This is a genomic window from Streptomyces sp. HSG2, assembly GCF_016598575.1.
Taxonomy (GTDB): Bacteria; Actinomycetota; Actinomycetes; order Streptomycetales; family Streptomycetaceae; genus Streptomyces.
In genome coordinates, this window is the sequence record NZ_CP066801.1 from 633167 (window position 1) to 690306 (window position 57140).

Annotated in this window: 51 protein-coding genes (2 of these 51 running past the window's edge); 24 read left to right on the plus strand and 27 right to left on the minus strand. The window is 73.4% G+C overall.

Annotated features, from left to right (window positions below; genetic code table 11):
- Nucleotides 1-915, plus strand: partial view of a tetratricopeptide repeat protein gene (locus tag JEK78_RS02310; protein ID WP_200262425.1) — the 3' end only. It extends 1188 nt beyond the left edge of the window; the window shows 915 of its 2103 coding nt (coding positions 1189-2103); its start codon lies off the left edge, out of view; its stop codon occupies nt 913-915.
- Here JEK78_RS02310 and JEK78_RS02315 read toward each other — a convergent pair.
- Nucleotides 908-2638, minus strand: coding sequence for a hypothetical protein (locus tag JEK78_RS02315; protein ID WP_200262426.1), 1731 nt, complete (start codon nt 2636-2638; stop codon nt 908-910). The two genes, JEK78_RS02310 and JEK78_RS02315, sit on opposite strands and share 8 nt — an antisense overlap.
- A 214-nt stretch (nt 2639-2852) precedes the next feature.
- Entirely contained in the window at nt 2853-3827 is a 975-nt protein-coding gene (locus JEK78_RS02320) for a YHYH protein (RefSeq protein ID WP_200262427.1), read from the minus strand.
- Between the two features lie 165 nt (nt 3828-3992).
- On the opposite strand from JEK78_RS02320, the gene JEK78_RS02325 reads away from it, so the two are divergent.
- From JEK78_RS02325 to JEK78_RS02335, 3 genes are all read left to right on the plus strand, one after another.
- The gene (locus tag JEK78_RS02325; RefSeq protein WP_200262428.1) at nt 3993-5387 is read left to right on the plus strand and encodes a 6-phospho-beta-glucosidase; all 1395 of its coding nucleotides are present in this window, start codon (nt 3993-3995) and stop codon (nt 5385-5387) included.
- Nucleotides 5388-5461: 74 nt separating this feature from the next.
- On the plus strand, nt 5462-6313 hold the full coding sequence (locus JEK78_RS02330) for a metallophosphoesterase (protein WP_200262429.1): 852 nt from the start codon (nt 5462-5464) through the stop codon (nt 6311-6313).
- Nucleotides 6310-6990, plus strand: coding sequence for a 4'-phosphopantetheinyl transferase superfamily protein (locus JEK78_RS02335; protein WP_200262430.1), 681 nt, complete (start codon nt 6310-6312; stop codon nt 6988-6990). Before JEK78_RS02330 ends, JEK78_RS02335 begins: the two co-directional genes overlap by 4 nt.
- Nucleotides 6991-7053: 63 nt before the next feature.
- Here JEK78_RS02335 and JEK78_RS02340 read toward each other — a convergent pair whose 3' ends face one another.
- Both JEK78_RS02340 and JEK78_RS02345 read right to left on the minus strand, forming a co-directional pair.
- The gene (locus JEK78_RS02340; protein WP_242483238.1) at nt 7054-7599 is read right to left on the minus strand and encodes a toxin-antitoxin system, toxin component; all 546 of its coding nucleotides are present in this window, start codon (nt 7597-7599) and stop codon (nt 7054-7056) included.
- A 14-nt stretch (nt 7600-7613) separates the two neighbouring features.
- Entirely contained in the window at nt 7614-8285 is a 672-nt protein-coding gene (locus JEK78_RS02345) for a helix-turn-helix transcriptional regulator (RefSeq protein WP_200262431.1), read from the minus strand.
- Between the two features lie 218 nt (nt 8286-8503).
- Between JEK78_RS02345 and JEK78_RS02350 the strand changes: the two genes are divergently transcribed.
- Complete coding sequence (locus JEK78_RS02350) at nt 8504-9169, plus strand: hypothetical protein (RefSeq protein WP_200262432.1); 666 nt, start codon at nt 8504-8506, stop codon at nt 9167-9169.
- 36 nt (nt 9170-9205) lie between these two features.
- Here JEK78_RS02350 and JEK78_RS02355 read toward each other — a convergent pair whose 3' ends face one another.
- The gene (locus JEK78_RS02355; protein ID WP_200262433.1) at nt 9206-10360 is read right to left on the minus strand and encodes a DUF2510 domain-containing protein; all 1155 of its coding nucleotides are present in this window, start codon (nt 10358-10360) and stop codon (nt 9206-9208) included.
- A gap of 678 nt (nt 10361-11038) precedes the next feature.
- Here JEK78_RS02355 and JEK78_RS02360 point away from each other — a divergent pair.
- Together JEK78_RS02360 and JEK78_RS02365 are read left to right on the plus strand one after the other, a co-directional pair.
- A complete protein-coding gene (locus tag JEK78_RS02360; RefSeq protein ID WP_200263951.1) occupies nt 11039-12223 on the plus strand; it encodes a hypothetical protein in 1185 nt (394 codons plus the stop codon).
- 124 nt (nt 12224-12347) lie between these two features.
- Nucleotides 12348-13184, plus strand: a complete 837-nt coding sequence (locus JEK78_RS02365) for an aldo/keto reductase (protein WP_200262434.1) — start codon at nt 12348-12350, stop codon at nt 13182-13184.
- A gap of 167 nt (nt 13185-13351) precedes the next feature.
- On the opposite strand, the gene JEK78_RS02370 is transcribed toward JEK78_RS02365, so the two are convergent.
- Entirely contained in the window at nt 13352-14107 is a 756-nt protein-coding gene (locus JEK78_RS02370) for a class I SAM-dependent methyltransferase (RefSeq protein ID WP_200262435.1), read from the minus strand.
- A gap of 4 nt (nt 14108-14111) precedes the next feature.
- A complete protein-coding gene (locus tag JEK78_RS02375; protein WP_200262436.1) occupies nt 14112-14417 on the minus strand; it encodes a 4a-hydroxytetrahydrobiopterin dehydratase in 306 nt (101 codons plus the stop codon).
- Nucleotides 14418-14583: 166 nt separating this feature from the next.
- On the opposite strand from JEK78_RS02375, the gene JEK78_RS02380 reads away from it, so the two are divergent.
- Together JEK78_RS02380 and JEK78_RS02385 are read left to right on the plus strand one after the other, a co-directional pair.
- On the plus strand, nt 14584-15450 hold the full coding sequence (locus JEK78_RS02380) for a helix-turn-helix transcriptional regulator (protein ID WP_200262437.1): 867 nt from the start codon (nt 14584-14586) through the stop codon (nt 15448-15450).
- Nucleotides 15451-15689: 239 nt separating this feature from the next.
- Complete coding sequence (locus JEK78_RS02385) at nt 15690-16199, plus strand: molecular chaperone TorD family protein (RefSeq protein WP_200262438.1); 510 nt, start codon at nt 15690-15692, stop codon at nt 16197-16199.
- 97 nt (nt 16200-16296) lie between these two features.
- Here JEK78_RS02385 and dnaK read toward each other — a convergent pair whose 3' ends face one another.
- From dnaK to JEK78_RS02405, 4 genes are all read right to left on the minus strand, one after another.
- Nucleotides 16297-18168, minus strand: coding sequence for a molecular chaperone DnaK (gene dnaK, locus JEK78_RS02390; RefSeq protein ID WP_200262439.1), 1872 nt, complete (start codon nt 18166-18168; stop codon nt 16297-16299).
- A 173-nt stretch (nt 18169-18341) separates the two neighbouring features.
- Nucleotides 18342-18767: an OsmC family protein gene (locus tag JEK78_RS02395; RefSeq protein WP_200262440.1), complete on the minus strand. Its 426-nt coding sequence runs from the start codon at nt 18765-18767 to the stop codon at nt 18342-18344.
- 212 nt (nt 18768-18979) lie between these two features.
- Nucleotides 18980-21052 (minus strand): phage holin family protein, encoded by a 2073-nt coding sequence (locus JEK78_RS02400; protein WP_200263952.1) that lies wholly within the window; start codon nt 21050-21052, stop codon nt 18980-18982.
- 177 nt (nt 21053-21229) lie between these two features.
- The gene (locus JEK78_RS02405) at nt 21230-21649 is read right to left on the minus strand and encodes a hypothetical protein (protein WP_200262441.1); all 420 of its coding nucleotides are present in this window, start codon (nt 21647-21649) and stop codon (nt 21230-21232) included.
- 83 nt (nt 21650-21732) lie between these two features.
- Here JEK78_RS02405 and JEK78_RS02410 point away from each other — a divergent pair, with 83 nt between their 5' ends.
- Nucleotides 21733-22506: an MBL fold metallo-hydrolase gene (locus JEK78_RS02410; protein WP_200262442.1), complete on the plus strand. Its 774-nt coding sequence runs from the start codon at nt 21733-21735 to the stop codon at nt 22504-22506.
- The gene (locus JEK78_RS02415; protein WP_200262443.1) at nt 22503-23126 is read left to right on the plus strand and encodes a VTT domain-containing protein; all 624 of its coding nucleotides are present in this window, start codon (nt 22503-22505) and stop codon (nt 23124-23126) included. Before JEK78_RS02410 ends, JEK78_RS02415 begins: the two co-directional genes overlap by 4 nt.
- A gap of 58 nt (nt 23127-23184) precedes the next feature.
- Here JEK78_RS02415 and JEK78_RS02420 read toward each other — a convergent pair whose 3' ends face one another.
- From JEK78_RS02420 to JEK78_RS02445, 6 genes are all read right to left on the minus strand, one after another.
- Complete coding sequence (locus JEK78_RS02420) at nt 23185-24240, minus strand: MBL fold metallo-hydrolase (RefSeq protein WP_200262444.1); 1056 nt, start codon at nt 24238-24240, stop codon at nt 23185-23187.
- Complete coding sequence (locus JEK78_RS02425) at nt 24237-25493, minus strand: aminotransferase class I/II-fold pyridoxal phosphate-dependent enzyme (protein WP_200262445.1); 1257 nt, start codon at nt 25491-25493, stop codon at nt 24237-24239. Before JEK78_RS02425 ends, JEK78_RS02420 begins: the two co-directional genes overlap by 4 nt.
- Nucleotides 25494-25649: 156 nt before the next feature.
- Nucleotides 25650-26639, minus strand: a complete 990-nt coding sequence (locus JEK78_RS02430) for a hypothetical protein (RefSeq protein WP_200262446.1) — start codon at nt 26637-26639, stop codon at nt 25650-25652.
- Between the two features lie 189 nt (nt 26640-26828).
- The gene (locus tag JEK78_RS02435) at nt 26829-27305 is read right to left on the minus strand and encodes an SHOCT domain-containing protein (RefSeq protein WP_200262447.1); all 477 of its coding nucleotides are present in this window, start codon (nt 27303-27305) and stop codon (nt 26829-26831) included.
- A 171-nt stretch (nt 27306-27476) separates the two neighbouring features.
- Complete coding sequence (locus JEK78_RS02440; RefSeq protein ID WP_200262448.1) at nt 27477-27761, minus strand: DUF6158 family protein; 285 nt, start codon at nt 27759-27761, stop codon at nt 27477-27479.
- Nucleotides 27762-27846: 85 nt separating this feature from the next.
- Complete coding sequence (locus tag JEK78_RS02445) at nt 27847-29466, minus strand: ATP-binding cassette domain-containing protein (protein WP_200262449.1); 1620 nt, start codon at nt 29464-29466, stop codon at nt 27847-27849.
- A 124-nt stretch (nt 29467-29590) separates the two neighbouring features.
- On the opposite strand from JEK78_RS02445, the gene JEK78_RS02450 reads away from it, so the two are divergent.
- Both JEK78_RS02450 and JEK78_RS02455 read left to right on the plus strand, forming a co-directional pair.
- Nucleotides 29591-31090 carry a phosphatase PAP2 family protein gene (locus JEK78_RS02450; RefSeq protein WP_200262450.1) on the plus strand — a complete coding sequence of 500 codons (1500 nt, stop codon included), beginning with the start codon at nt 29591-29593 and terminating at the stop codon, nt 31088-31090.
- A gap of 113 nt (nt 31091-31203) precedes the next feature.
- Complete coding sequence (locus tag JEK78_RS02455) at nt 31204-32364, plus strand: glycosyltransferase (protein ID WP_200262451.1); 1161 nt, start codon at nt 31204-31206, stop codon at nt 32362-32364.
- Nucleotides 32365-32385: 21 nt separating this feature from the next.
- Here JEK78_RS02455 and JEK78_RS02460 read toward each other — a convergent pair whose 3' ends face one another.
- A complete protein-coding gene (locus JEK78_RS02460) occupies nt 32386-33117 on the minus strand; it encodes a GvpL/GvpF family gas vesicle protein (RefSeq protein WP_200262452.1) in 732 nt (243 codons plus the stop codon).
- Nucleotides 33114-33767 carry a GvpL/GvpF family gas vesicle protein gene (locus tag JEK78_RS02465; protein WP_200262453.1) on the minus strand — a complete coding sequence of 218 codons (654 nt, stop codon included), beginning with the start codon at nt 33765-33767 and terminating at the stop codon, nt 33114-33116. Before JEK78_RS02465 ends, JEK78_RS02460 begins: the two co-directional genes overlap by 4 nt.
- Nucleotides 33768-34233: 466 nt before the next feature.
- Between JEK78_RS02465 and JEK78_RS02470 the strand changes: the two genes are divergently transcribed.
- Nucleotides 34234-34602: a VOC family protein gene (locus tag JEK78_RS02470; RefSeq protein ID WP_200262454.1), complete on the plus strand. Its 369-nt coding sequence runs from the start codon at nt 34234-34236 to the stop codon at nt 34600-34602.
- On the opposite strand, the gene JEK78_RS02475 is transcribed toward JEK78_RS02470, so the two are convergent.
- The gene (locus tag JEK78_RS02475; protein ID WP_200262455.1) at nt 34554-35111 is read right to left on the minus strand and encodes a GNAT family N-acetyltransferase; all 558 of its coding nucleotides are present in this window, start codon (nt 35109-35111) and stop codon (nt 34554-34556) included. The two genes, JEK78_RS02470 and JEK78_RS02475, sit on opposite strands and share 49 nt — an antisense overlap.
- A 149-nt stretch (nt 35112-35260) precedes the next feature.
- On the opposite strand from JEK78_RS02475, the gene JEK78_RS02480 reads away from it, so the two are divergent.
- Nucleotides 35261-35986: a dienelactone hydrolase family protein gene (locus JEK78_RS02480; RefSeq protein WP_200262456.1), complete on the plus strand. Its 726-nt coding sequence runs from the start codon at nt 35261-35263 to the stop codon at nt 35984-35986.
- Nucleotides 35987-36262: 276 nt separating this feature from the next.
- Here the strand turns inward: JEK78_RS02480 and JEK78_RS02485 are convergent, their stop codons facing one another.
- The 6 genes from JEK78_RS02485 to JEK78_RS02510 form a co-directional block, all read right to left on the minus strand.
- Nucleotides 36263-38215, minus strand: a complete 1953-nt coding sequence (locus tag JEK78_RS02485; protein WP_200262457.1) for a prolyl oligopeptidase family serine peptidase — start codon at nt 38213-38215, stop codon at nt 36263-36265.
- Nucleotides 38216-38230: 15 nt separating this feature from the next.
- Entirely contained in the window at nt 38231-39559 is a 1329-nt protein-coding gene (locus JEK78_RS02490; protein ID WP_200262458.1) for a M20/M25/M40 family metallo-hydrolase, read from the minus strand.
- Complete coding sequence (locus JEK78_RS02495; protein WP_200262459.1) at nt 39552-40385, minus strand: M55 family metallopeptidase; 834 nt, start codon at nt 40383-40385, stop codon at nt 39552-39554. Before JEK78_RS02495 ends, JEK78_RS02490 begins: the two co-directional genes overlap by 8 nt.
- A gap of 73 nt (nt 40386-40458) precedes the next feature.
- Nucleotides 40459-41199 carry a methyltransferase domain-containing protein gene (locus tag JEK78_RS02500; RefSeq protein ID WP_200262460.1) on the minus strand — a complete coding sequence of 247 codons (741 nt, stop codon included), beginning with the start codon at nt 41197-41199 and terminating at the stop codon, nt 40459-40461.
- Between the two features lie 125 nt (nt 41200-41324).
- On the minus strand, nt 41325-43751 hold the full coding sequence (locus JEK78_RS02505; RefSeq protein ID WP_200262461.1) for a SpoIIE family protein phosphatase: 2427 nt from the start codon (nt 43749-43751) through the stop codon (nt 41325-41327).
- A gap of 558 nt (nt 43752-44309) precedes the next feature.
- Nucleotides 44310-44753, minus strand: coding sequence for an SRPBCC family protein (locus JEK78_RS02510; RefSeq protein WP_200262462.1), 444 nt, complete (start codon nt 44751-44753; stop codon nt 44310-44312).
- Nucleotides 44754-45146: 393 nt separating this feature from the next.
- Here JEK78_RS02510 and JEK78_RS02515 point away from each other — a divergent pair, with 393 nt between their 5' ends.
- Together JEK78_RS02515 and JEK78_RS02520 are read left to right on the plus strand one after the other, a co-directional pair.
- Entirely contained in the window at nt 45147-46712 is a 1566-nt protein-coding gene (locus JEK78_RS02515) for an alpha/beta hydrolase (protein ID WP_200262463.1), read from the plus strand.
- Between the two features lie 184 nt (nt 46713-46896).
- Complete coding sequence (locus JEK78_RS02520) at nt 46897-47400, plus strand: GNAT family N-acetyltransferase (protein WP_242483350.1); 504 nt, start codon at nt 46897-46899, stop codon at nt 47398-47400.
- Between the two features lie 4 nt (nt 47401-47404).
- On the opposite strand, the gene JEK78_RS02525 is transcribed toward JEK78_RS02520, so the two are convergent.
- Nucleotides 47405-47980 (minus strand): adenylosuccinate lyase, encoded by a 576-nt coding sequence (locus tag JEK78_RS02525; RefSeq protein ID WP_200262465.1) that lies wholly within the window; start codon nt 47978-47980, stop codon nt 47405-47407.
- Nucleotides 47981-48488: 508 nt separating this feature from the next.
- On the opposite strand from JEK78_RS02525, the gene JEK78_RS02530 reads away from it, so the two are divergent.
- The 7 genes from JEK78_RS02530 to JEK78_RS02560 form a co-directional block, all read left to right on the plus strand.
- On the plus strand, nt 48489-50303 hold the full coding sequence (locus JEK78_RS02530) for a 3-hydroxyacyl-CoA dehydrogenase (protein WP_200262466.1): 1815 nt from the start codon (nt 48489-48491) through the stop codon (nt 50301-50303).
- A gap of 157 nt (nt 50304-50460) precedes the next feature.
- Nucleotides 50461-51270: a TetR family transcriptional regulator gene (locus JEK78_RS02535; protein WP_200262467.1), complete on the plus strand. Its 810-nt coding sequence runs from the start codon at nt 50461-50463 to the stop codon at nt 51268-51270.
- A 446-nt stretch (nt 51271-51716) separates the two neighbouring features.
- Entirely contained in the window at nt 51717-53060 is a 1344-nt protein-coding gene (gene ccrA, locus JEK78_RS02540; RefSeq protein ID WP_200262468.1) for a crotonyl-CoA carboxylase/reductase, read from the plus strand.
- Between the two features lie 105 nt (nt 53061-53165).
- Nucleotides 53166-55184, plus strand: coding sequence for a protein meaA (locus JEK78_RS02545; RefSeq protein WP_242483351.1), 2019 nt, complete (start codon nt 53166-53168; stop codon nt 55182-55184).
- Nucleotides 55181-56143 (plus strand): CoA ester lyase, encoded by a 963-nt coding sequence (locus tag JEK78_RS02550; RefSeq protein WP_200262470.1) that lies wholly within the window; start codon nt 55181-55183, stop codon nt 56141-56143. The genes JEK78_RS02545 and JEK78_RS02550 overlap by 4 nt, the downstream gene beginning before the upstream one ends.
- Before the next feature lie 5 nt (nt 56144-56148).
- The gene (locus JEK78_RS02555; RefSeq protein WP_200263953.1) at nt 56149-56661 is read left to right on the plus strand and encodes a MaoC family dehydratase; all 513 of its coding nucleotides are present in this window, start codon (nt 56149-56151) and stop codon (nt 56659-56661) included.
- 8 nt (nt 56662-56669) lie between these two features.
- Nucleotides 56670-57140: the 5' portion of an acyl-CoA dehydrogenase family protein gene (locus tag JEK78_RS02560; protein ID WP_200262471.1), read on the plus strand. 735 nt of this gene lie beyond the right edge of the window; only the first 471 of its 1206 coding nucleotides appear in the window; the start codon lies at nt 56670-56672; its stop codon lies beyond the right edge, outside the window.

Here is a 57140-nt window from a genome sequence, read left to right on the forward strand (position 1 = left end):
CGGACGGCCGCCGCGACGGACGGCGTCGCCGCCTGCTCGGCGGCCGTCGACCGGGTGGTGCGGCACTGCCGGGATCTCGCGGTCGGCGCGGCACGCGCGGCGCTGCCGGAGAGTTGGCGGGTACCGCGCGCCCACTCCCCGGTCGGTTTCGCCGACCGGGGGGCGGCGGTGGCGGCGCTCGCGGCGGAGGCACCCAACCTCGTCGCGGCGGTACGGGCCGCGGAGGAGTTCGGCGACGTGGACTCCGTGCTGACGCTGTGCCGCGCGCTCTGGCCGTTGCAGTTGAAGGCCGGCCATCACGACATCCTGCTGCCCGCGTTGCGGATCGGCGCTCGCGTCGCCGACGCCCACACGCCCGGCAGTGCGTCGGCGGGCGCCCTGCACGCGCAACTGGCGCACTCCCTGACCGAGTCGAGGCGGTGGGACGAGGCCGAGAGCGAGATCCGGGCCGCCGCTCGGGACGAGCGGGCCTCCGGGCACGCGCGCGGGCACGCCTCCGCCGTGGAGTTCCTCGGGCTGCTGCGGTTGCGACAGTGGCGGTTCGAGGAGGCGGGTGCCGCCTTCCAGGAGGCGGGTCGCATCCTGGACTCCATCGGCCCGGGCGACGAGGGCGCCGCCGACCTGCCCCGTGCCCGGGCCCTGTTGCAGCGACACCGCGGGCGGGCGCTGCGCGGGCTCGGGCGCCGGACGGAGGCCGTGGCGACGTCGGAGCGGGCCCTCGCCTTCTTCCGCGGGCGAGGCGAGGCCTACAACAGCGCCCGGACGCTGACCGATCTGGCCGAGACCCATCTGGACGCCGGGGCGGCGAACCTCGCGCTGCCCTTGGTCGAGGAGGCGCTGACCGTGCTGGCACGGGAGAACGCGACCCCACACGTGGCGTGGCTGAGGACACTGCGGGAGCGTTGCCTCACTTGACCTGATCGACCGTCACCGCGTGCGCGACGTCTCCCGTACGAACCGTCAGCCGGCGGCCGGGAAGCTCCCCCGGCTCCCAGCCCGCGGCCAACCACGCGTACAGACCCGAGGCGTAGGCGAGCGGGTCACCGTCGACGCCGGGAGCGGCGGCGATCCGGAGCGACTCCCCGGAGCGGGTGCGCACCAGACAGCTCGTCGGGTCGGTCACCCGGACCGCCATCGCGGCGAGGGGGTGGCGCGCCAGTACCTCGGCCGCCCACCGCGCGGGCGTTCCCAGGCGTGGATCATCGGCCGGTCCGTGGCGGAAGACCAGGTCGGCGAGGGCCAGATGGTCGGTCTCCCGGGTGTCCTCCGACACCGCCAGGTGGACGTCCCCTGGCGGGGCGGAGGTCGGACGGAGGTCGGCGTACCGCGTCACCATGACCTCGTCCGGGTGCGTCACCCTGGTGAACACGGTCATCGGGACGCGCGGGGAGCCCGAGTCGAGCGGGAGAAGCGGCAACGGCTCCAGACGGGCCGGGGCGTCGGGCTCGGGAAGGCCCATCAGGTCGTAGAAGAGTCGGCGCAGGAGCGCCGCCGAGGCCCCGGGCGCGGAGCTGACGAACGCGGCCGGCTCGGGCATCGGGTGGTGTGTGCCCATCAGGGCCTCGACCTGGGGGCGCAGCGCCCTGTCGGGGTCGAGACGAGGGGCGGCGCGGACGAAGGCGTGCGTCGGTGCGGACGCGTCCAGACCCGCGAGGGGGGCGGCGGCGAGCAGGACGGGCGTCCCGAGCGCGGCGGCGTAATAGGTGACGGAGCCGTGGTCGCCGATCACGACGTCGGCGGCGAGCAGCGCCTGACGCCAACCGTCCAGCGGGTCGATCAGCGCCAGTCCCGCCCGCCTGGCGCGGTCCAGCCAGGCGCGGACCTGTCCGGGACCGTGACCGTGCCAGATGTTCGGATGAAGCACGGCGGCCGTCCGGTACTCGTCCGCGGGCAACTCCGCGGCCAGACGGGGCAGCAGGGACGGCAGGACGTCGTCTCCGCCGTCGCCGAACAGGGACTCGGGGTTCCAGGTCGAGGTGAGGAGGACGAGTCGGCGACCGCGACCGGTGCCGAGGGCCCGACGGAAGCGCCCGCGGTCCGGGCGAGCCGCGACGACACGGTCCCAGCACGGGTCGCCCGCGACGACCCCGGTGGCGGACGCCTCCGGGCAGCCGGCCCGCAGTCGCTCGGCCTGCTCCGGGTGGGAGAGCACCAAGGCGTCGGCGATCGGCCGTCCCTCCGGGTCGAGCAACCACTCCGGCGACATGCCGAACACGGGCGGAGGGCTCCCGGCTCCCGGCTCCCGGCTCCCGGCTCCCGGCAAGCCGAGTCTCTTGGGGTATCCGACACCATGCGACAGGACGACGAGTTTTCCCGGAACGGCGTCGAGTCGACCGCCGAGGCTCGCCGAGATCGCCAGGGCGACCGGCGTCGCCACGGCCTGTTCCCAGGGCAACACCGGCACGCCCACCGCGGCCAGCAGTTCTTCGAGCCCGGACCGGAATGCGGAGGAGCCGGGACCGGTGGCGAGCACTTGAACGCGCAGATCGTCGTGGAAGAGCGGGAGGACATCCAGAAGGCGGGTCGCGGCCGTCACGTTGTGCACGACGAGGAGCACCTTGGTGGTGCGCCCACGCGTCGCCCACCGCGCCGCGTCATCGCCCACCGGAACCCGTATCCAGCCGGTGTCCGCCGCCACGTCCTGTCAGCCCCCGTGTGTCGCTCGTGATCGGCACACGATACCGACCCGGGTCGAAGGCCCCGTGCCGCCCCCGTCCGGTCGCCGGCCAACGGGTCGGCGACGCAGGGTCGGGGGACCTCTCCCGTCCGCGTCGGGACGGTACGGGGGCACGGTCGTGGCAACCGCGCCCCCGTACCGTTTCCCGGCGTGGGGCCGGCGTGCCGGCCCGTCGTCAGCGGGGTCCGCCGCTGACGACGAAGCTGTCCGCCATGGTGCCCACGACGTGGCGGGGGATGAAGGGGAAGGACTCGGTGAGGACGTAGTAGTACGTCCCGTCGGGGTACTCCGGGGTGACGCCCTGACGGCCGTTGGCCAGGTCCAGCTTGCCGTGTCCTTCGACGTACTCGAAGTCCTCCGTGTAGGTGCCGTCGTAGCGGCCGCCCGGACCGCCGGATCTCGTGCCGGACCGCAGTCGGTAGGACGGGGTCAGGTCGCTGATGCCGGACTCCGGGTCCTGGGGGTCGGTGTAGCCGTACCGCGCGTAGACGGGGAAGCCGTCGCCGGCCCATCCCAGCAGCGGGGAGTGAGCGGAGGGGTCCAGGTTGCCCACGAGGCCGGTGGGCATGCCGTGGTAGTGGTAGGCGCCGGTCGGCTGCACATGGGCGTGGTTGTCGTCGAGGCCGAGGGACGCGGTGGGGCTGATGGCCTCGACCGTCCATCCGGACTGTCGGTCGCCCCGGTACCACTCGGCCGCCAGGGGATCGAAGAGGACGCCGTTGACGGCGATGCCGAACGGCTGCGGGAGCAGCAGCGGGGTCGGCTCGGCGGCGACCTCCCCCGCCACCGGCAGCTCGAACTCGTACGACTGCGCGGAGATGGAGTTGGGATTGCCGGGGTTGGGGAACTCGCCGGTCTCGTGGTTGGGGAGGCCGTTGGCCCGGATCGACCGGATGCCGTCGGCGACGACGACGTCGATCTCCGTTCCGGTGGTGGGATCGACGATCGAGTAGTCTCCGGTCAACTCGGTGGACTCGGGCACGGTTTCGGATACTTGCGGGACCTCTCCGGTGGCCGAGGAGTGCGCCACCCCCGTGACGGTCGTGCGCCCGCAGGCGGACACGCCGAGAGCCGCGGCGAGACCGCCGAGCAGGACGATCCGTCGGGAGGGAGAGGAGGGCCCGGACGTTCTGGTCTGATCCTGAGACATGGCCGTGAGACTGCTCGGCCTGCCTGTGCGGGACATCGGGAGAACCTGTGCGATGGCCGTGAAACGGGGATCACGTCGGGCGGTGGCGGCGTGGGCCCGGGAGGGCACCGTACCGACATGCCATGCTCGGCCGGGACAGGCGGGCCTCGACAGAGGGAGACGGACGTGAGGCTGACCATCCTGGGCGGCGGCGGCTTCCGAGTACCCCTGGTGTACGGCGCGTCACTCGCCGATCGAGGCGTCGGACGGGTCACCGACGTCGTGCTCCACGACACGGACGTCGGACGCCTCGCCGCAGTGGGCCGGGTTCTCGCCGAACAGGCCGCCGGCGTCCCCGACTCCCCGCCGGTGAGGGTCACCGGCGACCTGGACGAGGCGCTGCGCGGGGCGGACTTCGTCTTCTGCGCCATCCGGGTGGGGGGGTTGCGCGGACGCGCGGAAGACGAGCGGGTGGCGACGGCGGAGGGCGTCCTGGGTCAGGAGACAGTCGGGGCCGGAGGACTCGCCTACGGGCTGCGGACCGTGCCCGTGGCGGTCGACATCGCCCGTCGGGTGGCCCGTGTCGCCCCTCGTGCCTGGGTCGTCAACTTCACCAACCCGGCCGGTCTGGTCACCGAGGCGATGGCCCGCCACCTCGGCGACCGAGTGATCGGCGTCTGCGACAGCCCCTCGGCCCTGGGCCGGCGGATCGCCGGCGCGCTCGGGGCCGACCCGGATCGATGCCGGACGGACTACGCCGGGCTCAACCACCTCGGCTGGGTGCGCAAGGCCTTCGTGGACGGTCGGGACGTACTGCCACGCCTGCTGGCCGACTCCGAGCGACTGGGCTCCCTGGAGGAGGGCCGGCTCTTCGGTGTCGAGTGGCTGCGGTCCCTCGGCGCCATCCCCAACGAGTACCTCCACTACTACTACTTCCACCGGGAGACGGTGCGCTCGGTTCGCGAGGCCGAACTCACACGGGGCGCGTTCCTGTTGCGCCAGCAGACCGCGTTCTACGACCGGGCGACGGACCCGGGGGTCTCGGCCCTCGACCTGTGGCGGCGTGCCCGTGCCGAGCGGGAGGCGACCTACCTGGCCGAGAACCGCCGTGCGGTCGGTGCCGGCGAGCGCGCCACCGAGGACACCGGGGGCGGCTACGAGTGGGTGGCCGCGGCTCTGATGCGCGCCGTGGTCCGCGACGAGCCGACCGTCCTCGTCCTCAACGTGCGCAACGGCGACACCCTGCCGGGCCTCGATCCGGAGGCGGTCGTCGAGGTGTCCTGCGAGGTCGACGCCGGCGGTGCGCGACCGCTGCCCGTCGACCCGCTGCCCGCGCACGCCGCCGGGCTGGTGTGCGCGGTCAAGGCGGCCGAGCGCGAGGTGCTCACGGCGGCCGAATCCGGCTCCCGGGCGGCGGCGATCAGGGCCTTCGCCCTGCACCCGCTGATCGACTCCGTGAACGTGGCCCGACGGCTGGTGGACGGCTACGCCGCCGTCCACCCTGGCCTGGCCTACCTTCGCCGACCTCGGCCCACCGGCACGCGCGGCCGGGATCCCTTGTCCGCCGACCCCTCCGTGTGATCTCGTGGCCCCGAGTCCGGATCGCCGCTCTCCGACGGCGGCGACGGGGGCCGGCTCGAAAGGAGCGAGAGACGATGACGACGCACGCGGGTCGGGTGTGGGCGATCAGCGACCTGCACGTCGGCCATGCGGAGAACCGCGAACTGGTCGCCGCGATGCGCCCGGAAGACGACCGGGACTGGCTGCTCGTCGCCGGGGACGTGGCGGAGAGCACGACCGACATCCGCTGGGCCCTGGGCACCCTCGCCCAGCGGTTCGCCCGGGTCGTCTGGGCCCCCGGCAACCACGAACTCTGGACGCACCCGCGTGACCCGGTCACCCTGCGCGGTGTGGAGCGGTACGCGCACTTGGTGGACCTCTGTCGGGAGCTGGGCGTGATCACTCCCGAGGACCCCTACCCCGTCTGGCACGGTCCCGGCGGGCCGGTCGTCGTCGCTCCGCTCTTCCTGCTCTACGACTACTCCTTCCTCCCGGCGGGGTGCGACACCATGGAGCGGGGCCTCGCCTACGCCCACTCCACCGGGGTGGTCTGCACCGACGAGTACCTCCTGCACCCCGACCCCCACCCCGGCCGCGAGGCCTGGTGCCACGCCCGGGTGGCCGAGACGGAGGCACGGCTGGCGGCGCTCCCCGCCGACACCCCGACGGTGCTGGTGAACCACTACCCCCTGGACCGCCACCCCACCGAGGTGCTGCGGTACCCGGAGTTCGCCATGTGGTGCGGGACGCTGCGCACCGCCGACTGGCACCGACGTTTCCGCGTGGACACCATGGTCTACGGCCATCTGCACATCCCCCGCACCACCTGGCACGAGGGGGTCCGTTTCGAGGAGGTGTCCGTGGGCTACCCCCGCGAGTGGCGTGAGCGGCGAGAGCCACCGGGCCGACCGCGGCTCATCCTCCCCGGCGAGGAGGCCGCCCGGTGATCGCCGAGCTGCTCCCGGACACCGTCGCCACCGTCGAGGACTTCGGCCACGACGACACCGGGCACACCCCGCTCCACCCCGAGGAGGAGCCACTGGTGGCCCGGGCGGTCGCCAAGCGTCGTCGAGAGTTCACCGTGGTCCGCTCCTGCGCACGCCGGGCCATGCTCCGACTCGGCGTGCCGGCGCAGCCCGTGTTGACGGGGGAGCGCGGGGCGCCACTCTGGCCGAAGGGTCTGCTGGGCAGCATGACGCACTGCGACGGCTACTGCGCCGCCGCGCTGGTCCGCGACACCGATCTCGCCTCCGTCGGCATCGACGCGGAGCCGGCGGCGGCGCTCCCCGACGGCGTCCTGGACGCCGTGGCCCTCCCGTCGGAACGGGACCGGCTGCGACGGTTGGCCGAGGAGCGCCCGCATGTGCCCTGGGACCGGCTGCTGTTCAGCGCCAAGGAGTCCGTGTACAAGGCGTGGTTCCCGCTGACCGGGGCCTGGCTGGACTTCGACGAGGCCGACATCGAGTTCACGACGGGGCCGGACCGGGTGGACCGGGGGGCCCTTCGCGCCTCGCTCCTGGTGCCCGGTCCGAGGGTCGGGCGGGACCGGCTCGGCCGTTTCGACGGACGCTGGACGGTGCGTGACGGGCTGCTCGCCACGGTGGTCGTCGTACCGCGTCCCTGACGGTTGGGGCGCCCCGGGCGCGGCCCGGCGGTTCGGCAACGGCACCCGCGCGGGTCTCGGAGTTCAGCGCAGGTAGCCCAGCGATGCCTCGATCCGCCCGGCCAGGTGGTCTCGTCGGCCCGGGTCCCGCGAGGAAGACCCGCCCGACCAGGCGCGGCACTTGCTGGCCAGAAGGAGCCCGAACCTCTCCGCCTCGCGCTCCTCGGCGGCGTCGAAGTCGGTACGTGCGGCCACCGCGCGCGCCGTCTCCCGGAGTGCGCGTTCGTCGAGGGTCGCGCCGAGCAGCCGGGTGGTGACCGGACCGCCGGGGCCGTCCCGGCCCTGGTGGCCGGCGTTCATGTGCCACAGCTCGTGGCCGAGGATGACCAGTTGGTGTTCCGGCGCGGTGCGTTCCTCGACGACGACCACGTCCTGGTCCGCCAGGTCGAGCCAGAGTCCGCTGGCTGTCCCGGCGGGGAACGCCGCCGCACGGAAGACCACGGGTCGACCTCGGCGTTCGCCCATGGCCGCGCACAACGCCACACAGAGGTCGCTGGAGCGCGCGGTGGGCGGGCCCAGCCCCGTGACGAGGTCCGCGCAGAGGCGGCGCATCTCCCTCTCGATGCCCACTGTCCTCCCCAGTCTCACGACTCCGGTCGCTTGACGCTCTCCAAGAGCATGTCCAGCCATTCGGCCACTTTGTCGCGGTGCTGGTCCGTGGGCAGTTGCGCGGCCCGCCAGGCGATCCCGCGGACACCATGGTCCTGCATCAGCCGTTCCAGGGGGTCCTCGGCCGGGGAGGCCGATCGGCGTTCGTGGTCGGCGAGGCGTTGCAGCAGTTCCTGTTCGGTGTGGCTCAGGACGCTCGCCAAGGCCTCCGGGTCCTCGGCGGTCAGGAATCCCGCGTGCACACCGAAGAAGCGTTGGATGGCGTCGCAGTGCTCCATGGTCGGCCGGCGGTCGCCGTTGATGAGGGCTCCCGCCTGCTGACGCGACATGCCGGTGCCGTCGGCGATCTCCTGCTGGGTGTACCTGCGGCCGTTCCGTTTCAGCCTGCTGCGGCGCAGCAGGTCCAGACGCTGCAGGAAGCGGGCCTGGACGTCGGGTTCACCGGCCGGACGACCGGCGAGCAGCGCGTGCACGACGGATTCGGGAACCCCGGACGCGACGGAGAGACGCTCGATGCCGAAGACCTCCCGGCGCGGGACCCCGAGCCGGTCGGCGAGGGCCGCGACACGGGCGACGACCGCCGGGAGCACCTCCGAGGGCGTGCCGTCGGACCTCTCGAAGCCATCCGCCACCGACCGATCTCCCATGTCTCCCACCGGACTCACAGGCTTCTCACAAGCGGTTGTCGTGAACTTCCCGGAGGCTAGTCCTTCGCCCGAGGCGGCCTCCAGGCATCGCCACGATTGTGGCCAGTTTCGGCCGTCAATCGGCCAGGAATGCCACGATAGTTGACATGGCTCACGTGGGGGCAGCAGGATCGGGGCGCCGCGTGAAGGCCGCATAGGGCAAGAGGGGTGACCTCCCGATGGGATTTCAGGCTGGAGAGCAGCGGCCGGTGCCGCGCCCCGCCTCCGCGACCCCCGAGACCCTGGCGTACCTGCGGGACTACGCCGCGCTTCTGGAGGCGGTGTCGTTCCCGTCGTTCGTCCTCGACCGCGCGTGGGGAGTGGTGCTGGCCAACGAGGCGTTCCGGGCGCTCTTCCGAGACGTGGGGCCGCACCCCTCGGCCATGCCCGACGAGAACTTCCTCCGGTTCGTCCTCTTCCACCCGGACGCGGCGTCGGTCCTGGGCGAACACGAGTCGCGTTGGTGTCTGCCGATGCTCGCCCAGTTCGCCTCCGCGCTGGAGCGGGACGGCGGGCACGAGGACGTGTTGCGGGACATCCGCCAGGAGATCGCCCAGGATCCGATCATGGATGTCGCCTACCGGCACGGCCTTCCGCACTGGGTACGGGCCGTCGGCGAGCAGGCGGTGGAGCACGACGGCGCCGTTCGGCCGCTGCTGCACCCGGACCCCAGGTGGGGCGCGACCGAGTGCCGCTTCGTCGTGGAGACGCCCGGCCGGCTGGAGCGGCTGGGCTTCACCCGGTCGACAATGGTGCTGCGCGAGGCCCCGCGTCGGTCGCACCGTCCCCGCCGGCGGCGCAGACCGACCGGGCACCTGAGAGCCGTACCGGCGGCCACCGACTGAGGGAACCGCGTCGGCGGGACCCGCGCGACCGACGGTTCAGACGCCCCGACCGGCTCGCCCTCCCGAGGCGGCCTGGATGCCCTCGACGATCTCGTCCAGCACACCCTGCCCCTGGTCGACGTCGACCCCCACGCGGACCACCACGATCCGCTGCGGGGCCGAGGGCGAGGGGAAGGCCACCGACTCGACGTAACCGTCCGAGCCCTCGCTCGTGACCGCCAGCCAGCGGACCCGGTAGCCCGACTGTCCCGCCACCGTGACCTTCTCCGACACCAGTTCCTCGTGCGAGTCGAGCGATCCGTAGCCCTGGCCGTAGGACTCCTCGGCGTTGGCCTCGATGTCCGCCTTGGCGACCTCCTCGGCCGTGGCGCCCCCGGACACCCGCGGGCTCGAGTGGGCTCCTCCCTTGGTGCACTCCCGGGACTCGTCCCCGGGACACGCGTAGGTGTCGTCGGAGACGACGAAGGCGCCCATCGGACCGCGCTGACCGTGCCAACCCTCGGGAATCGGCAGGCTGATCCCGCTCAGCGGGTCCGTCACCGTCCCGGACCCGGCCCCACCGTCGGCGGAGTCCCCGGGGGCACGGTCGCCACCGTCCGGGCCTCGGTCGTCCCTGGGGCCGCGCTCGTCCCGGGGCCCGCCCTGGGCCGAGCGACCCTCCCGATCGGTGGTCCCGTCACCGGCCAGGGCGTACACCCCGACCCCGATTCCCGTCAGGACGGCCGCGGTCGCCACCACCGCGGCCGCGGTCCACAGCCGCCGACGCCCGGCGGGCCGAGACGTGTACTCGGGCGTGGGGGTCGGGTGCCCCTGCCAGGCCGCGGTGCCCGGGGGCGGCGGCACGGCCTGGTTCCCCCACGCGGGGGGCGGCACGGTGCCGGGTGCCACCTCGGGCGACCGGGCGGGCTCGTCGCCGGGGATCGGTTCCCGCGCGGCCGGCTTGGCGAGGCTGATCGGCACCCGCTCCCCCGTCGACTCCGTGGCGCCCGGAAGAGGGCCCGACTCCCGCCCCTGGGCAGGGTCGACCGGCGGGTCCTCGCCCCCGGGGGACGCGGTGCCCTCCGAGGAGGTCGCGGCGGCGGGCCGTATCCGGTCCGTCCACGCGCCGCCGTCCCACCAGCGCTCCGCGGCGGGAGCGTCCGGAGCCTGCCCGGGGTCCGGGTACCACCCCGGCGGTGTCGCCTGCGTCATCGTCTCTTCCCTTCGTGGGATGCCCCCGGCTTCGGCCGGGGGAGGAATCGAGGCCCCTGCGAGGCGGGGCCGGGGACGCCGACCGGTCGGCCGCCGGGACGTTCGGGCGCGCGCCCACATCGACCGGGCGGGGTCTCGGCGCGCGCCGGAGTCCGAGAACCGCGGGCGTCGGCGCGAGGCGATCACGCTCGGCGGGTGGTTCCCCTCCTCCGAACCGTGCTCGAGCGGTCGCCGTGCGCGCGGCGCGACCCCACCGAGCGTCCGGACACTCACGCACGACCGCCGGACGGTTCCCGACCGGGACGTGCGCGCGGCTCGGAACGTGCCGGCCGGGCCGGTGTCCGTGCGCGCGAGTGGTGCGAGACCTCAACGAAGCACTCCGGGCGGGCGATCGACGACGAGACGGGAAACCTCCCTCGGCGCGGGGCCGCGGGAAGACCCCCTCCTCAGGGAGAGGAGGCCGAGCGCCCACCCTATGAGGTGAGCGTGAAAGGGGCATGAGAGGACCGCGAGACTCGGTCGGACACCGAAGCGCCGACCCCCGCACTCGGGCCCGAAGGCGGGTCTCTCGACGACGCCCCGGTACGCACGACCGTGGACCCGGGCGACGCGTACCGGGTAGCGTCCCGCAGCGTGTCCGAAGCTCGCACGCGACGACGGCCGGGAGCGGCGTTCGGCATGTCGCTCGGCCTGGTGCTCGCGGCCGTCCTGCTCACTGTGGTCCCGAACGGCGAGCGCGGGGTGGGCGGCCCGGACGGGTGCGTGCCGCACACGATCGCCTCCTGGCGGCCCCACGAGGAACTCACCCGGACCTTCGCCGACTACGGGGACGATCCCGCGCGCACGGACGACTGGACGGGCGGCGACGGAACCCACTCGGTGCGGCTGCCCGACGGCAGGGTGCTGTGGTTGTTCTCCGACACCTTTCTCGGCCCGGTGCGTCCACCGCCCAACCCGGCCGGCGAGCCGCACGCGTGGCGCGACGCCGCGACCCCGCTGGTGCGCAACTCGGCGGTGGTGATGCGCGACGGACGGCTCGAACGCACCCTGCCGGCGCCGCTCTTCGCCGACCCCGGCCCCGATCGGTGGCGATGGCCGGTCGCGGCCCGCGTGGAGCCCCGCGCCCCGGGGTCCGACGAACCGGTGTTGCGGGTGCTGCTCTGGCAGCGCGCCGCGGGGCCGGATCCCTGGATCTACGGCGTGCCCACGGCGACCGAGGTGGCCACCCTGTCCCTGCCCGGCCTGCGCGTGGAGGGGGTGTCGCCGGTCCTGGACCAGCGGTGGGTGTCGGATCCGTCACAGCGGGTGCTGTTCGGCACCGCGCTGGTGTCCGAGGCCGGCTTCACCTACGTGTTCGGCGGGGACGACCGACAGGCGGTCTCCGGACCGGTGTCCCACGCCTACGTGGCGCGTGTCCCGGACGGTCGGCTGGACGACCACACCGCCTGGCGGTTCTGGACGGCGGCGGGTTGGGCGGCCGAGGGACGGCCGGAAGCCGTCCTGGGGGACGGCCGGAGCACCGGGGTGGGCAGCGCGTTCTCCGTCGTCGACGCCGGCGACACCCTCCTGTTGTTCACCATGGCCGCGGGCGCCGGAAGCCTGTCGGACGTGGCGATGTACTGGGCGTGCGCGCCCACCGGGCCCTGGCACGGGCCCTCGGGCGGCTTCCGCCCGCCGCTGCCGGAAGGAGCGGGGGCCTACAATCCGCGGGCGCACCCGGTCCTGGCGTCCGCGGACGGGTCGTTGGTGCTCAGCCACGACGTCAACTGGCCGGGGACCGGGGACGCCCTCGCTCGGCTGAGCGGGAACGTCTCCCTGTACCGCCCTCGGTTCGTCATCGTGCGTGCGGCCCCGTCGAGGTGACGCCCGCACGGCCGCCCCGCCGCGCGTCCACCCGTGGCGGATCCTCGGGTCAGGAATGCGAGCGGACGTCCCATCGTTGAGGATGGGCGGTAGCACTCGACCCCGACCGAAGGATCAACACCCCGTGAGCAGCCAGGTCCCCCCGATCACCCTGAACAACGGCGTCGAGATGCCCCAGCTCGGCCTGGGCGTCTGGCAGGTGCCGGACGACGAGGCCGAGAGGACGATCTCCGCGGCGCTGGAGGCCGGGTATCGAAGCGTCGACACCGCCTCGTTCTACGAAAACGAGGCGGGCACCGGAAAGGCCCTCGCCGCCTCCGGGATCCCCCGCGAGGACCTCTTCGTGACGACCAAGCTCTGGAACAGCGACCAAGGTCACGACGCCGCCCTGCGCGCCTTCGACCGTTCCTTGACCAAGCTGGGTCTGGACTACGTCGACCTGTACCTCATCCACTGGCCGATGCCCGCGCGGGACCAGTACGTGGAGACCTACCGGGCCCTGGAGAGCCTGAACGCGGACGGCCGGATCCGCGCCATCGGAGTCTCGAACTTCCTTCCCGCGCATCTGGAGCGGCTCATCGCGGAGACGTCGATCGTGCCCGCCGTGAACCAGATCGAGCTCCACCCGCACCTGCAGCAGCACGCGAGCCGCGAGTTCCACGCCCGGCACGGCATCGCCACCGAGGCGTGGTCGCCGCTGGGGCAGGGCAGGGGACTGCTGGAGGTGCCCGCGCTGGTCGCCATCGCGCAGAAGCACGAACGCACCCCGGCGCAGGTCGTCCTGCGCTGGCACGTGCAGACGGGCAACGTGGTGATCCCGAAGTCGGCGACGCCGTCCCGGATCCGGGAGAACATCGACGTCTTCGACTTCGCGCTGGACGACGAGGACATCACGGCGATCGGCGCCCTCAACGAGGACCGGCGACTGGGTCCGGACCCGGCCGTCTTCGAGATGGCCTGACGGCCGCGCCCCGCCGCGCCCTCCCCGTCGGCACCGCCCGCCGGAGGGCGCGGCGCGGCGTTCCGCCGACCGGGCACGGGCGGCGGGACCGAACGGCACCCGCCACGCGCACGCCCGCGCCGTCTCCGCGAGCCGCCGGCCCGGTAGGGGGCCGCGAGTCCGTCCCCTCAAGGCGGGGGATCGTGCGCCTTGCGAAAGGACCGCAGGGTGAAGACCGGTTCGGGTCTGGGCCGGTGCTGGTCCGGGAGGGCCGCGAGGCGTTCGGCGATGCCGTCCGCGCGCGGATCGCCGGGCGGCAGGGTGACGAACCACCCCCGGCGCAGGTCGTCGATGGTCCTGCGGGGGCTGCGTCCCTGGCCGCGGCCGACGAACCGGGCCTGCCCACCGGGTCTCAGGCCGTGGCGGCGGGCGTGGGCGGTGACGGCGGCGGCTCCGTCCGGGACGGGGCTGGGGGGCCGGGTGGCGAGGATCGCGTCGATGTCGCTGCCGACGTTGTGGGACGGACCCTTGTCGACCGTGGTGACCCAGGTCCCGCCCGGCCGCAGTACCCTGGCGCACTCGCCGACCAGGGCCGCCGCCTCCTCGGCCCCCGTCGCCAGGTGCAGGAGCCACACGGAACAGACCGCGTCGAAGGCCTCGTCACGAAACGGCAGCCGGCGACAGTCGGCGCGGGCGACCGCGCCGGGCAGCCGTTCGGCGGCCCGGCGCACCATGCCGGCGGCCCGGTCGACACCGGTGACCCGCAACCCGCGCGCGTCGGTGCCGAGGCGTCGGGTGACGATCCCGGTTCCGCACCCGGCGTCGAGCACGTCCCGCACCGTTTCCGGCAGCAGTCCGAGCACGGCCCGGGCGGCGGCCTCGGCCCGCGGCTCGCCGCCCCGCCAGGCGTCGTAGTGGCGGGATTCCTCCTCGTAGTCGAGCACCCGCTCAGCGGGCCCCGTGCGCGGCGGACACGGCCTCGACCCTGCGGGCCAGTGTCAGGTCGAGGCCGGTGACGGCACCGCCGGCGCTGTGGGTGTGGACGGCCAGCGACACCGTGTCGTATCCGAGGGTCAACTCCGCGTGGTGGGCGAGTTCCTCCTGGAGCTGGGAGATGTGCACCACCAGTGCCGTGGCCGCCGGGTGCGAGGCGAGGTGGTAGGAGCGGGTGAGACGTCCCTCCCGCAGCCCCCAGCCGGGCAGGTCGGCCAGCGCCTCCTCGATCTCCTGCTGCGACAACGGTTCGACGGGCATGGGCGGAGCTCCTTCCGCGCGGGGCGCCGGGCACCGCCCAGCCTGCCACAGGCGCCCGTTCCCCGCCCCGGTCGCGCGAGGGAACGGCCGGTGGCCGGCCGCGCCCCCTGGGACGAGGGGGCGCGCCGTGGCAGACTGCCCGACGACCCGCGTGGGGAGGCACAACGTGAGCGAGCGACGGGCCGCCCCGACGGTGGGCCAGGTGGTGTTGGGTATCCGGCTGCGGGAACTGCGGGAGGCGGCGGGCTTCGGCCGGGACGGGGCGGCGCGGGTGTTGCGGGTCGCCCCGGCCACGATCCGGCGGATGGAGACGGCCGAGGTCGCCCTGAAGATCCCGTACGTCCAGGTCCTGTTGTCCGCATACGGAGTGCCGGAGGCCGAGGTGGCCGCCTTCGCGGCGCTCGCCGAGGAGGTGAACGGACCCGGCTGGTGGCAGCGCTACCACGACGTGCTGCCGGACTGGTTCAGTCTGTACGTCAGCCTGGAGAGCTCCGCCCGGATGATCCGGTCCTACGAACCGCACTTCGTGCCGGGACTGCTGCAGACCGAGGCCTACGCGCGAGCGGTGCTGGAATCGGGCACGATCGGGGCCTCGGGGGACCGCGAGTCGGTCGATCGGCACGTGGCTTTGCGCATGGAACGGCAACGGCTGCTGCGCGGCGAGAACCCGCCCCACCTGTGGGTGATCATGGACGAGACCGTGTTGCGCAGGCCGGTCGGGGGCGGTGGCCGGGTGATGCGCGAGCAGCTCGACGCCCTGCTGGAGTCGGCGGCACTGGACCGGGTGACCTTGCAGGTCGCGGAGTTCGCCGCCGGACCGCACCCGGGGACGTACGCGCCGTTCACGCTCTTCCGGTTCGGCGAGCCGGAATTGCCCGACATGGTGTTCACCGAGTACCTGACCGGTGCCCTGTATCTCGATTCGCGTGGGGAGGTCTCCCGGCACCTTCGAGTCCTCGACCACATGACTGCCCTGGCCGCCTCGGGCCGACGGACCGAGAAGATCCTGCGCGGCCACCGCGAGGCCCACTGACCCGTACGGGTGCCGCGAACGGGTGCGCGTCGCCGACCGCCCCTAGGTTCGGGTCGAGGGCACGGCCGTGCCACGACAGGGGACAGGCCCCGTCGAGGCACCCGGTGCGCACCGTCTCCCCACCGGCGGAGCCCGACGGAACCCCTCCCAGGGGTGTTCCGTCGGCGGGCCGGGACCGCGCACCGGACGCCGTTCCCCGGCGGGCAACCGTTGCCCGCCACGGGTGCTAGGGAGGCGCGATGCCCGGTTTCCAGGTGCTGTATCAGGCGGCGGCGCTCTGTCTGACCTACCCGGACGACGACTTCCGCGCCCGGTTGCCGCTGCTGCGCGAGGCGGCCCCGCAGCTGCGCGCGTTCACCGACCACGCGGTCGCCGTATCGCCGCCCGACCTCCAGGCCCATTACACGGAGGTCTTCCTCGACGAGGAGCGGCACAGTCTCCGGCTGAGCCGGTGGTCCAGGGACGACGACGGGGGCGCGGCGCGGCGGTTCGCGGGCCTCTTCGAGGCCCACGGGTTGCGGCTCACGGGCGAGCAACCCCCCGACTTCCTCCCGGCGGTGCTGGAACTGACCTCGCGCACCGGCGACGACACGCCCTTGTTGGACCATCGGGACGCGCTGGTGGGGCTGCGAGGGCGACTCCAGGACCGCGGGACCCCCTACGCGTGCGTGCTGGAGGCGGTCTGTGCCACGCTTCCGCCCGCGCCGCCCTCACCGGGGCGGTCGCCCGGCCCCCGGGCGGGGCGGTGAACCGGCCGCGCGAGGACGCGGGGGCGGAGGCGACACCACGCGGGGGACGGGAAGCGGCGACGGCCCGTCCGTTCGGTCGATCCGGGCGGGCGGCGGGTCACCGGGCCGGGCCGGGCCCGTCCTCGCCGTCGGGCGCCGGTTCGTCGTCGACGATCTCCGCGTCCACCACCGTCTCCTCCTCCGGCGCCGCCTGGGTCGCGGAGTCGTCGGGCTTCCGGCTGCCGGCCGCGTACATCGCCTGCCCCATCCGCTGGCTCACCGCCGCCAGCCGCTCCACCCCCTCGCGCAGGGCGGCGGTGTCGGCCTCCCGGTCGAGCAGCGTCCGCGCCTCGGCGACGGCCGTCTCCACGTCGGACCGGACGTCGGCCGGGATGGTGTCGGTGTTCTCCCTCAGGAAGTCCTCGGTCTGGTAGACGAGTTGCTCGGCCTGGTTGCGGGTCTCCGCGGCCTCCCTCCGGGCCCGGTCCTCCTCGGCGTACCGCTCTGCGTCCCGGACCATGCGGTCGATGTCCTCCTTGGCCAACGCCGACCCGCCGGTCACCGTCATCTTCTGTTCCCGTCCGGTGGCCAGGTCCTTGGCCGAGACGTGCATGATCCCGTCGGCGTCGATGTCGAAGGCCACCTCGATCTGTGGCAGGCCTCTCGGAGCGGGAGGCAGACCGGTGAGGTCGAAGACGCCCAGCTTCTTGTTGTAGCCGGCGATCTCGCGCTCTCCCTGGTAGACCTGGATACCGACGGAGGGCTGGTTGTCCTCCGCGGTGGTGAAGGTCTCCGACCGTCTGGTGGGGATCGTGGTGTTGCGCTCGATCAGCTTGGTCATGATGCCGCCCTTGGTCTCGATGCCGAGGGACAGCGGGGTGACGTCCAACAACAGCACGTCCTTGACGTCGCCGCGCAGGACGCCCGCCTGGAGTGCCGCGCCGACGGCCACGACCTCGTCGGGGTTGACCCCCTTGTGCGGGTCCTTGCCCGTGAGGTCCCGGACGAGTTCGGTCACGGCCGGCATACGGGTGGAACCGCCCACCAGGATGACGTGGTCGACGGCGGACAATTCGATGCCCGCGTCCGCCACGGCCTGGTGGAAGGGGGTCCGGCAGCGTTCGAGGAGGTCGGCGGTGAGTTCGCGCAGCCGCGTGCGGGTCAGCCGCTCCTCCAGATGCAGCGGACCCTCGGCCGAGGCCGTGATGTAGGGGAGGTTGACACCGGTCTCGGTGGACGAGGAGAGTTCGATCTTGGCTTTCTCCGCGGCTTCCCTCAACCGTTGCACCGCCATCTTGTCCCGGCCCAGATCGATGCCGTGGCCGTCCTGGAAGCGCTTGACGAGATACTCGACGACGCGTTGGTCCCAGTCGTCGCCCCCCAGACGAGTGTCGCCGTTGGTGGCCTTGACCTCGATGACGCCGTCACCCATCTCCAGGAGCGACACGTCGAAGGTTCCACCCCCAAGGTCGAAGACGAGCACGGTGTGCTCGTGTCCCTGGTCCAGCCCGTAGGCCAAGGCCGCCGCCGTGGGCTCGTTGATGATCCTCAGCACGTTCAGGCCGGCGATCTCACCGGCCTCCTTGGTCGCCTGCCGCTGGGTGTCGTCGAAGTAGGCGGGCACGGTGATCACCGCGTCGGTGACGTCCTCGCCGAGATAGGCCTCCGCGTCGCGCTTCAGCTTCTGCAGGACGCGCGCCGAGAGTTCCTGGGCGCGATACCTGGAACCGTCCACCGTCCCGTCCTCGGGGAAGCGCCACGTCGGGTCGCCCATGTGTCGCTTCATCGACCGGGCCGTCCTGTCGACGTTCGTCACGGCCTGCCGCTTGGCGACCTCGCCGACCAGCACGTCGCCGTTCTTCGCGAACGCCACCACCGAGGGAGTGGTGCGCGCCCCCTCCGCGTTGGCGACGACGGTGGGCTCGCCCCCCTCCAGCACCGCCACCACGGAGTTGGTCGTCCCCAGATCGATTCCGACCGCGCGTCCCATCGCCGTCCCCTTCCACCGGGGGTCCGGGTACCTGCCCCGACCTCGGCGAAACCGAGCCACGCCGGGCACGTCGCCGCCCCTGGGGCGGACGTGCCGCCCGCGCCGAGGGACGGCACGGGCGGCACGGTGCCCGCCGGCGCGTCGCGGGACGGACGCCGACGGGAACGCACGGATCAGACGAGCTTGGCCGTCAAGGTGATGGTCGTCCCGGTCAGGGCCTGGCTGACCGGGCAGCCCCGCTTCGCCTCCTCGGCGGCGGCGGTGAAGCCCTCCGCGTCGAGTCCGGGGACGGTGCCCTCCACGGTGAGGTGGATGCCGGTGATGCCCTCGCCGGGCTGGAAGGTCACGTCGGCGGACGTGACCAGTCGGTTCGGCGGGGTACCGGCGCCCGCCAGCCCGTGCGAGAGCGCCATGGAGAAGCAGCTGGAGTGCGCCGCCGCGATCAACTCCTCGGGGCTCGTCCGCCCGTCGGGGCGCTCGGCGCGCGACGGCCACGACACCTGGTAGTCGCCGATCCCCGAGGAGTCGAAGGTGACCCCCCCCTTCCCCTGGAGCAGGTCGCCTTCCCAGACGGTGTGTGCGGTGCGCGTTGTCGCCACGGTCGTTCCCTTCGCATGGATCCTGCGACCCCCTCTCGGGGCCTCGACACCCATCCGACCACACTCCGGCCGGGCCCACTCGCAGGACCCGGCTCGCCCCGACCCCCGGCGCGGACTCGCGGGCGGGGCGACGGTCGCCCCCGCGCACGGCGACCGGTGCGCGCCCCGATCGCGCTCCCCCCAGCGGGCGGGAGGCGAGCCGGCCGGCGGCCTCAGGACCGGCCCTCCCCCAACACGCCGTCCGGTTCGGCGGCGGGCGCCCCCGCCGGCCGACGCGCCGCGCGGGAGCGCGGCAGCCGGGCCCCGGGCTCGGCCGTCTCCCCCAGCCAGCGGGCCAACACCTCGTGCACGCGCTCGGCGCCGACCGGCTCGGCGCCCTCGGGCTCCGGCGGGCCGAGGACGAGCGGGGACAACAGGAAGGGCTCCGACTGCGCGCCTCCGAGGCCCCCGTGCGAGCCGATCTGCTCCTCGAAGGCGAGGACCTCGCCGTCGGCCGGATCGTGAAATGAATTGATCATGATGTCGGCGGTGTGGGGGAAGGTGTGGGTCCGCCGTACCGCTGCTGCGGCGGCGGGACCGAAGGGAGCGAGCGGACCCGGTTCCCGGTCCAGCCGCGCCAGCGGTGTCTCCACACCCCGTGCCCCCAGGACGACGCCGCCGTGCTCCTCGCTGCGGACCAGCAGAAAACCTATGCCGGGGTGGTTGGCGAGAGTGGGGAGCAGCGCGGGGTGACGCGCGTCGATCTCCTCGCGGCTCATCCGGTGCGGCACGTCCGGGAAGGAGACGAGTCCCAGGTTTCCCGAGGCGAGCACGATCGGCTCCCGGCGGCGCCGCTCCGGCCTCGACCGCTCCTCGCGCTCCTCCACCGGTATCCGCAGGGCCGCCCGCACCGCGCTGCGCGCCTCCGCGCCTGAGCGGGTCCGACGCGCCCGCCTCGGCACCGGCAGACCGCAACCGGCCCGCACCAGGTCGGCGAGGGTGAGACCGTAGCGGGCGCGGAAGGTCTCGCCCGGGCTCTGTCCATGGTCGGAGAGGACCACGATCCGGTAGGGGCGCGGCGCGTGCTCGGCCACCTTCTCGATCAGCCCGACCGCCCGGTCCAGCCGCCGCAGCACCTTCTCCGCGTCGTGGCTCGTAGGGCCGGAGTGGTGGGCGACCTCGTCGTAGGCCACCAGGTCGGCGTAGACGGAGGAGCGGCCGGCGAGCAGGTCGCCCATCACGGCGGCGACCACCACGTCCCGTTCGACGACGGTCGCGAACGCCCGCACGAGAGGGTAGAGCCCGCCGCGGGACACGCGGGGTCGGTCGCCTCGGCAGCGAGCCCTGGCGGACTGACCGACCTCGCGGCCCACCTCGGCGACGAAGGAGAGCGCGGTGCGCACGGCGTTCGCCGGGTCGGAGAAGTAGGCGAAGTAGCCGGCACGCGATCTGTTCTCCCGGCCGCGGCGACGCGTGGCGATGGACAGCACGAGGGCCTGTTCGCCGGCGCCGCCGCTGAACAGGTTGCCCCGGCTGGCCCCGTCCCGACGGAGCAACCCGCCGTGCCCCGCACGCGCCTCGGCGCGGTGTTGCAGGAGCGCGGCCGTGCTCGGCCGGTTGCAGACCATCACCTCCCGCCGGTCCTTCTCGTACCAGCGGAAGGCGGGCACGTCGTGGTTGTCGCCGTGCAGGATGCCGAGCTGGCTCGCTCCCGTCTGGCTGGACCAGTCGGTCCGCCAACGGGTGAGTCGATGGGTGGCCGGCGAGCCGTCCTCGCCGAGCCAGCGGGCCAGCGTGGGAACCAGCCCCTTGGCCACGGCGTCGCGCAGCACGTCGTGGCCGACGCCGTCGAGTTGCAGGAAGACCGTCCCGGGCGTGGAGGGACAGGGCGGGGCCCGCCGGCGGCGCCGGTGCGCGAGACGGTGGAGACGACGTCGGTAGGCGTCGTCGTCGCGCACGGCCAGGGCGGCACCGGTCGCGGAGGCGACGGCGGACATCACGGCGGCCACCACCACCGCCGTCTCCCAGGCGGCGGCGCCTCGCTCGGCCGGGTTGAGACGCAGGGCCAACAGCAGGAGGGCTCCGTTGAGGAAGAACACCAACAGCCCGAGGACCAAGGCCGGCACGAGGAGGAGCAGACGCACCAGCGCCGGCCACACCAGCGCGGACAGCAACCCGAAGGCCCCCGCGCCGGCGGCCGCCGCGACGGCGGTGTCCGTGGCGCTGTCGCCGTCCTCCGACTGGATCCGGAAGTCGGGCAGCAACCCCGCCAGGACCAGCATGGTGACCGTGGAGGCCGCCCACACGGTCACACTCCGACCCAATTGACTGGCGACCCGCCGCCAGCGCCCTCCGCCCACGCTGCGCCACCTCACGTCCCGCGCGACCCACGCGGTGCGCACGGGCCCGCCTCCCAGCCTGTCACACCGGTCGGCCACGCCCCCGGCGGTCCGCGGCCGCCCCTTCGCCGTCGGGCGCGCTGGTCACCTCCCGTCGTACCCGGCCGTGGGCATCGACAGACGCCGATGCACACACGCCTTCATCTCCGCGTCGTACGACGGCTCGGCGCGCCCGACCGTCTCGACCCGAACCCCCCGCCGGGCGCACTCGGCGGTGAAGTCCGCCACGGAGGACAACGCCCCCTCCAGCACCCGGCGACTCGGCGCGACGAACACGTCACGCCCCGGGCTGACCCCCTCCCAGAGCGCCTCGTGGTCCGCCCGGACGCCGCTCACCAGCAACTCCCTGGCGACGACGTATCCGCGCTCGACGGCCCAGCGAGCGCACATGGCGTGCTGGCTGCGCGAGTCCACCAAGAAGGGGTCGGTGTCCAACTCCTCCAACGGCGTCAGGCTCGCGAGCGCCGTCACCCGCACGGGGGCGGCTGCCGGTCCTGGTCCCATACGTCTTCCCTCACCTCCGGTTTTCGCCGCCGACCCTACCGCCGGGCGTACGCTTCCGGGAGTCGCACGGAGGAGGCGCGAAGGTGCCTGTGGAGGTCACCTGGTGGGGTCACGCCACCTGCACGGTCGAGGATTCGGACACCCGCGTCCTGACCGACCCGCTGTTCGCGAGCCGGCTGGCGCATCTCAGACGCAGGCGCGGGGGCGTTCCCCCCGCGCGCGCCCGGCGCGCGGATGTGGCACTCGTGTCCCACCTGCACGCCGATCATCTCCACGTCCCCTCCTTGGCCCTACTGGCTCCGGGGACCCGGCTCCTGGTGCCCCGGGGCGCTTCCCGTGCGGTCCGCGGGCTCGAACGCCTCTCCCACCTGCGGCCGACCGAGGTCGCGCCCGGTGACGAGATCAGGGTGGGCGACCTGTGCGTACGGGTGGTGCCGGCCCGACACGACGGCCGGCGCCTCCCGGTCGGACCCCACCACTCCCCCGCGCTGGGATACGTGATCGAGGGCGAGGCCCGCACGTACTTCGCCGGGGACACCGGCTTCTTCGAGGCGATGGCGAGGGAAGTGGGACCCGTCGACGTGGCACTCCTGCCCGTCGGCGGCTGGGGTCCCTACCTCGGGGAGGGGCACCTCGACGCCCGGCGGGCGGCGCGGGTGTCGGCCCTGCTCGATCCCGTCTGCGCCGTGCCGGTGCACTACGGCACGTACTGGCCCATCGGGATGGACGCCGTGCGCCCTCACGAGTTCCACGCGCCGGGCGATGAGTTCGTGCGCCTGGCCGCGCTCCACGCGCCGGCTGTGCGGGTCCACCGACTCGGCCACGGGGAACGCGTTCGACCTCGGGTCGGGCGGTGATCCTCCTGGAGGTCGCCCCGGCGGCGATCCCGACGGAGACCACCCAGCAGGCGCTCGGGTATCCGTCCCTGTTCCTGCTGGTCCTGATCGGTTCCCTGGTGCCGGTGGTGCCGACAGGGGTCCTGGTCAGTTCGGCGGCCGTGGTCGCCTTCCACCACTCGGCGTTCTCGCTGGGGCTGCTGTTCGCGACGGCCTCGGCGGCCGCCTTCCTGGGAGACCTCACGCTGTACTGGCTGGGACGGCGCGGGACACGGTCGCGAAACGGCTCCCGTTGGCTGGAGGCGCTGCGGGCGCGGGCCCCGGAGGACCGACTCGAACGCGCCCGGGTGAAACTGGCGGAGCACGGAGTGGCGGTACTGGTCGTGTCACGGCTGGTGCCGGCGGGCCGAATACCGGTGATGTCGGCCTGCCTCCTCGCCGACTGGTCGGTCCGCCGATTCGTCCGGGGCGACCTGCCGGCCTGCCTGGCCTGGACCCTGACCTACCAGGTGATCGGCGTCCTCGGCGGGTCCCTGTTCCGGGAGCCGTGGGCGGGAGTGGCGGCGGCGGCGGCGCTGACCGTCGCGATCGGCGCGGCCCCCGCCGTCCGGCGACGCCTGCCCCGACGGGCCCGGGCCTGAGGTCGACCCTCGCTTCGGCGCGGTCGCCGGCCCCGACAACCCTCCCGGGACGGAACGCCTAGTCCAGGACGCGGCTCGCGCCGACCGGCAGGTCCCACAGGTCCTCGCGGGGCAGCCCCGCGCCCTCCCAGGCGGCGCGCACCCGGGTGAGGGGTTCGAGGACGGGCTCGCAGGACAACAGGAACGTCCCCCAGTGCATGGGAGCCATCCGACGCGCCCCGAGGTCCCGGGTGGCGAGCACGGCCTCCTCGGGGTCGCAGTGCACGTCGCGCAGCCACCAGCGCGGCGCGTAGGCGCCGATGGGGAGCAGGGCAAGGTCGATGCCGGGGTGGCGACGTCCGATCCGACGAAACCAGTGGCCGTACCCGGTGTCCCCGGCGAAGTACACACGGCGGCCGTCGGGGGCGGTGACCACCCAACCTCCCCACAGGCTGCGGCAGGTGTCGGTGAGCGTGCGCTTGGACCAGTGGTGCGCCGGAACGAAGTCGAAGCGGACCCCGCGCAGCTCGACCGCCTCCCACCAGTCGAGATCCGTCACGCGGGTGAACCCCCGCCGGTCGAACCAACGCCCCAGACCCGCCGGTACGAACAACGGGGTGTCCCGCGGAAGCCGGCGCAGGGTGGGGGCGTCCAGGTGGTCGTAGTGGTTGTGGCTGACGACGACTGCGTCGACCGGCGGCAACGCGCTCCAGGCCACTCCGATCGGGGTGATCCTGGCCGGCGTGCCCAGGACGCGGCGCGACCAGACGGGATCGGTCAGGACGGTGAGCCCACCGATCCGCAGGACCCAACTGGCGTGCCCGGCCCAGGTGACGGCGATGCCACGGGCGTCGACCCGGGGAAGTGGCCCCGGCGCGAAGGGCAGCCGGCCCACGTCGACCAGTCCTTCCGGCCCCGGCCGCACGGCCCCCTCCCGGGCGAACCGGGCGACCGCGCGCAGGCCGGGCAGCGGGGCGGTCAGTCGATCGTGGAACGCTCTCGGCCACATCCGGCGCACACCCGGCGCGAGCGGGTCGGGAAGCTCGGGCGCCGGGAGATCGGGGGGCGGGGGCGACGTAGGCGCGTCCGCGTCCGGAGACCCCGTGGCCGGGGTCGGATCGGGCTGCCGCGTCATCGGGGAGGCTCCTCTCGCCGGGTGTCGCGGAGATCTCCGAGAACGGCTTCGAGGGTGGACAACGCCTCCCGCACGGCCGGTGCGTCGAGCGGGTCGGCGCGGGCGAGGAGGTCCGATCCTCCCTCGGCCGCCACCCGCGACAGGGGTCCCGTGGACAGGCGGACGCGCAGCGCCCCCAGCTCGTCGCCGAACCGGTGTCCGCCGGGGGTGGGCACGCCGAGCCGCGCGGTGAGGAAATCCTCCAACTCCTGCGCGTCGCGCACGCCGTGACCCAGCAGGGCCTCGCGGAACGGTTCGAGATCGGGATACAGGTGACGGCCGGACCTCGGGGGCCGGCACAGCGCCCCGCCGGCGACGACGGCGGCGTGCACGGCCGCCGCCGAACGCGCGTGCCACCGCACCGCGACGGAGCGGTGGCGGACCATCGGTTCGGGCTCGGCGAGCGCGTACGCCGCCGCCGAGGCGACGGGGGTCGCCACGCGGGCGCCGAGGGCGGTGAGGACGTCCAGGACCCGAGCCCGCAGCCCGTCGCCCGAGGCCGTGGCGGGGAATCGGGCGACGGCCGCCGGCCATCCGGGAGGCAGGAACGCCCCGGCCAGGTCGCAGACGACCGTGACCCGCTCCGGCTCCATCTCCGCGGGACTCACCACCACGGTCTGGTGGGGATCGTGCACGGTGTCGCGCCAGGTCTCGTCGCTCAGCAGGTGCAGCCCCTCGCCGACGGCGACGCGCGTGGTCTCGTACAGGACGTCCGGGGGCGCTACCGCGGCGGTCGGATCGTCGGCGATCGAGACCACCAGCAGACGTGGGTCATGTCCCTCGGCCCGGGCCCGACGCACCGTCTCCAGCAGGGCGTAGGGGTCCGGCACGCCGCCGCTCTCGGCGGCGGTCGGCACCTGGAAGGCGCGCCGGCCCACGAGTCTGACGGCCGGCACCCACCAGGCCGCGCAGGGACGGGGCACCAACACGTCCCCACCCAACGCGGCGGAGAGAGCCGGCAACAGGACGGCCGCGCCGGGTGCGGCGGCCGTCCGGGAGAGCCCGGTCGGCAGGCCGCGTCCTCGCCAGTAGCCGCAGGCCGCGTCGAGGAGTTCGGGACCGCCTCCGGCCCGTTCGCCTTCCGGGCGGGTCGCCGCCGCGGCGACGGCCCGGGACAACTCCGGCGGAACGGGGAAGCCGTCACCGGCGATCGACGGTCCGTACCGGACGGAGCCATGACCTCCCCGGGTCGTCTCGCCGATCGTGCTCCGCATCCGCCACCTCCGGGCCGTGAGTGCCACCGCCTGCGTCGTCGGGCCTCGGGCGCCGCCACCTCGCGCATCGGCCAAGGTTCCCCGCCCGCTCACGCCCTCCGGACGGCTCCGGGCGGGCGACGATCCCGCTCGGCTCCGGCAGCGGAGCCGACGGCCTCAGCGCCGTCCACCGAACCGGCCCCGGGCCAGCCGGTGCACGGTCAGCCCGCACGCGCCGGCGACGAGGGCGCCTCCGGCGACCAGGGCGGGAAGGGAGTCGGAGAGCGAGCCGCCCGAGCCGGCGTGGACCGCTCCCGGGAGCCGTGGAGCCGCCGTCTCGGGGACGCGCTCCTCGGAGGGGGGTCGGTCTGCCGGACGCTCCTCCACAGGGTCCTCGCCGGAGGGATCCTGCCCCTCCGCCGCCTCGTCGGGATGACACGCGGCGCCCCCGGGGCGCTGCTCCGGAGGCCGGTCTTCGCGCTGTTCGACCTCCGGCTCCGGTTCGCCCTCGGCCTCGGCCTCGGCCCCTGGTGTGTCGGGCTGGTCCTGGTCCGGTTCGGGAGCGGAGAGTGGATCCGGGTCCGGGGCCTGGTTCCGGTCCGGTTCCGGTTCCGCACAGGTCGGGTCGGTGGGGCAGGGCTCGCCGAGGTCGGTCGCCTCCCCGCAGGCGTCGTCCGCGGCCTCGCCCCGGACGGTGAGGGGCACACTCCAGGCTCGGACACCCACCGGTGCGTCGGCGGCCTCCGGACAGACTCCGTCGACGGTCCACGTGCCCTCGGTGCCGAGAGGTTCGCCGGGGCCCGCCGCCGGATCGGCGAAGGCGAGGAGCGCGCTGCCGGCGTAGGCGACCGCTCCGTCGTTCGCCTCGCCGACGGTCCGGTCCCGGCGCAGGGTCGCGCCGCCGCCTTCCAGGACCGGCGACGAGGCCGCCACGGTGTCGGGCGGCGTCCCGTCGGGCGCGGGGCAGGAGACGGACAGGTCCACGGCGCCGCCGGGCGCCACCGTGGCCGGGACGGACCACGCCGTCGGAACTCCGGCGTCCCGCCGCTCCGGTGCCGCCGGGGAGGGCGCGGGCGTCGGGCCGGTTTCCGGCACGGCGGCGGCGACGCCGCCCGTCAGGTAGGCGGCCACCACGGCGGTGGACAGGGCTCGTGCGGTGCGGCGCATCAGGTGGGCTCCCCTTCGCGCGGTGGCTGCGGGGACACGCTCGTGTCCCCGCGGCCATCACAGCCCTTCCCTCGCCGCCTCGCCCGCCACCCTGCCCCGTCCGGGGGACTCGGGCGGGCGAGCGGGTGAACCGGAGGAGCGGCGCCGCCGCCCCTGGTCGGGTGAACGGGTCCCGGGCGAGGGGTCCCGTCATCCGCCGTCGCGCGAGTCGGCCGCCCGGGGACCCGGGCCGCCGGCGCCGCCGTCGGCCGCCGGCGCGTCCCCCAGGACGAGGCGCTTGGCCCGGGTGTACTCCTCGTCGGTCAGTTCCCCCCGACCGCGCAGTTCGGAGAGCCTCGCGAGTTCCTCCGCCCGGCTTCCGGTGCCGCCACCGCCGCCGGCCGTCTTCCGGATGTAGGTGTCGAACTCCTCCTGCCGCGCCCGCGCGTGCGCGACCTCCCGGCGACCCATGTGCCGACCGCGTGCCACGACATACACGAAGACGCCGAGGAACGGCAGCACGATCACGAAGATCAGCCACCCCGCCTTCCCCCACCCGCCGAGTTCGTCGTCGCGGAAGATGTCCCCGATGACACGGATCAACAGGATGAACCACATGATCCAGAGGAAGAACCACAGCAGGGTCCAGAACATGCTCAGCAGCGGGTAGTCGTAGGCCAGGTCCATGGGTCACTCCTGTCCTCCGCGTCCCGAGGGGACGTGAGGGGGGTTCCCTCGGGACCACCATGTGCCCGACCACGACACGCCGCAACACGCCGCCGCTCGGCCCCGGTGTCCCTCACCGAGCGGGGCCGCGGTGCCCGGGAGCCGCCTCCCGGGCACCCCGTCCGGTGCCGCTCAGGCCTCGCGGGCGCGGGGCTCCGCCCGACCGCCGCCGCGCCCGCGCGCGCCCTCTCGGGTACGCCCGGCCGCGACAGGTCGACGGGGGTTGCGGCGCAGCCACTCTCCCTCCAGCCGCGCCATCCGGTCGCTGTGGGTGCCCAGGGCCTCGTCGGATCCGTAGAGCAGCGTGTCGTGGCGTGTCCGGTGGATCGTCTCCAGCTCCTTCATGAGCTGGGCGTCGTCGAGCCGGCTCGGCTCCACTCCGGTCGTCGCGTCGTCCCGCGTGTCGTGAGCGTTCATGGCGCCCGGGTACCCCCGCGTGAGGACCGCATCACCCCACCACCGGTGTGCGGCGACTCCCCGGCCGCCCCACCGAGGGCGCCGGTCACCGCGCGCGCTCGACCCGACGCTCGTCCCAGACCGGCTCGGAGGTCTCGCGGACCCGACCGTCCTCCCCGAAGACCAGAAACCGGTCGAAGGAACGGGCGAACCAACGGTCGTGGGTGACCGCGAGGACCGTGCCGTCGAAGCCCTCCAGTCCCTCCTGGAGTGCCTCGGCCGATTCCAGGTCGAGGTTGTCGGTGGGTTCGTCCAGGAGCAGGGCCGTGGCGCCGCGCAGTTCCAGGAGCAGGATCTGGAAGCGGGCCTGCTGGCCGCCCGAGAGACGTTCGAACGTCCGCTCGGCCTGTCCGCCCAGCTCGTAGCGGCGCAGACGGGCCATCGCGGCTCCTCGGTCCTGCGCGTACTCGCGCCAGAGGATGTCGAGCAGGGTCCGCCCTTCGAGCTCGGGGTGGGCGTGCGTCTGGGCGAAGTGTCCCGGCACGACCCGGGCACCCAGCCCGAACCGACCCGTGTGTTCCACGTCCTCGCCCGCCAGCAGCCGCAGGAAGTGCGACTTCCCCGAGCCGTTGGAGCCGAGGACCGCGACTCGCTCGCCGTACCGGATCTCCAGGTCGAAGGGGCGCATCAGACCGGACAGCTCCAGTTCCTCGCAGGTCACGGCGCGGACTCCGGTCCGACCACCCTTCAGGCGCATCCGGACGTCCTGTTCCCTGGGCGGTTCGGGTGGAGGTCCCGCCTCCTCGAACTTGCGCAACCGGGTGCGGGCCGCCTGGTACCGGGAGGCCATCGCGGGGCTGTTGGCCGCGGCCTGCCGGAGGTCCGCGACGAGGCGCTTCAGCCGGGCGTGCTTCTCGTCCCAGCGGCGGCGCAGTTCGTCGAAGCGGGCGAAGCGCTCACGGCGGGCCTCGTGGTACGTGGCGAAGCCGCCACCGTGGACCCAGGCGTCGGACCCCGCCGGCCCCGGTTCCACCGACACGATCCGCTGTGCGGACCGGGCCAGGAGTTCGCGGTCGTGCGAGACGAACAGGACGGTCTTGCGGGTCTCCTGGAGTCGCTCCTCCAACCAGCGCTTGCCCGGAACGTCGAGATAGTTGTCCGGCTCGTCCAAGAGCAGCACCTGGTCCGTGCCCCGCAGCAGCGCTTCCAGCACCAGTCGCTTCTGCTCGCCGCCGGACAGATCGCGCACCTGTCGCCACCGCGCCCGGTCGTAGGGCACACCGAGGGCGGCCGTGGCGCAGATGTCCCACAGATTCTCGGCCTCGTACCCGCGCGCCTCGGCCCAGTCCGCGAGGGCTTGGGCGTAGGCCAGTTGGGCGGCCTCGTCGTCGACGGTCACGACGGCGTGCTCGGCGACGTCGACCGCCAGGGCCGCCTCGCGGATCCGGGGGGACGCCACGGACACCAGAAGGTCACGAACGGTCGACTCGTCCCGCACGGATCCGACGAACTGCCGCATCACCCCCAGACCTCCACTGACCGTCACACCACCCCCGTGCGGGGCGAACTCGCCCGCCAGGAGGCGCAGGAGCGTGGTCTTGCCGGCGCCGTTGGGGCCGACGAGAGCCGCGACGGCACCCTCTCCGACCCGAAAGGAGACGTCGTCGAGCAGTGGCGTCCCGTCCGGAAGGGTGTAGGAGAGGTGCGCGGCTTCGATATGACCCATGGCAGGCGATTCTGCGTCGCGGCTCCCGGGGGCGCCAACCGCTTTTCCGTCCGGGGCGCCGGTGCCGAGCGTGCGGCGCCGAGTCGGGCTGCGCGAAACGGCGCGCACGGGGTAGGCGTTCGACATGAGCCCCGATCCGGACCTGACCATGACGCAGCCCGGCCCCCATCGCGTCAAGGGAGCCTTCCTGAACCTGGACCGACGTCTGTTCGAAGCGGTCGCCGCGCACCACTGGCCGGGCGGCGACCGAGTGCTTCCCCGGCTGAGTCGCGCCGCCGACCACGGACTGCTGTGGTGCGCCACGGCGGCGGCGCTCGGCCTGACCCGTGCCCCGGGTGCCCGCAGAGCGGCGCTGCGGGGGGTGGCCTCCCTCGGCCTGGCCTCCCTCACCATCAACACCCTGGGCAAGCGCACGGTGCGACGACCTCGCCCGCTGCTCGACCCGGTGCCCCACGTCCGTCGATTGCCGAGGCAGCCCACGACCACGTCGTTCCCCTCCGGACACGCGGCCTCGGCCGCCGCCTTCGCCGCCGGAGTGTCCATGGAGTCGCCCCGTTGGGGCGCGGCGGTGGCCCTGCCGGCGGGGGCGGTGGCCCTGTCGCGGGTCTACACCGGCGTCCACTTCCCCAGCGACGTCCTGGCCGGGACCGCGCTGGGCGTCGGTGCCGCCTGGATCGCCCGGCGACTGATGCCGACACTCGTCGAATCGGTACGACCCGCCGCCTCCCGAGCCGAGGCACCGACGGTGCGGCGGGGCGCGGGCCTGGTCATGGTGGCCAACACCTCCTCCGGGACCTCGACGAGGATCCGCGCGGTGCGCGACGAACTCCCGGAAGCGCGGATCGTGACGTGCGGACCGGACGACATCCGCGAGGAGTTGGAGCGAGCGGCGAAACACGCCCGGGTGCTCGGCGTCTGCGGCGGCGACGGAACCGTCAACACCGCCGCGGAGGTCGCCCTGGAAAGCGGGCTGCCACTGGCCGTCCTCCCCGGCGGCACGTTGAACCACTTCGCCCAGGACCTCGGCGTACGCGACGCGCGGGACCTGCGCCGAGCCCTGGAGAGCGGCTCGGCCGTCCGGGTCGACGTGGGCGAGTTCGTCGGCGACGACCGGCGGGGCGTCTTCCTCAACACCTTCAGCCTCGGCGTGTACCCGGAGCTGGTGCGGGAGCGCGAGCGCTGGTCGGGCCGGATCGGCGAGTGGCCGGCCGGGGTGCTCGCGGCCGTCCGGGTCCTGCGAGCGGACCGACACCCGGTCGAGGCCGGCATCGGAGGACGCCGGCGCCCTCTGTGGCTGCTGTTCGCCGGCAACGGCACGTACCACAGGATGGGGCTCTCCCCGGGCCGCAGGCTCGACCTGGCGGACGGCCGACTCGACGTGCGGGTGGTGCGCGGAGGCCGGCGGCCGGCCACACGACTGCTCTCGGCCGCCCTCGCGGGGCCCTTGACCCGTTCCCCGGCCCACACGGCCGTCACGACGGGACGGCTCCGCCTGACCGACCTGGCGGCGGGAACTCTGTTGGCCTACGACGGAGAGGTCCGCGAGACGCGGGGCGACCTGACCCTGCGAAAGCTGCCGGAGGCCCTCACGGTCTACCGACCGCCGACGGGTGACGTTTCCTGAGACCCCCGGCCCGGACGGTCGAGCCCGACACGCGCCACCCTTCCACTCCATCCCACTTGTCCGGAAATGCCCGGATGGATAGCGTCCCCCGGACCGCCCGTACCAAGGAATGGATGGCACCGGTGCAACCCACAGTCTGCCTGAACATGATCGTCAAGGACGAGGCGCCGGTGATCCGCCGCTGTCTCGAATCGGTGCGTCCCCTGATCGACACCTGGGTCGTCGTCGACACCGGTTCCTCCGACGGCACCCAGGAGGTCGTCCGGGAAACCTTCGGCGACCTGCCCGGCAAGCTGTACGAGCGGCCGTGGAAGGGATACGACGGGAGCCGCACGGAGGCCATCCGGCTCGCTCGCGACAGCGCCGACTACCTGTTCTTCATCGACGCCGACGACATCATGGAGATCGACGACGGGTTCCGTCGGCCGGAGCTGACGCTGGACGCCTACCGGGTGGCCCTGCGCGACCGCAGCCTGGTGCACTGGCGCCCGGCGCTGGTCTCGACCCGGATGCCCTGGCGCTACGTCGGCGTGCTGCACGAGTACATCGACTGCGGGCGATCCCACACGCTGGGGACCCTCGAAGGCGCACGGATCATCTCCCTGGGCGGTGGGGCGCGACTCCGGGGCGAGGGCAGGCGGAACAAGTACCTCCGTGACGCCGCCGTCCTGGAGCGGGGCCTGGTCGATGAACCCGACAACACCCGCTACGTCTTCTACTTGGCGCAGAGCTGGCGCGACGCGGGCGAACCGGAGAAGTCCCTCGCCCAGTACGAGCGTCGGGCCTCGATGGGGGGTTGGGGCGAGGAGGTCTTCTGCTCGCACCTGTACGCCGCCCGTCTCGCCGCGAGTCTCGGCAGACCGGCCGCCGACGTGGTGGACCGCTACCTGCGCGCCCACGAGAGCCGTCCCATCAGAGCCGAGGCACTGGGCGACCTGGCGCGACACTGTCGCACGGAGGGCCGCCGCTGGCCACTGGCCCACCTGTTCGCGCGGCAGGCCGCCCGGATCCCGTTCCCACGGGACATCCTGTTCGTGGAGTGGGAGTGGTACGCGTGGCGGGCGTTGGACGAACTCGCCGTGTCCGCCTTCTGGGTGGGCGAGTACGCCGAGTCCCGGGACTGCTGCCTGCGCCTCCTCGACGGGTCGGAGCTGCCCGAGGAACACCGCGACCGCGTCGCGCGGAACCTGGCCTTCGCGCGTGAGAAGTTGGCCACCGGCGCGGACACCCGCTCCGAGGAGGCGGGTGCCCGCCCCGTCCCGCAAGGCGTGTAGACGGGGACGGTGCCGGCGCCCTCACCCGTCGTTCGCCTCCCCGCCCTCGCCCATTCCGGGTACGGGGTCGGCATCACGCCAGGGGCCGTCGTCCTGGGCGAAGTCGTAGGCCGCCCACGGTCCGGTCAGCCACACCCGGCCTCCCCGGACATCGCGCGCGGCGCGCCGTACATGCTCCACGAACCCCTCGGAGGCGGTCCGCGACACCAGGTACGCGGCGTCCAGGGCGGTCCGCTCGGCCCCGTCCTCCGACCGCTCGGGCCGCTCCTCCTCGGGCGGGACCCGAAGACGCTCCTCGTCGGCACGGTCGGCGAGGTCGCGATGCAGACGGGCGGCGAAGTCGTCCACCACGTCGCGCCCCGCGAGCTCCCAGGTCGCGTCGAAGACCCGGACCCGCCACTCCACGCATCCCTCCAGCCGCTCCAGCGTGTCCCAGAAAGACGCCTCGCAGCGCTCCATCATCACCCGCACGGCGCTGTCGTCGCGGAAGACGACCCCGGCCCGGAAGGGCAGGGGGGTGGTGACGGCCGTGAGCGCGTCGACGACCTGCTGGTGGGCCCGCTCCACGGCCTCCGCGCCGGACGCCGTGGACAACGCTTCGGCGAAGTCCTCCTCGGGCACGTGACCGACCACCGCGACCAGCCCCCGGTGGTGCAGCATCCGGGGAGGGTCTCCGCCGACACCGGCCGGCTGGACCTGGAGCGCCGCGCCGAACGGCCGGCAGAGGGCGTAGACGTAACGCAAGGCGGTCACGACGTCGCTCCCCGTCCGCCCGCGACCTCGAGCGGCCCACCGGCCGCTCCGCGCGGCGCTGGCGTCGGCGGGGGGCAGGACTCGACGAAGTCGTAGGGCGGCAGCGGGCCGTCCACCCCGACATCCGTGTCCGGCCGGTTCCGCCGGGCTCGCGCCACGACACCCAGGAAGGACTCGGTCTCGGCCCGGTCGACCAGGCACGTCACCCGGGCGAACCGCCCCGTCGCGTCGGTGCCCGCGGTGAGCGCCTCGACCTCCGGTTCGAGGGCTCTGCGCAGGGCCGCGTCCACCCCGCGCGATCGGGGACCCGCGGTGAGCCGGTACTCGACGCGCCCGGCGAGGGCGTCGAGGCGTTCGGCGTAGTGCTCGGCCCGCCGGGCGAGCCGGCCGGTGACGGCCTCGTCGTCCGGGGCGAGGGTGCCGAAGCCGAGCGGCAGCACGGTGCCCGTGGCGGCGGCGTGGGCGACAACGCGCGCGTGGGCCCGACGGTCGGCCCTCCCGGGGCGCGGCAACACCGGGACATCACTGACGAGCGCGGCCAAGGAGCCCCGGGTCAGCGAGCGAACGGCACACGGCGGATCCCCGACGCCGCTCACTCCCCTCGGCGGGGGATGAGAGCGGGACGTGATGCCGTAGACGTACGTGCTCACCTGGTTCCTCGGAGGTCGTGCGGCGCTTCGCTCCTTCGAGCCGAGAGAGGTCGACGCCCGCGCCGACGCTCCACGCGCGGGCGGGTGAGGTCGGCGCGGGGTCGTTCGCGCGACGATCCCGAGCCGGTCTCCCACGGTCCCGGGTGGCCGGGACACAAGGAGGCAAACCTCCCGAAAGCCCCTCGCCGCCGGAACCGGGGTTTCGTGGCCACCTCGACACACCGCTGCACCGGATCGGGGGTGACCGGGAAGCGGTGCCGTCACCGTGCGTGAGCGGACACCGCGCTCGACGACCGACGTCCCCGCCGGCTCCGCTCGACCGGGCGGGGGCGCGCCTCGGAGCCCGGAGCGCTCGCCCCGGTCACGACGGGCCTCTGGTGCCCGACGCCCGTGGTGCCCGGAGCCGGACCGGCGGGGTCGGCGGACCGGGAGGCCGCGCTCGCGCGCCCCAACTAGGCTTTCCCGCATGGACATTCTGGGAGCCACACTGCGCGTCTACGTCGACGATCTGGACCGGGCGATCCCGTTCTACGAGGGCCTGGCCGGGACGGAGGCCCTGCGCTTCGAACGGGGCGGCGTCGAGGCCGCGGCGGTCGGCTGCTTCCTGGTGATGAGCGGTGCCGAGGCCCAGTTGGAGCTCCTCCGCAAGATCTCCGCCACCGTGGCGGTGACCGATGTCGAGGAGGCGGGCCACCGGCTGGGCGCGCTGGGCGCCGAGATCGTCGCCGGCCCCATGGCGACCCCGGCAGGCCGCAGTCTCGTCGCGCGCCACCCGGACGGCGCGGTCTACGAGTACGTCGACCGGCGCGAGTCGGCGGTCAGGGCCCAACGCTGATGGTCGCGCCAGGCCCCGTCGACGAAGAGGAAGCCGGGAGAGAACCCTTCGAGGCGGAAGCCGCAGGCGCGCGCGAGGCCGATCGACGCCGTGTTGCCGGGCTGGACGTTGATCTCCAGGCGGTGCAGTCCCATCCGGTGGAAGCAGTGCCGCACGACCAAGCCGACCCCCTCCTTCATCAGCCCTCGTCGGGCGGCGTGGCGGAAGGCGCCGTATCCCAGGGCCCCGCTGCGGAAGGCACCGTGGACGATGTTGTTGACGTTCACGAAGCCGGCGATGGCACCGTCGTCCGCCTCGCAGACCAGGAATCCCGCCTTCGCCGGGTCCTCGATCAGCCTCCTGGCGTAGGTGTCGTAGGCGTCCGCGTCCGTCGGGGGGAACAGCCAGGGGTGGTGGAGTTCCGCGCTCTCCCGGGCCCGAGCGGTGAATTCCCCCGCGTCCGCGAGGGTGAGAGGGCGGATCGCCACCCGGGGGCAGGTGTCCCGGTGGCCGTTGGGATCTTCGGACATGCCGTCGAGCCTAGCCAGTGCCTCGGGCGGGGCGTCGAGATCGAACGCGGCGCGGGTCCGCGGTGGATCCGGGCGCGCACGGGCGGCGCTGTTGCGCCGACGGCGGAAAGCGGTAGGGCGGGGCGCGACGGGCACTACGTTCTTGTCCCATGACGGCGATGACGACACGTACGGTCGAGTACCCGGCGGACGGTCTGACGATGATCGGGCACCTCGCGGTCCCAGCCGGGAGCGACCGTCGGCCGGCGGTGCTGCTCGGACCGGAGGGCATGGGCCTGAGCGACGTCGAGCGACGCCGGGCCGATGCCCTCGCGGAACTGGGCTACGTGGCAATGGCGTTCGACCTTCACGGTGGGCGCTATCTGGGCGACCCCGAGGAGATGTTGGCCCGTTGCCTGCCGCTGCTCGCCGATCCCGACCGAATGCGGGACATCGGCCGCGCGGCGCTCGGCGCGTTGCGCGCCGAATCGCGAACCGACCCGGCCCGGATCGCCGCCCTCGGCTACGGCACCGGGGGCGCCATCGCGCTGGAACTCGGACGCGCCGGTGCCGACCTGCGCGCGATCGGGACGGTCAACGCGACCACCACGGGGCGACCGGGCGAGGCAGCGCGGATTCGCTGCCCGGTGTGGGCCGGGGTCGGATCGGAGGACCCGATCATGCCGCCCGCGCGCCGAGACGCGTTCACCGCCGAGATGCGGGCCGCCGGCGTCGACTGGCGCCTCACGGTCTACGGAGGTGCCTTGCACGCCTTCCATCATCCGCCGGTCGACCACCCGACGGTCCCCGGCGTCGCCTACCACCCGCGGCACGCGAGGCGCGCCTGGCGCGACGTCGTCGACCTGCTCGCCGAGTGCCTGCCCGTGACGGAGTAGCCGGAAGCACGCCCCAGGCCGACCACCCGGAACCGGGCGTCCCGTGCGGGGAGGTTCCGGACGGGTGATCCGGATCTCGACTGACCGACGTCGAACGAGTGGGCGTCCATTCGGTTCGGCGCGGATCACGACCTCCGCACCGGGCCGAAGTCCTTCGTTCCGCGCCGTGGTCGAGCGGGTCGGGGAAGCTCGGGTCGGCAACCGCCCTTGACGGGCTCGCCGTCGGCACCCGGACGTCCGTCGGTGCGCGGCACCGTGCGCCGAGGAGCACCGTCCTCATCCGACGGGTCCGGGGTGGGGACGGATCAGGGCGGAGATACCGAACACCTCCTCGTAGAGGCGCAGTTCGGCCTCCCACGCTCGGGCGATGGTCTCCGCCCGTCGAAACCCGTGCCCCTCACCGGGGAAGGCCAGGTACGTGTGCGGCACCCCTCGCTCGGTGGCGCGGGCGAGGAGCCGCTCGGCTTGGGCGGGCGGGCAGATCACGTCGTCCAGACCCTGGAGCAGCAGGAACGGGGCGGTGATCCGGTCGGCGTGCGCGGCCGGCGAGCGTTCGGCGTAGCGCTCGGGCACCCGTGCGTGGGGGCCGACGAGGGTCTCCAGGTAGTGGGACTCGAAGTCGTGGGTCCCGCCCGCGGCCCAATCGACCAGGTCCAGGACGGGGTAGACGATGGTGCCGCAGGCGTAGACGTCGGTGCCGACCAACGAGGCGGCGGCCGTCCAGCCGCCGGCGCTGCCGCCGCTCACGGCGATCCGGTCACGGTCGGCGGATCCCTCCGCCGCGAGCGCCAGCGCCACGGCCGCGCAGTCCGCCACGTCGACGACGCCCCACTCTCCGCGCAACCGGTCGCGGTACTCCCGGCCGTATCCGGAGGAACCACCGTAGTCGACCTCCACCACCCCGATACCCCGGGAGGTGAGGGCGGCGATCGCCAGGTCGAGCGCGAGCGTGGACCGGCCGGTGGGCCCACCGTGGGCGCGCACGACGTACGGCGGGCACTCGGTTTCGGGGGCGACGCAGTCCGGGTGACGCGGGGGGTAGACGGTGGCGTGCACCTCGCGTCCCTCCGCGCCGACGAAGGTGCGGACCCGGGGCCGGGGGTAGTAGGCGGGGTCGACGACGTCGTGGTGGGGGTGGCCGACGACTCTCGTGTGTCCGGTCCGGGCGTCCAGCTCCACCACCTCGTACCCGCTGTGCGGGCTTGCGCCGACGGCGGCCACCCGGTCACCGAGGACCGCGAGCGTGGGTGCGAATTCCGTCCAGGGGCCCGCCGCGTCGACGACCTCGCCGGACTCCACATCGAGGATGCCCAGCCTCAGGGCCCCGCGTCCGTGCAGGACGGCGGCGAGACCGTTGTCCAGGGGGGCGGACCAGCGCAGGCCGAGTCTCCACAGCGGGCCGGCGAACTCCTCCTCGCGCGGGCACACGGGGGCGCCGTCCCGATGGATGTTCCACCAGCCGGTGCGGTCGGAGGTGTACAACAACGCGCCGTCGGCGGCCCATTCCACCTGGGCCACCGACTCGCTCCGACCGCCGGCCACGCGTTCCGGCTCCCCGAGCACGCCGCTCGGGTCGACCTCGGCGACCAGCAACTCGGTCTCGTCCCACGGCATGCGGGGGTGATCCCAGGCGAGCCAGGCGGCCCGGCGGCCATCCAGGGAGAGTCGCGGTCCGCTGAGGAACCGGTGTCGTTCGGGAACGAGTTCGCGCACGGCATCCCGGTCCTCGGCGGCCGAGCCGTCCAACGGAACCGCGGCGAGGACGCGTCGCACGTCGCCTGGGCCGTCGCCGGTGAACTCCTCCATTACGCACCAGACTTCGGCTCGCCCGTCGGGCAGCGACGGTTCCGCCCATCGCAGGCCACCGCCGACGGCCGACACCGGGGTCAACGGGCGAGGTTCGCCGCCGGGCCGCAGCGCGTACAGGCGTTGGTCGGCACGGTGCGCGAACACGACGAGGAAACCGTCCGTGCCGGCTCGTCCGGTCCACGGCCGCCCGCCGTACTCGATCACGCGGCTGCGCGCGTCCCAGGGCGCGGGCAGCATCTGTTCCACGGCGCCGTCCGAGCGTCGGCGCATCAGAGTGCGTCGACCGTCCTCCTTCGGGCGTGGCTCGGTCCACCACACGTCGTCGCCGACGAAGCCGACGTCGTCCGGGCGTCCGTCGCACGCGGCGACGGTCCGGGCGTCGATCGGCGACGGCCACGTGCCGTAGGGCAGGATGGGCATGGCCTCTCCCCTCGGTCAGGCCGACCGCAGGAAGCGGTCGAGGACCCGGACGCCGAAGCGCAGCGCCTCGACCGGCACGCGCTCGTCGACGCCGTGGAACAGTTCCTGGTAGTCGAACCCCGGAGGGAGCCTCAACGGCGCGAAACCGTATCCGGTGACGCCCAGGCGGGAGAACTGCTTGGCGTCCGTGCCGCCCGACATGCAGTACGGGACGGTGTGCGCCCCCGGGGCGAACTCGGCCACCGCGGCCCGCATCCGGGCGAAGGTGGGGGTGTCCGGCGGGGCCTGGAGAGCGACCTGGCGATGGGCGTACTCCCAGTCCACGTCCGGTCCGGTCAGCTCGTCCAGCGTGGCGCGGAACTCCTCCTCCGTGCCCGGCAGGAACCGCCCGTCGACATGGGCGACGGCCGTGCCCGGGACGACGTTCAGCTTGTAACCGGCATCCAGCATGGTCGGGTTGGCGCTGTTGCGGACCGTGGCCTCGACGAGTTTGGCGGCCGGACCGAGCTTGTCCAGGAACGCGTCCACGTTCTCCAGATCGGCGTCGAGGCCGTAGAGGGCCGCGAGTTCGACGAGCGCGGCCCGTACGGTGGGCGTGATCCGGGGCGGCCAGGCGTACTCGCCGATCCGGGTGACGGCGGCGGCGAGGCGGGTCACGGCGTTCTCCCCGTTGACCTTCGAACCGTGGCCGGCCCGCCCGTGGGCCGTCAACCGCAGCCAGCCGGTGCCGCGTTCCCCGGCCGCGATCGGGTAGATCTCGCGGCCGGTGCCGTCGTGAAAGGTGAACGCCCCCGACTCGCCCACCGCCTCGGTGCAGCCCTCGAACAGGTCGGGGTGACGGTCGGCGAGAAAACCGGCCCCGTCCTCGGCGCTGGCCTCCTCGTCGGCGGTGAACGCGATCACCACGTCCCGTCGTGGGCGCGCGCCCGACCGGGCCCACGCCCGCACGACGGCGAGGATCATCGCGTCGGTGTTCTTCATGTCGACGGCGCCCCGACCCCAGACCACGCCATCACGGACCTCACCGGAGAACGGGTGCACGCTCCAGTCCGCCGGCTCGGCCGGGACCACGTCCAGGTGGCCGTGCAGGAGCAACGCGTCGGCCCCCTGGTCGGAACCCTCGATCCGGGCGACGACGTTGGTCCGGCCGGCGGTCCGCTCCAGCAGGGTGGGTTCGACACCGGCCTCGGCCAGGCGTTCCGCGACGTACTCGGCGGCGGGGCGCTCCCGGCAGTCGCCGCCTCCGCGGTTGGTGGTGTCGATCCGGATCAGGTCCGAGGTGAAGCGGACGACCTCCGCCATCGCCCGCCCGTCCGGTTCCCGCTCCGCGAACCGCTCAGCCATACTGCTCCTCCACCGCCGCCGAGGCGATCGTGGTGACCGCCTTGAATGTCCGGATCGCCTGGTACATGGTGCTCGTCGTGTACGCCACCCTGCGTTCGCCGACCTGACTCACCCCGGGCACGAGCGTCGAGGCCGCCGCGAGGTGCTCGGCGTCGAACTCGACGGCGACCGTGAAAGGGCCGCCCCGGACCGGCTCGTAGCGGGTCGCCCGCGTGACCGCCTCCTCGGCCGCCACACGGATGTCCTCGGCCGTCCTCTGCGGGGTGCGGCACACCGCCGCGTACCGCGAGACGTGATCCTTGACCGCCACCTTCACGGCGGCGGGAGCGTAGCCGAGCGCGTCCTCGCAAGCCGCGTCGTCACCGGTGACCAGAACGACCGGCACCCCGTACTCGGCCGCCACGTGGGCGTTGAGCAGGCCCTCGCTGGCACGGACGTCGTTCAGCCAGACCCCCGTGATCTGGTTGGCGAGGTAGGTGTGCGCCAGCACCCCCTCCATCCCGGCCCCGGCGTGGTAGCCGAGGAAGACCACCCCGTCCACGTCGCCGTATTGCACGCCCTCCACCATGGACAGCGCCTTGTGGCGCCCGGTCAGGAGCAGGGCCCGTTCGTCGAGGCGCTCCAGGAGCAGGTTGCGCATCGTCCAGTGCGCCTCGTTGACCAGGACCTCGGCGGCCCCACCGTCGACGAGGCCCCGCACCGCCGCGTTCACGTCGGACGTCAGCAGCGTCCGGCACCGCTCCCACTGCGTGGTGCCCGGCAGCACGTCGGCGGGCCAGGTCACCCCCGTGGCGCCCTCCATGTCCGCGCTGATGAGGATCTTCATGGTGGGTCACGTTACGCGCGGCGGGCCCACCCGGCCACCTTCGCGCGCGGGCCCGCAGTCCGCCGCTCGGAGGTCAGGCGTCGCCGGGGGGTGCGGACACCCCGGCCACCAACCAGAGCGCCGGCAGTTCCAGCGGGCGGCCGTCGACGCCGTGCTCGGTGGTCACCAGCGGCAGTTCGCCACCGTCCAGCACCGTCAGTCCGGCGGCTCTCAGATGCCCGGCGACCTCGTCCTCCCCGGCCTCGGCAGGGGTCAGGCCGTGCCGGAAGACCGGGGCCAGCTTGGCCGAGGGGCCCGCCGGCTCCCGGGCCAGACCCATCAGCACGGCCTTCGCGGCCGGGGCGGGCTCCACGACAAGGGCCCGGCCGCGGCTCCCGAGGAGGGTGGCGATGCCATCGGCCAGCGGCTGCCGGTCGTCGGCCACGCACTGGTGCAGCACGCCCCGCAGATAGAGGTTGGCGTCGCCGAACTCCGCGTGCAGGCCGGCCGCCTCGGACGGGTCGGCGGCGTCCAGACGCCGGTAGGAGGCGAGCCCCCCGGGGTCGGAACGCCGGGCGAGGTCGACGGCCGCGGCGGCCAGGTCGACACCCACGACGGTGGGGAATCGTCCGGCCAGAAAGCGGGTCTGGGTTCCGTTTCCGCACCCCAGGTCGACGAAGGGCAGGTCGGACGCGAGAAGGTGCGGTTCCAGAAGGGGCAGGTGGCGAGCGGCGGTGATCTCAGGCTCGGCGTCCCAGAACACCGCGCCCCGCTCCTCTGGGGCCTCGCCCCAGAACCCCTCCCAGGCCCGACGGTATCGACTCGACACGCTCATACCCGCTCCCCTTGTGCGACGTCCCCGCCCGTGCGACGGGGCTCGTACGGTCTACCGCGCGTCCGACTCGGCGTCACGGCGCGGGATTTCCGGCGCCATGGGCCGGTGGAGCGTCCGGAGGGAGCCTACCGGCCGGGTCCCGGGCGGCGGCGGGGGAGGGTGAGCTCGAACCACACGGTCTTCCCACTCCTCGTCCGGCTGCTCCCCCACTCCCGCGCGAGGGTGCTGACCAGACGCAGTCCCCTTCCGGCCTCGTCCTCGGGCCCGGCATCGCGCAGTCTGGGTGGTTCCGCCTCGGGGTCGTCCACCTCGCAGAGCAGCGTCTCGGCCCGGATCAGTCGCAGGTCGAGGGTGCGGGCACGAGCGTGGCGTACGGCGTTGGTGACGAGTTCGCCCGCCAGAAGCGCCGCGTTCTCGGCCAGTGGCGCGAGCCCCCAGACGTGCAGTCGCTCCCGCACGGCCTCCCTGACGCGCCGCACCTCGACCGGCTCGGCGGCCAGGCGCCACTCGGCCACGTCCTCCGGGGCGACGCCACCGAGGCGCGCCATGAGGAGGGCGACGTCGTCCTTGCGCCCGCCACGGGTGTTCAGCGCGCGGATGATGGTGTCGCAGGCGTCGTCCATGGAAGCGGCCGGGTGCGCCGCGGACTCGCAGAGCGTGGCCAGCCCCACCCCGATGTCCTCGCCACGGACCTCGACCAGTCCGTCCGTGCACATCACCAGGCGGTCCCCGGGCGCGACGGCCACGCGAACGGACTCGAAGGGCACGCCCCCGACGCCGATCGGCGCGCCCGTGGGCAGGTCGACCAGTTCGCTTCTGCCGTCCTCCGCGCGCACGAGGACCGGGGGGATGTGCCCGGCGTTGGCGAGGTGGAGTTCGCCGACGACGGGGTCGTACACCGCGTAGAGGCACGTGGCGAGGTAGGTGTCGCCGAGCCGTTGGGCCAGGTCGTCGAGGTTGCGCAACAGTTGGGCGGGCTGGAGGTCGAGCCCGGCCATGGTCTGGACCGCCGTCCGCAACTGCCCCATCATGGCCGCCGAGTTCAGCCCGTGGCCCATGACGTCGCCGACCACGAAGGCGGTACGCGCGCCGGGCAGTTTGACCGAGTCGAACCAGTCCCCGCCGACCCGGCCCAGGAGGGTGCCCGGGAGGTAGCGGGTGGCGACGTCGCACCCCGCGAGGTGCGGGGGAATGTGCGGCAGCATGCTGTCCTGGAGCGTCTCGGCGACGTTCTCCTGGTGGGTGTACATCCGTGCGTTGTCGAGCACGAGCCCCGCGCGGGAGGCCAGTTCGGCGCCGGTGACCCGATCCATGTCGTTGAAGACGGGACGCTCGGGGTGCCGGAGCAGGATCATGAAGCCGAGGACGACGTGACGGGCCTTCAGGGGCACCACCAGCATGGAACGGCCCGTGATCAGCGGGCGGATGTCCCGCTTCTCGAACTGGGAGGCGATCGCGTGACCCGTCTCCTCGGTGATGCGCGGCACCAGCACCGGCTCCCCGGACGTCATGCACCGGAAGAAGGGGGTGTGGGCCGGAAAGGGCATGGCCTCGCCCACGGGGACGACGTCGTCCCAGCGGCCGGGTTCGTCGGTGTGCTCCAACGCCACCCGGTGCCACAGGGTGGTGGTGTCCGGTACGCCGTCGGCGAACCCCTCGCCGGCGACGACCTGTTCGCGTAGGTAGGTACCGGCGACGTCGGTGAAGCGGGGCACGACGGCGCGGCTGACCTCCGTGATGGTGCGGGCCAGGTCCAGGGAGGTGCCGATCCGGCCGCTCACCTCGTTGAGGAACTCCAGCCGCTCGCGGACGGCGGCGTACTCGAGGTCCTCGCGGTCCTCGATCGAGGCGGCGGGCCCTCCGGGCGGCGGCCCGCCCTCCGCCGCGGCACGGGCCGCACGCTCCCGCCGGGCATGACGCTCGACCCGACGGGCCACGCCCCAGTCCGGTGTGACGGGCACGCGCTCGTTCTGACTGAACTCCAGGATCGGATAGCCCAGTTCGAGGACCTGCGCCACGATGCGGGCGCTTTCCCCGACGCTCATGCTGGGCAGGATCTCCGGGAGTCGCCGGGCGAGTTCCTCCGCACCGGGGAAGTCGGTGTGCAGGGCGAACCCCGGTGCGACCCGCTCGCCCGCCCGGTCGCTCCCCGCCGCGAGCGAGGAAGCGTCGGCGGCCAACACCAACAGGCGTTCTCGGCCGGGCCCCACCAGCGGGTAGGCCCACCACAGGACGTCGGCGCGCCGCCGTTCCCGGACGGCGAGGCGGGCACGGCCCGCGGCGGGGTAGGACGACCGGCCGTCCAGCGACGACGCCAGGCCGGGCCCGAGGTCGTCGCCCTCGCCGCCCCCGCTCGGGTCGTCCTCCTCGGAGAACGCGCCCGTCACCGGCAGCAGGTCGAGGGCGGGGTGTCCGATCGCCCGCTCCTTCGGGCGGGCGAAGAGACGTGCGGCGCCGCGACTCCAGTGGGAGACCGATCTGTCGCGGTCGACCACGACGACGGCCAAGGGGACACGCCCGGCGGGCGCGGTCCTTTCCGTGCCAGGGTCCATGGCGATCTGGCCCTCTCTCCCGTCGGCTCGGCAAGATCTGTACCGACGGGTTCCACCGTACGGGGGAGGTCGGCGACGACGCGCGGAAAACGGGGAATCGACGGAATCGGCACGGTCGGGCCCCACGGTGTCGGCGACCATCGGACCTCGGGCTCCTCCGGCCGACCGCCCGGACTCGACGCGGCCGGGGTGGCACCGGCCCTCGCCCGAACCCGACCGGCCTGAGCCGTCGTCGACGGCCGTGGCCAACGGCGTCCTGGGGCCCCACCGGGCACCTCGCGCCGCCCTTCGGGGCGGGCGACGCGGGCGGACCCGACGGATCCGGGGATCGACACCCACGACCGTGAGACGCCCGGCGGAGACGGCGGTTCCACCGGACAGGGGGGTGACCGGGCGAACCGTCGTGACACCCGTACGGCCGTGCCGCCCGCGTGGCGCCGCGACGGGCGCCGGTCCCGCCCCCGCGCGCCCGGACCGGAGCGGGCGGGGTCGGCTCCCGCCGGAACACCCGCCCCGGGCTCGTCGGCGGGGGTCCTTCCGCGCTCGCCTCCCGCTCGGCTACTTCTCCGTCTCGGCGGCCAGCCGGGCCAGGATCGCGTCGTAGATCCGGGCCAGTCCCTTCGGCGCGAACGTCCGCTCGAAGAAGCCGCCCACGCCGCCGGCGCCCTGCCACACCGTGCGCACCACCACCCGCGACCGTCCCTCGCCGGCCGGGGTGACCCTCCAGGTGGTGACCATGGAGGAGTTGCGGTCCTTCTCGACCAACTCGCCGTCGGAGGGCTCGGTGACGTCGAGCAGGCAGTCCCGGACGCGCTTGCTGGTGGCCTGGAGTCGCCAGTGGACGACCGTGCCCTCTCCGTCGCCGCCTTCGCGGACCTCGTACTCGCTGAACTGCTCGGGCAGCAGCTTCGCTCGGGTGCCGCCGTAGTCGGCGACGGTGTCGAACACCGTCGCCGCGTCCGCCGCGACGATCCGCTCCGTCGTGGCCTCGACCTGCGCCATCGGTTCCTCCAGGGCCTGGTTCCTCAGGGTCGGGGCAAGCCAACCACCCGGGCCCCCCGGCACAAAATCGCGCGACCGATCGCGGCCGGAATCCGGCTTCCCGCGCTCGGGTCCGCCACTTCCCGATCAAGGTGGGCGGCGCACGACCCCGGCGTGTCCAGGCGGCGGGTATTCGGTGACCCCGATCGGGTCAACTGTCGCGCGGCCGGGTTCCCCGGACGAGCCGGACCCGGGAGGATCCGGCATGGGGTCGGTGGTCCGTGCCGCGTCCGATCCGGCGCGGGGCCCGCACCGAGGAGCCCACACCCGGTGGGAGGCCGGGCGTTCCGGCCCCGCCGCAGTGACCGCGTTCGCCTCCCGACCGCAGGGACGGGGGCCCACGAAGGAGCCACGATGAAGAGCCGCGCCGTGTCGCTCGCCGCCGTCGCCGCGGTCCTGGCCGGTACGGACGCCGCCGTCCCCTCTCCCGCCAGGGCCGACGCGACGGCCCGCGGATCGATCGCCTGGGAGGCGTGCGCGACCGCGGACCACCCCACGCTCCAGTGCGCGACGGTGGAGGTGCCCCTCGACCACGATCGTCCGGACGGCGCCACGGTCGAGTTGGCGCTCTCCCGTGTGCCGCACACCGCCCGGCGGTACCAGGGGCCCCTTCTGGTCAACCCGGGCGGCCCGGGCGCGCCCGGGCGAGCGCTGGCGGGCTTCGTCGCCTCCGCCCTGCCCGCCGAGGTCGCCGCCGGGTACGACATCGTCGGTTTCGACCCGCGCGGCGTGGGCGCGAGCCGGCCCGCGTTGGACTGCCGTCCGGGCCACTTCGCGCCCGTGCGCCCCGACCCGGTCCCCGCGTCGGCGGCGAACGAGCGGGCCAACCTGTCGCGGGCGAGGTCCTTCGCCGAGGCCTGCGCCGCGGCGCACCCGGAGATGCTGCCTCATCTCGGCACCGTCCCGACGGCCCACGACCTGGAGGCCGTCCGCGCGGCGCTGGGCGCGCCCCGGATCAACTATCTCGGGTACTCCTACGGCACCTACCTCGGCGCCGTGTACGCCAAGCTCTACCCGGAGCGGGTGCGCCGTCTGGTGCTGGACTCGGCGGTCGATCCGACCGCCGTCTGGTACGAGGCCAACCTCCGCCAGGACGTGGCCTTCGACGAGCGTCACCGCGCCTTCCTGGACTGGGTGGCGCGGCACGACGCGGACTACGGGCTGGGCACCTCCCCGGCACGGATCGAGGCCTCCTGGTATCGGATGCGCGCCGCGCTGGCGCGGAGACCGGCCGAGGGGGTGGTGGGCGCCGCCGAGGTGGAGGACACCTTCCTGCCGGGGGCGTACTACGAGGGGTACTGGCCCCTGCTGGCCGAGGTCCTGACGGCCTACCTCCGGGACGGGGATCACGGGCCGCTGGTGGCGGCGTACCGGCGTTTCGGCGCCGTGGACGCCGCCGGCGACAACGGCTACAGCGTCTACACCGCGGTGGAGTGCCGCGACGCGCAATGGCCCCGGGACTGGCGGGACTGGCGCGCCGACAACTGGTCGACGCACGCCAGGGCCCCGTTCCTGACCTGGAACAACGCTTGGTACAACGCGCCGTGCGCGTTCTGGCCCGTCCGCGGTGACGCCCCGTCGGACGTCGGCAACGACGCCCTGCCGGCCTCGCTGATCTTCCAGGCCACCGACGACGCGGCCACCCCCTACGTGGGTGGCCTGACGCTCCGTCGTCTACTGGGCGGCTCCTCCCTCGTGGTGGAGGACGGCGGCGGGAACCACGGGATCACCCTGAGCGGCAACGCCTGTCTGGACCGGCATCTGGTGGCGTACCTCGACGACGGGACCGTGCCTCGCGGCGAGGGAGGCGTGGACGCCCGTTGCGCCGCGCTGCCGGAGCCCGAGCCAGGGGGTTCCGGGATCACCGCGCGGGCGTCCCGGGGGCTCGTCCTGCACGGGCTGCTCGGTTTCCGGGCCTGAGCGGCACCCGGCGGACCCACTCGGAGCGAGCCGACCACGACCCGACCACGACAACGACAATAATGGGCGGATGCACGAGACGACGCGCCCCGAATCCCTCGCCCCACCCGAGACCTCGGGGCCCTCCCGCCGGTCGGTCGGCACCCGCTCGGACGGGGGGGCGAAGGGGACGCGCGTGCGGGAGATGCGGCTCGACGACTGCGAGCGCGTGGCGAGCATCCGTGTCGGCGGCTGGCGTCACGCGTACCGGGGCCTGATGCCGGCACCGTACCTGGAGGGTCTGAGCGTGGCAGAGGACACGGCCCGCAGGCACGCGTCGCTCGCGGAGGCGCCCTCCACGACGGTGAACCTGGTCGCCGAGGACGCGGCCGGCCTCGTGGTCGGGTGGGCCTGCCACGGCGACCTGCGAGACGACGGGGCCCACGAGGGGGACGCCGAACTGTACGCGCTGTACGTCGACACCGACCGGTTGGGCACCGGCGTCGGGCGGTGCCTGCTCGGCGAGTCGACGCGCCGTTGCGTGGCGGCCGGCTACCGGAGCGCGTTCCTCTGGGTCGTCGAGGGCAACGCGCGCGCCCGCCGCTTCTACGAGCGCGCGGGTTTCCGGGCCGACGGGACCACGGCCTCCTGGGAGGTCGCCGGCGCCCACGTTCCCGAGGCGCGGTACGTACGGACGCTGGGCGACTGATCGGCTACCGCTGCCGCGGGATCCGGGCGAGGGCGCACGCCGCGGCCTCGGCGAGGGCCGGATGAGCGAGGGACCGGTCCAGCACCCCTCGCGCCCTGGGATCGCCGAGCCGGCCGAGTCCCTCCACACAGGCGAGTGCCACTCGACGGTGGGGGTCGTGAGGGCGCAGCCGGCGCTCCAGGGTGGTGATCAGCGCGGGGACCGCCTCGGGCGCGCGCAGTTCGACCAGCAGGCGCACGGGTTGCAGGGCGTAGGCCACTCTCGGTTCGTTGGTGGCCAGCGCCGCCGCCGCGCGGGCTGTACGGGGGTCGCCGAGGCGGGCCAGCGCATGCGCCGCCGAGGCGCAGCGGGGCGGGTCCCGATGGTTGAGCAACAGGACGAGGGCTTCGAAGGCACGCCGGTCCCGCGCCCGCCCCAGTCGGAACGCGGCCAGTTCCCGCGCCCACAGCGGTCGGCCGGGCGCGGTCAGGGTGGAGGCGAGTTCGTCGCGGTTCCCGGTCGTCAACAGCCGCTCGAAGGACGGGGCTCCATCGGCTTCCACGCGTAAGCGCTCGGTCAGCGAGCGTAGTTCTGCGTCCATACCCCGAGGTTAGTGGCGCGGCGGGTGGCCCACCCCCGGCCGGGAGGGTGTCCCGCCGGGGTTCGGCCGTGCCTGCCCCGGCTCCTCGTCGGACGCGCGGCGTGCCGGAGCGGAGCGAGAGGCACCGGCCGCGCGCCCGGCCGAGCGCCTCACGCGTCCGCGGGCGCCCGAGGGCCGGTGGCGGATGGGTGTCCGCCGGGGGCTGGCGCGCTCGTTACTCGCGAGTTAGGCTCAGACGAGCGAGTCACCCACTCGTGTTCTCCTCGTGGCGGTCTGGTGACGCGGCCGGCGCGAGGGTCGTCGGTTCGGTACTTCGGTACCGCAGTACGACACGGCCTCGGGACAGGGCCGGTCGATTCCCGCCGCCGAGCGGTCGTGCCACACGCTCGGGTCCGCACAGGGCGGGCGAGTACCTCGGTTCGGCATACCACCCGCCCCACCGCACCCGCCGGAGCGTCGCGGCCCCGGGGGCGGTTTCCCGTCGTCACCCTCATTCCTGGAGTCCGCGATGGCCTCTCCCCTGTCCGAGACACCCTCCTCCCCGCAACCCGCCCTGCGGACCGTGGCCGTCGTCGGCCTCGGCACGATGGGCACCGGCATCACCGAGATCCTGGCCCGGGCCGGGCGCGACGTCGTCGGCATCGACGTCGGCGAGGCGCGGACCGCCAAGGCCGTCGCCGCCCTGGAGACCTCCACCGCCCGCGCCGTGGAACGCGGCCGGATGACGGCGGGCGAGCGCGCGGACACCCTGGCGCGCGTCACGACGGCCACAGAGCTGAGCGCGGCGGCCGACGCCGATCTCGTGATCGAGGTGGCCCCTGAGTCCTACGAGATCAAGCAGCAGATCCTGAGAGAGCTGGACGGGATCGTGCGGCCCGAGGCGATCCTGGCCACCGGCACCAACGCGCTGTCGGTCACCCGGCTGGCGGCGGACTCGGCTCATCCGGAACGGGTGTTGGGCCTGCACTTCTTCAACCCCGCCCAGGCGATGAGGCTGGTCGAGGTCGTGTCCTCGGTCCTGACGTCGCCCGGGGCCGTCGCCGCGGTCACCGACCTCGCGCTGGACCTCGGCAAGGAGCCGGTGGCCGTCGGGGACCGACCGGGGTTCGTCGCCGACGGGCTGCTGTTCGGCTACCTCAACCAGGCCGCGGCGATGTACGAGGCCCGGTACGCCTCGCGTGAGGACATCGACGCGGCGATGCGGCTGGGCTGCGGGCTGCCGATGGGCCCACTGGCCCTGCTGGACCTGATCGGCGTGGACACCGCCCGTACGGTCCTGGAGGCCATGTACGCGGCGTCCCAGGACCGGTTGCACGCGCCGGCGCCCATCCTCAAGCAGCTCGGCGAGGCCGGGTTGACGGGGCGCAAGGCAGGGCGCGGTTTCTACACCTACGCCGCTGCGGGCAGCGACGAGGTGGTGCCGGACGCGCTCACCCCGAAGCCGGACGCCGCCCTGGTTCCCGGCCGGGCGATCCGCTCGGTGGGAGTGGCCGGCTCGGGCACCATGGCGTCGGGCATCGCCGAGGTCTTCGCCCGCTCGGGCTTCGAGGTGGTTCTCGCGGCGCGCGGGATGGAGAAGGCAGAGGCGGCACGGGACCGGATCGGCGCGTCCTTGGTCCGAGCGGTGGATCGGGGGCGGATGACCGCGGAGGAGGCCACCGGGACCCTGGAGCGGATCACGCCGGCCGAGGGATACGACGCCTTCGCCGACGTCGATCTCGCGGTGGAGGCGGTGGCCGAGGACCTGGACGTCAAGCGGCAGTTGTTCGCCACGCTGGACAAGGTGTGCAAGCCGGGGGCCGTGCTGGCGACCACGACGTCGTCCCTGCCGGTCGTGGCCTGCGCCCGGGCGACGTCGCGCCCCCAGGACGTCGTCGGCATGCACTTCTTCAACCCGGCTCCGGCGATGAAGCTGGTCGAGGTGGTCCGCACCGTGCTGACCTCCGACGACGCCCACGCCACAGTCCGGGAGGTCTGCGCCGGAATCCGCAAGCACCCCGTTGACTGCGGGGATCGGGCCGGATTCATCGTGAACGCGCTGCTCTTCCCGTATCTGAACAACGCGGTCAAGATGGTGCAGGAGCACTACGCCTCGCTGGACGACATCGACACGGCCATGAAGCTGGGCGGTGGCTACCCCATGGGGCCCTTCGAGCTGCTGGACGTGGTGGGACTGGACGTCTCGCTGGCGATCGAGAGGGTGCTTCACCGCGAGTTCCGCGACCCGGGCCTGGCACCCGCCCCCCTGCTGGAGCATCTGGTGGCCGCGGGCTGCCTGGGCCGGAAGACGGGACGCGGTTTCCGGGAACATGCCCGGCGCTGACCCCGCGCCCGGCGACGGACCCGGGGGCGCCGACGGCTGGGGCGGACTCCTCGGGCCGGCCGCGCCCGGCTCCGGCCCGGCGGCGCCCGCTTCGGGCCGGGCGGCGCCCGGCCGGGGTCGGGCGCACGCGCCGCCCCCCATGCAGTACGTTCGGGTCATGTCCCAGCCCGCCAGGTCCTCACGATCCGCCACCGCGCCCGAGGCGCCCGAGAGCGCCGCGGGCGGGCGTGCCGCGGCCCAACGATTGCGCATGCGCCGGGAACTGGCGGCGGCCGCCATGGAACTCTTCGCGGCCAAGGGATACGAGGCGACCACGGTCGACGAGATCGCGGCCCGGGCCGGGGTCGCCCGCCGTACCTTCTTCCGCCACTTCCGCTCCAAGGAAGAGGCGATCTTCCCGGACCACGACGACACCCTGGTCCGCGCCGAGGCGGTCCTCAACGCGGCGCCGGCACACGAGCATCCGTTGGACACGGTGTGCCGGGGGATCAAGGAGGTCATGAGGATGTACGCGGCGCGCCCGGAGATCTCGGTCGCCCGCTACCGGCTGACCCGCGAGGTGCCCACCCTGCGCGAGGCGGAGATCGCCTCGGTGGCCCGCTACGAGCGTCTGTTCACCCGCTACCTGCTGGGGCACTTCGACGAGCACGCGCACGACGACGACGCCAACGACGACCCCCTGCTGGCCGAGGTCGCCGCCTCGGCGGTGGTCACCGCGCACAACCACGTGCTGCGGCGGTGGCTGCGCGCGGACGGGCACGGAGACGTCGAGGCGCAACTCGACCACGCGTTCGCCATCGTCCGGAAGACCTTCGGCAACGGAATCGGCGCCGGGCGGGCCGGTGACTCCGACCAGGCTCGGGACTCGGAGCCGGACGGCGCGGAGGTCCTGGTGACCGTGGCCCGGACCGACGCCCCCCTGGACGCGGTCCTGCGCACCATCGAGGCGGCCCTGCGGGAGCGCTGAGCGCGCCCCCGGGCCGACGGCGCCCCGGCCCGGGTCTTCGAAGAGCGGCCACCCGTTCGGGTGGCCGCTCTGTCATATCAGGACCCGTTTTGCTCCAGGCTCTACCATGAGTTCGATCGATCATCGCTCATTTGCGCAATGCCGATTTCACCTGAGAGCAATTTCTGGCACTCAGTGCCTTGCGAGGTGACACGCCGTGTCATACGTTGAAGGGGTCCGGGCGGCCGGCGCGCAGCGACCCTTCGTGCGCCGGCTGTCCCAGCAAGCCGACGGCTCGCCTGCCCGGACGCCTGCGTCACAGGCACCCTCCCGCGCCACCCGGCGCCGCAGCACCACACCCCGCGCCGAACCGACGGCACCCCCCTGACCCCGGACCCCCGGGACCCCGCAGCACCGACGTATCCCTCAGCGCCCGGTTTCGGGCGCTCGACGCCGGAGGCAACACCGTGACCACCAAGGCCATCCTGGACGCGATCCAGTCCCCCGAGTCCACCTCGGCCGACTTCGCCGCCCTGCCGCTCCCCGAGTCGTACCGGGCGGTGACGGTGCACAAGGACGAGACGGAGATGTTCGCGGGCCTCGCCACCCGCGACAAGGACCCCCGCGAGTCGCTGCACGTGGACGACGTCCCCGTGCCGGAACTGGGACCCGGCGAGGCCCTGGTCGCGGTGATGGCCTCCTCGGTCAACTACAACTCGGTCTGGACGTCGATCTTCGAGCCGCTGTCGACGTTCGGGTTCCTGGAGCGCTACGGGAGGCTCAGCGAGCTGACCAAGCGCCACGACCTGCCTTACCACGTCATCGGCTCGGACCTCGCGGGAGTGGTCCTGCGCACCGGCCCCGGGGTGAACTCCTGGCGCCCCGGCGACGAGGTCGTCGCCCACTGCCTGAGCGTCGAACTGGAGTCCTCCGACGGGCACAACGACACGATGCTCGACCCGGAACAGCGTATCTGGGGGTTCGAGACCAACTTCGGCGGACTGGCGGAGATCGCCCTCGTGAAGTCGAACCAGCTGATGCCCAAGCCGGACCACCTCAGCTGGGAGGAGGCCGCGGCCCCCGGCCTGGTGAACTCCACCGCCTACCGCCAACTGGTCTCCCGCAACGGCGCCCAGATGAAGCAGGGGGACAACGTCCTGATCTGGGGCGCCAGCGGCGGCCTCGGTTCCTACGCCACCCAGTTCGCGCTGGCCGGCGGCGCGACTCCGATCTGCGTGGTCTCCAGCGAGCAGAAGGCCGAGATCTGCCGCCGGATGGGCGCCGAGTCGATCATCGACCGGAACGCGGAGGACTACCGTTTCTGGCGGGACGATCACACCCAGGACCCTCGGGAGTGGAAGCGCTTCGGCAAGCGGATCCGCGAGCTGACGGGCGGTGAGGACGTGGACATCGTCTTCGAGCACCCGGGCAGGGAGACCTTCGGCGCCTCCGTGTACGTCACGCGCAAGGGCGGCACCATCGTCACCTGCGCGTCGACCTCCGGCTACGACCACCAGTACGACAACCGCTACCTGTGGATGTCCCTGAAGCGGATCATCGGCTCGCACTTCGCCAACTACCGCGAGGCGTGGGAGGCCAACCGCCTGATCTCCAAGGGAAAGATCCACCCGACGCTGTCCAAGGTCTACCCGCTGGAGGAGACCGGGCAGGCCGCGCACGACGTGCACCGCAACGCCCACCAGGGCAAGGTCGGCGTGCTGTGCCTGGCGCCCGAGGAGGGACTGGGCGTGCGTGACCCCGAGAAGCGGGACAAGCACCTCGACGCCATCAACCGCTTCCGCGACATCTGAGCACACCCGAGGTCACCCATGACTGAGCGTCAGCCCTCCTCCGAGCGTCCGAATCCCGAGCCCGCCCCGCGCCAGAAGCCCCGCGACAAGGACCGTCCATGGCTCATGCGCACCTATGCCGGGCACTCGACGGCCGAGGCCTCCAACGAGCTGTACCGGCGCAACCTGGCCAAGGGCCAGACGGGTCTGTCCGTGGCGTTCGACCTGCCGACCCAGACCGGCTACGACGCCGACCACGTCCTGGCCCGCGGCGAGGTGGGCCGGGTCGGCGTGCCGATCGCGCACCTGGGCGACATGCGCCGACTGTTCCGGGACATCCCTCTGGAACAGACGAACACCTCCATGACGATCAACGCGACGGCGATGTGGCTGCTGGCGCTCTACCAGGTCGTCGCCGAGGAGCAGGGGGCGGACATCACCCGGCTCAGCGGCACGACCCAGAACGACATCGTCAAGGAGTACCTCTCCCGTGGAACCCACGTCTTCCCGCCGGGGCCCTCGCTCCGGTTGACCACGGACATGATCGCGTACACGGTCTCCCACATCCCGAAGTGGAACCCGATCAACATCTGCAGCTACCACCTGCAGGAGGCGGGAGCCACGCCCGTACAGGAGATCGCGTACGCGATGTCCACGGCGATCGCCGTGCTCGACGCCGTCCGCGACTCCGGGCAGGTGCCGCCGGAGCGGATGGGGGACGTGGTCGGCCGGATCTCCTTCTTCGTCAACGCCGGCGTCCGCTTCGTCGAGGAGATGTGCAAGATGCGCGCCTTCGGCCGCATCTGGGACCGGGTGACCCGGGAGCGGTACGGCATCGAGGACGCCAGACACCGCCGCTTCCGCTACGGGGTGCAGGTCAACTCCCTGGGCCTGACGGAGGCCCAACCCGAGAACAACGTCCAGCGGATCGTGCTGGAGATGCTCGCCGTGACCCTCTCCAAGGACGCCCGGGCGCGCGCCGTGCAGCTGCCCGCCTGGAACGAGGCGCTGGGCCTGCCGCGCCCCTGGGACCAGCAGTGGTCGCTGAGAATCCAGCAGGTGTTGGCCTACGAGAGCGACCTGCTGGAGTACGACGACATCTTCGAGGGCTCGAAGGTGATCGAGGCCGAGGTGGCCCGGTTGGTCGAGGAGTCCCTGGCCGAGATGGGTCGCGTCGAGGACATGGGCGGCGCCATGGCCGCCGTGGAGTCCGGATACCTCAAGTCGCGCCTGGTCGCCTCGCACGCCGAACGGCGTGCCCGGATCGAGTCCGGGGAGGAACGCGTCGTCGGGGTCAACGCCTTCGAGGGTACGGAACCGAACCCGCTGACCGCCGACCTGGACACCGCCGTGCAGACCGTCGACCCGGCCGTCGAGGCGGAGGTGGTCGCGGCACTCCGCGAGTGGCGCGCCACCCGCCAGGAGGCCTCGGATCGACAGGGGAAGGGCGACCCGTACGTCCATCCGACCGTCGCCCAGGCACTGGACGCCCTGAAGGACGCGGCCCGGTCCGACACCAACCTCATGGCGGCCACCCTGGAGTGCGCTCGCGCCGGGGTCACGACCGGCGAGTGGGCCGGTGCGCTGCGGGAGGTCTTCGGCGAGTTCCGGGCACCGACCGGGGTGTCCTCGGCGCCCGTGACGACCGTCGGGCAGGCGGGCACCGCACTCGCCCGGGTCCGCGAGGTGGTGGAGCTGACCGCGCGGGACCTGGGGGTGGGGAAGCTTCGTTTCCTCGTCGGCAAGCCCGGCCTGGACGGCCACTCCAACGGGGCCGAGCAGATCGCGGTGCGGGCCCGGGACGCGGGGTTCGAGGTGGTGTACCAGGGCATCCGGCTGACGCCGGAGCAGATCGTGGACGCCGCCGTCGCCGAGGACGTGCACGCGGTGGGGCTGTCGATCCTCTCCGGTTCCCACGCCCGGCTCGTCCCCGACGTGCTGGAACGCCTCCGTGTGGCCGGCGCCACGGACATACCGGTGATCGCCGGTGGCATCATCCCCGGAGGGGACGCCGAACTGCTCCGGGCCGCCGGGGTCGCCGCGGTGTTCACCCCGAAGGACTTCGACATCACCGGGATCATCGGCCGGATCGTCGACGAGATCCGACACGCGAACAAGCTCGACCCTCTGGAGGTTCCCGCATGACGACCGTCAACCGCCCGCGCCCGCGCCGTTCCTGTCTGGCGGTTCCGGGAAGCAACCCCCGCTTCCTGGAGAAGGCCCAGGGCCTCCCCGCGGACCAGGTGTTCCTCGACCTGGAGGACGCCTGTGCCCCGCTGGCCAAGCCGGAGGCGCGACACACCGTCGTCAAGTTCCTCAACGAGGGCGACTGGACGGGCAAGACCCGCGTCGTGCGGGTCAACGACTGGACCACGGAGTGGACCTACCGCGACGTGGTCACGGTCGTCGAGGGCGCGGGCCCCAACCTCGACTGCGTCATGCTGCCCAAGGTGCAGAGCGCCCAGCACGTGGTGGCGCTCGACCTGCTCCTGACCCAGATCGAGAAGACCATGGGCTTCGAGGTGGGACGGATCGGCATCGAGGCGCAGATCGAGAACGCCCAGGGCCTGAACAACGTCAACGAGATCGCCGCGGCCTCGCCCCGCCTGGAGACGATCATCTTCGGCCCGGCCGACTTCATGGCCTCCATCAACATGAAGTCGCTGGTCGTCGGCGAGCAGCCGCCGGGTTACCCGGCGGACGCCTACCACTACATCCTGATGCGGATCCTGATGGCCGCCCGGGCGCACGACCTGCAGGCGATCGACGGTCCCTACCTGCAGATCCGCGACGTCGACGGCTACCGGGAGGTGGCGCGTCGCGCGGCGGCCCTCGGCTTCGACGGGAAGTGGGTCCTGCACCCGGGCCAGGTCGAGGTGTCCAACGAGGTCTTCTCGCCGTCCCAGGAGGACTACGACCACGCCGAGCTGATCCTGGACGCGTACGCTTACCACACGTCCGAGGCGGGCGGCAAGAAGGGCTCGGCGATGCTGGGCGACGAGATGATCGACGAGGCCAGCCGGAAGATGGCGCTGGTCGTCGCGGGCAAGGGGCGCGCCGCCGGCATGCGGCGGACCAGCACGTTCGAGATCCCGGAGGCGTGAGACAGATGCGGTTCGGACGCACCTACGAGGAGTTCGAGGTCGGGGCGACGTACAAGCACTGGCCGGGCAAGACGGTCACGGAGTACGACGACCACCTGTTCTGCCTCCTCACGATGAACCACCACCCACTCCACATGGACGCCAACTACGCCGAGCGGACGACGGACTTCGGCAAGAACGTGGTCGTCGGCAACTACGTCTACTCGCTGCTGCTCGGCATGTCCGTGCCGGATGTCTCCGGCAAGGCCATCGCCAACCTGGAGGTGGAGTCGCTGCGGCACGTCGCGCCGACCTTCCACGGCGACACGATCTACGGCGAGACCACCGTGCTGGACAAGCGGCCTTCGAGGTCCAAGGACGACCGGGGCATCGTCGAGGTCGAGACCCGGGGTCACAACCAGGACGGCACGCTGGTGTGCGTGTTCCGCCGCAAGGTCATGGTCCCCACCGAGACGTATGTCAAGGAACGCGGCGGAGAACAGCCCGGCCGCCCCGAGCCCCTGCCCCGGGAGAAGTGAGAACCCCGATGAGCCGACTCGCGCAGACCGCCGGCCTCAGTGACGTCCAGCAGGAGATCGTCTCCACCGTCCGGGACTTCGTGGACAAGGAGATCATCCCGGTCGCGACCGGGCTGGAGCATCGCGACGAGTACCCCCAGGAGATCGTCGACGGGCTCAAGGAGCTGGGGCTCTTCGGCCTGATGATCCCCGAGGAGTACGGGGGGCTGGGAGAGTCCCTGCTCACCTACGCCCTGTGCGTGGAGGAGATCGCCCGCGGCTGGATGTCCGTCTCCGGCATCATCAACACGCACTTCATCGTGGCGTACATGCTCAAGCAGCACGGGACGCGGGAGCAGCGGGAGCACTTCCTCCCCCGGATGGCGGCCGGGGAGGTGCGGGGCGCCTTCTCGATGTCGGAGCCGGCGCTGGGCTCCGACGTGGCGGCGATCACCTCGAAGGCGGTGCGGGACGGCGACGACTACCTGTTGAGCGGCCAG

Coding starts and splice junctions, on each gene's coding strand:
- JEK78_RS02320 (WP_200262427.1), bottom strand. CDS start 3,827: ATGTCTCAGGATCAGACCAGAACGTCCGGGCCCTCCTCTCCCTCCCGA.
- JEK78_RS02330 (WP_200262429.1), top strand. CDS start 5,462: ATGACGACGCACGCGGGTCGGGTGTGGGCGATCAGCGACCTGCACGTC.
- JEK78_RS02345 (WP_200262431.1), bottom strand. CDS start 8,285: ATGGGAGATCGGTCGGTGGCGGATGGCTTCGAGAGGTCCGACGGCACG.
- JEK78_RS02350 (WP_200262432.1), top strand. CDS start 8,504: ATGGGATTTCAGGCTGGAGAGCAGCGGCCGGTGCCGCGCCCCGCCTCC.
- JEK78_RS02355 (WP_200262433.1), bottom strand. CDS start 10,360: ATGACGCAGGCGACACCGCCGGGGTGGTACCCGGACCCCGGGCAGGCT.
- JEK78_RS02360 (WP_200263951.1), top strand. CDS start 11,039: ATGTCGCTCGGCCTGGTGCTCGCGGCCGTCCTGCTCACTGTGGTCCCG.
- JEK78_RS02375 (WP_200262436.1), bottom strand. CDS start 14,417: ATGCCCGTCGAACCGTTGTCGCAGCAGGAGATCGAGGAGGCGCTGGCC.
- JEK78_RS02385 (WP_200262438.1), top strand. CDS start 15,690: ATGCCCGGTTTCCAGGTGCTGTATCAGGCGGCGGCGCTCTGTCTGACC.
- dnaK (WP_200262439.1), bottom strand. CDS start 18,168: ATGGGACGCGCGGTCGGAATCGATCTGGGGACGACCAACTCCGTGGTG.
- JEK78_RS02405 (WP_200262441.1), bottom strand. CDS start 21,649: ATGGGACCAGGACCGGCAGCCGCCCCCGTGCGGGTGACGGCGCTCGCG.
- JEK78_RS02420 (WP_200262444.1), bottom strand. CDS start 24,240: ATGACGCGGCAGCCCGATCCGACCCCGGCCACGGGGTCTCCGGACGCG.
- JEK78_RS02425 (WP_200262445.1), bottom strand. CDS start 25,493: ATGCGGAGCACGATCGGCGAGACGACCCGGGGAGGTCATGGCTCCGTC.
- JEK78_RS02430 (WP_200262446.1), bottom strand. CDS start 26,639: ATGCGCCGCACCGCACGAGCCCTGTCCACCGCCGTGGTGGCCGCCTAC.
- JEK78_RS02435 (WP_200262447.1), bottom strand. CDS start 27,305: ATGGACCTGGCCTACGACTACCCGCTGCTGAGCATGTTCTGGACCCTG.
- JEK78_RS02440 (WP_200262448.1), bottom strand. CDS start 27,761: ATGAACGCTCACGACACGCGGGACGACGCGACGACCGGAGTGGAGCCG.
- JEK78_RS02445 (WP_200262449.1), bottom strand. CDS start 29,466: ATGGGTCATATCGAAGCCGCGCACCTCTCCTACACCCTTCCGGACGGG.
- JEK78_RS02450 (WP_200262450.1), top strand. CDS start 29,591: ATGAGCCCCGATCCGGACCTGACCATGACGCAGCCCGGCCCCCATCGC.
- JEK78_RS02455 (WP_200262451.1), top strand. CDS start 31,204: ATGGCACCGGTGCAACCCACAGTCTGCCTGAACATGATCGTCAAGGAC.
- JEK78_RS02470 (WP_200262454.1), top strand. CDS start 34,234: ATGGACATTCTGGGAGCCACACTGCGCGTCTACGTCGACGATCTGGAC.
- JEK78_RS02475 (WP_200262455.1), bottom strand. CDS start 35,111: ATGTCCGAAGATCCCAACGGCCACCGGGACACCTGCCCCCGGGTGGCG.
- JEK78_RS02480 (WP_200262456.1), top strand. CDS start 35,261: ATGACGGCGATGACGACACGTACGGTCGAGTACCCGGCGGACGGTCTG.
- JEK78_RS02485 (WP_200262457.1), bottom strand. CDS start 38,215: ATGCCCATCCTGCCCTACGGCACGTGGCCGTCGCCGATCGACGCCCGG.
- JEK78_RS02490 (WP_200262458.1), bottom strand. CDS start 39,559: ATGGCTGAGCGGTTCGCGGAGCGGGAACCGGACGGGCGGGCGATGGCG.
- JEK78_RS02495 (WP_200262459.1), bottom strand. CDS start 40,385: ATGAAGATCCTCATCAGCGCGGACATGGAGGGCGCCACGGGGGTGACC.
- JEK78_RS02500 (WP_200262460.1), bottom strand. CDS start 41,199: ATGAGCGTGTCGAGTCGATACCGTCGGGCCTGGGAGGGGTTCTGGGGC.
- JEK78_RS02505 (WP_200262461.1), bottom strand. CDS start 43,751: ATGGACCCTGGCACGGAAAGGACCGCGCCCGCCGGGCGTGTCCCCTTG.
- JEK78_RS02510 (WP_200262462.1), bottom strand. CDS start 44,753: ATGGCGCAGGTCGAGGCCACGACGGAGCGGATCGTCGCGGCGGACGCG.
- JEK78_RS02515 (WP_200262463.1), top strand. CDS start 45,147: ATGAAGAGCCGCGCCGTGTCGCTCGCCGCCGTCGCCGCGGTCCTGGCC.
- JEK78_RS02520 (WP_242483350.1), top strand. CDS start 46,897: ATGCGGCTCGACGACTGCGAGCGCGTGGCGAGCATCCGTGTCGGCGGC.
- JEK78_RS02525 (WP_200262465.1), bottom strand. CDS start 47,980: ATGGACGCAGAACTACGCTCGCTGACCGAGCGCTTACGCGTGGAAGCC.
- JEK78_RS02530 (WP_200262466.1), top strand. CDS start 48,489: ATGGCCTCTCCCCTGTCCGAGACACCCTCCTCCCCGCAACCCGCCCTG.
- JEK78_RS02535 (WP_200262467.1), top strand. CDS start 50,461: ATGTCCCAGCCCGCCAGGTCCTCACGATCCGCCACCGCGCCCGAGGCG.
- JEK78_RS02545 (WP_242483351.1), top strand. CDS start 53,166: ATGCGCACCTATGCCGGGCACTCGACGGCCGAGGCCTCCAACGAGCTG.
- JEK78_RS02550 (WP_200262470.1), top strand. CDS start 55,181: ATGACGACCGTCAACCGCCCGCGCCCGCGCCGTTCCTGTCTGGCGGTT.
- JEK78_RS02555 (WP_200263953.1), top strand. CDS start 56,149: ATGCGGTTCGGACGCACCTACGAGGAGTTCGAGGTCGGGGCGACGTAC.